Annotated in this window: 47 protein-coding genes and 1 pseudogene (1 of these 48 only partly in view); 22 read left to right on the forward strand and 26 right to left on the reverse strand. The window is 60.1% G+C overall.

The genetic code is table 11. From position 1 onward, the window contains the following. The 4 genes from mdoH to ACA062_RS01670 form a co-directional block, all read left to right on the forward strand. Window positions 1-2,418: the 3' portion of a glucans biosynthesis glucosyltransferase MdoH gene (gene mdoH / locus ACA062_RS01655; RefSeq protein WP_497454945.1), read on the forward strand. The gene continues 153 nt to the left of window position 1, outside the view; the window shows 2,418 of its 2,571 coding nt (coding positions 154-2,571); its start codon lies beyond the left edge, outside the window; the stop codon is at window positions 2,416-2,418. Between the two features lie 301 nt (window positions 2,419-2,719). Further along, window positions 2,720-3,517, forward strand: a complete 798-nt coding sequence (locus ACA062_RS01660) for a transporter substrate-binding domain-containing protein (protein WP_497457346.1) — start codon at window positions 2,720-2,722, stop codon at window positions 3,515-3,517. Between the two features lie 174 nt (window positions 3,518-3,691). Further along, the gene (locus tag ACA062_RS01665) at window positions 3,692-4,651 is read left to right on the forward strand and encodes an amino acid ABC transporter permease (RefSeq protein WP_497454946.1); all 960 of its coding nucleotides are present in this window, start codon (window positions 3,692-3,694) and stop codon (window positions 4,649-4,651) included. Then, window positions 4,644-5,378, forward strand: coding sequence for an amino acid ABC transporter ATP-binding protein (locus tag ACA062_RS01670; RefSeq protein ID WP_497454947.1), 735 nt, complete (start codon window positions 4,644-4,646; stop codon window positions 5,376-5,378). Before ACA062_RS01665 ends, ACA062_RS01670 begins: the two co-directional genes overlap by 8 nt. Window positions 5,379-5,526: 148 nt before the next feature. Here ACA062_RS01670 and ACA062_RS01675 read toward each other — a convergent pair whose 3' ends face one another. The 12 genes and pseudogenes from ACA062_RS01675 to ubiE all read right to left on the reverse strand — a co-directional run bounded on the left by ACA062_RS01675 (window position 5,527) and on the right by ubiE (window position 16,433). Continuing rightward, window positions 5,527-7,827: a hypothetical protein gene (locus ACA062_RS01675; RefSeq protein WP_497454948.1), complete on the reverse strand. Its 2,301-nt coding sequence runs from the start codon at window positions 7,825-7,827 to the stop codon at window positions 5,527-5,529. A gap of 445 nt (window positions 7,828-8,272) precedes the next feature. Further along, complete coding sequence (locus ACA062_RS01680) at window positions 8,273-9,136, reverse strand: methyl-accepting chemotaxis protein (RefSeq protein WP_497457347.1); 864 nt, start codon at window positions 9,134-9,136, stop codon at window positions 8,273-8,275. After that, window positions 9,128-10,189: pseudogene (locus ACA062_RS01685) on the reverse strand (methyl-accepting chemotaxis protein); the annotation flags it as partial. The pseudogene ACA062_RS01685 and the gene ACA062_RS01680, both read right to left, overlap by 9 nt. A gap of 179 nt (window positions 10,190-10,368) precedes the next feature. Next, complete coding sequence (locus ACA062_RS01690; RefSeq protein WP_497454949.1) at window positions 10,369-11,076, reverse strand: 16S rRNA (uracil(1498)-N(3))-methyltransferase; 708 nt, start codon at window positions 11,074-11,076, stop codon at window positions 10,369-10,371. Beyond that, window positions 11,073-11,867: a twin-arginine translocase subunit TatC gene (gene tatC, locus ACA062_RS01695; protein WP_497454950.1), complete on the reverse strand. Its 795-nt coding sequence runs from the start codon at window positions 11,865-11,867 to the stop codon at window positions 11,073-11,075. Before tatC ends, ACA062_RS01690 begins: the two co-directional genes overlap by 4 nt. Further along, window positions 11,864-12,316 carry a Sec-independent protein translocase protein TatB gene (tatB, locus tag ACA062_RS01700; protein WP_497454951.1) on the reverse strand — a complete coding sequence of 151 codons (453 nt, stop codon included), beginning with the start codon at window positions 12,314-12,316 and terminating at the stop codon, window positions 11,864-11,866. The genes tatC and tatB overlap by 4 nt, the downstream gene beginning before the upstream one ends. Window positions 12,317-12,326: 10 nt before the next feature. Next, window positions 12,327-12,605, reverse strand: a complete 279-nt coding sequence (locus ACA062_RS01705; protein WP_010464483.1) for a twin-arginine translocase TatA/TatE family subunit — start codon at window positions 12,603-12,605, stop codon at window positions 12,327-12,329. A 25-nt stretch (window positions 12,606-12,630) separates the two neighbouring features. Next, window positions 12,631-12,963: a phosphoribosyl-ATP diphosphatase gene (locus ACA062_RS01710; protein ID WP_003220849.1), complete on the reverse strand. Its 333-nt coding sequence runs from the start codon at window positions 12,961-12,963 to the stop codon at window positions 12,631-12,633. Next, window positions 12,956-13,357 (reverse strand): phosphoribosyl-AMP cyclohydrolase, encoded by a 402-nt coding sequence (hisI, locus tag ACA062_RS01715; protein ID WP_054054645.1) that lies wholly within the window; start codon window positions 13,355-13,357, stop codon window positions 12,956-12,958. The genes ACA062_RS01710 and hisI overlap by 8 nt, the downstream gene beginning before the upstream one ends. A gap of 81 nt (window positions 13,358-13,438) precedes the next feature. Continuing rightward, entirely contained in the window at window positions 13,439-15,043 is a 1,605-nt protein-coding gene (gene ubiB / locus ACA062_RS01720; protein ID WP_497454952.1) for a ubiquinone biosynthesis regulatory protein kinase UbiB, read from the reverse strand. After that, window positions 15,040-15,663 (reverse strand): ubiquinone biosynthesis accessory factor UbiJ, encoded by a 624-nt coding sequence (locus ACA062_RS01725; protein ID WP_497454953.1) that lies wholly within the window; start codon window positions 15,661-15,663, stop codon window positions 15,040-15,042. The genes ubiB and ACA062_RS01725 overlap by 4 nt, the downstream gene beginning before the upstream one ends. Next, entirely contained in the window at window positions 15,663-16,433 is a 771-nt protein-coding gene (ubiE, locus tag ACA062_RS01730) for a bifunctional demethylmenaquinone methyltransferase/2-methoxy-6-polyprenyl-1,4-benzoquinol methylase UbiE (RefSeq protein WP_007948968.1), read from the reverse strand. Before ubiE ends, ACA062_RS01725 begins: the two co-directional genes overlap by 1 nt. 155 nt (window positions 16,434-16,588) lie before the next feature. On the opposite strand from ubiE, the gene ACA062_RS01735 reads away from it, so the two are divergent. The 3 genes from ACA062_RS01735 to ACA062_RS01745 all read left to right on the forward strand — a co-directional run bounded on the left by ACA062_RS01735 (window position 16,589) and on the right by ACA062_RS01745 (window position 18,360). Continuing rightward, window positions 16,589-16,864 (forward strand): polyhydroxyalkanoic acid system family protein, encoded by a 276-nt coding sequence (locus ACA062_RS01735; protein WP_497454954.1) that lies wholly within the window; start codon window positions 16,589-16,591, stop codon window positions 16,862-16,864. 247 nt (window positions 16,865-17,111) lie between these two features. Beyond that, window positions 17,112-17,534 (forward strand): phasin family protein, encoded by a 423-nt coding sequence (locus ACA062_RS01740; protein WP_128872206.1) that lies wholly within the window; start codon window positions 17,112-17,114, stop codon window positions 17,532-17,534. 10 nt (window positions 17,535-17,544) lie between these two features. Then, window positions 17,545-18,360: a phasin family protein gene (locus ACA062_RS01745; RefSeq protein ID WP_497454955.1), complete on the forward strand. Its 816-nt coding sequence runs from the start codon at window positions 17,545-17,547 to the stop codon at window positions 18,358-18,360. Window positions 18,361-18,540: 180 nt separating this feature from the next. Here ACA062_RS01745 and ACA062_RS01750 read toward each other — a convergent pair whose 3' ends face one another. The 10 genes from ACA062_RS01750 to ACA062_RS01795 all read right to left on the reverse strand — a co-directional run bounded on the left by ACA062_RS01750 (window position 18,541) and on the right by ACA062_RS01795 (window position 31,705). Beyond that, entirely contained in the window at window positions 18,541-19,161 is a 621-nt protein-coding gene (locus ACA062_RS01750) for a TetR/AcrR family transcriptional regulator (protein ID WP_497454956.1), read from the reverse strand. 205 nt (window positions 19,162-19,366) lie between these two features. Beyond that, on the reverse strand, window positions 19,367-21,049 hold the full coding sequence (gene phaC, locus ACA062_RS01755) for a class II poly(R)-hydroxyalkanoic acid synthase (RefSeq protein ID WP_497454957.1): 1,683 nt from the start codon (window positions 21,047-21,049) through the stop codon (window positions 19,367-19,369). A gap of 114 nt (window positions 21,050-21,163) precedes the next feature. Then, window positions 21,164-22,018 carry a poly(3-hydroxyalkanoate) depolymerase gene (gene phaZ, locus ACA062_RS01760; RefSeq protein WP_497454958.1) on the reverse strand — a complete coding sequence of 285 codons (855 nt, stop codon included), beginning with the start codon at window positions 22,016-22,018 and terminating at the stop codon, window positions 21,164-21,166. 156 nt (window positions 22,019-22,174) lie between these two features. Further along, window positions 22,175-23,854: a class II poly(R)-hydroxyalkanoic acid synthase gene (phaC, locus tag ACA062_RS01765; RefSeq protein WP_497454959.1), complete on the reverse strand. Its 1,680-nt coding sequence runs from the start codon at window positions 23,852-23,854 to the stop codon at window positions 22,175-22,177. A gap of 256 nt (window positions 23,855-24,110) precedes the next feature. Next, on the reverse strand, window positions 24,111-24,488 hold the full coding sequence (locus ACA062_RS01770; protein ID WP_497454960.1) for a gamma-butyrobetaine hydroxylase family protein: 378 nt from the start codon (window positions 24,486-24,488) through the stop codon (window positions 24,111-24,113). A gap of 136 nt (window positions 24,489-24,624) precedes the next feature. Further along, window positions 24,625-25,962 (reverse strand): ATP-dependent protease ATPase subunit HslU, encoded by a 1,338-nt coding sequence (gene hslU / locus ACA062_RS01775; RefSeq protein ID WP_497454961.1) that lies wholly within the window; start codon window positions 25,960-25,962, stop codon window positions 24,625-24,627. Between the two features lie 55 nt (window positions 25,963-26,017). Continuing rightward, window positions 26,018-26,548: an ATP-dependent protease subunit HslV gene (gene hslV / locus ACA062_RS01780; RefSeq protein ID WP_007948954.1), complete on the reverse strand. Its 531-nt coding sequence runs from the start codon at window positions 26,546-26,548 to the stop codon at window positions 26,018-26,020. 232 nt (window positions 26,549-26,780) lie between these two features. After that, on the reverse strand, window positions 26,781-27,488 hold the full coding sequence (locus tag ACA062_RS01785; RefSeq protein ID WP_497454962.1) for an SPOR domain-containing protein: 708 nt from the start codon (window positions 27,486-27,488) through the stop codon (window positions 26,781-26,783). 1 nt (window position 27,489) lies between these two features. After that, window positions 27,490-29,226, reverse strand: coding sequence for an arginine--tRNA ligase (gene argS / locus ACA062_RS01790; RefSeq protein ID WP_497454963.1), 1,737 nt, complete (start codon window positions 29,224-29,226; stop codon window positions 27,490-27,492). Between the two features lie 259 nt (window positions 29,227-29,485). After that, window positions 29,486-31,705, reverse strand: a complete 2,220-nt coding sequence (locus ACA062_RS01795) for a primosomal protein N' (protein WP_497454964.1) — start codon at window positions 31,703-31,705, stop codon at window positions 29,486-29,488. A 290-nt stretch (window positions 31,706-31,995) separates the two neighbouring features. On the opposite strand from ACA062_RS01795, the gene rpmE reads away from it, so the two are divergent. From rpmE to ACA062_RS01810, 3 genes are all read left to right on the forward strand, one after another. Beyond that, complete coding sequence (gene rpmE / locus ACA062_RS01800; protein WP_028621753.1) at window positions 31,996-32,229, forward strand: 50S ribosomal protein L31; 234 nt, start codon at window positions 31,996-31,998, stop codon at window positions 32,227-32,229. A gap of 14 nt (window positions 32,230-32,243) precedes the next feature. After that, entirely contained in the window at window positions 32,244-33,044 is an 801-nt protein-coding gene (locus tag ACA062_RS01805; protein WP_497454965.1) for a thermonuclease family protein, read from the forward strand. A 182-nt stretch (window positions 33,045-33,226) separates the two neighbouring features. Further along, window positions 33,227-34,495: a malic enzyme-like NAD(P)-binding protein gene (locus tag ACA062_RS01810; RefSeq protein WP_030129218.1), complete on the forward strand. Its 1,269-nt coding sequence runs from the start codon at window positions 33,227-33,229 to the stop codon at window positions 34,493-34,495. Between the two features lie 270 nt (window positions 34,496-34,765). Here the strand turns inward: ACA062_RS01810 and ACA062_RS01815 are convergent, their stop codons facing one another. Continuing rightward, on the reverse strand, window positions 34,766-37,210 hold the full coding sequence (locus ACA062_RS01815; RefSeq protein ID WP_497457348.1) for a penicillin-binding protein 1A: 2,445 nt from the start codon (window positions 37,208-37,210) through the stop codon (window positions 34,766-34,768). A 215-nt stretch (window positions 37,211-37,425) separates the two neighbouring features. Here ACA062_RS01815 and ACA062_RS01820 point away from each other — a divergent pair, with 215 nt between their 5' ends. The 11 genes from ACA062_RS01820 to hemE all read left to right on the forward strand — a co-directional run bounded on the left by ACA062_RS01820 (window position 37,426) and on the right by hemE (window position 53,437). Next, the gene (locus ACA062_RS01820; protein WP_497454966.1) at window positions 37,426-38,490 is read left to right on the forward strand and encodes a pilus assembly protein PilM; all 1,065 of its coding nucleotides are present in this window, start codon (window positions 37,426-37,428) and stop codon (window positions 38,488-38,490) included. Next, window positions 38,490-39,053, forward strand: coding sequence for a PilN domain-containing protein (locus ACA062_RS01825; RefSeq protein ID WP_497454967.1), 564 nt, complete (start codon window positions 38,490-38,492; stop codon window positions 39,051-39,053). Before ACA062_RS01820 ends, ACA062_RS01825 begins: the two co-directional genes overlap by 1 nt. Next, entirely contained in the window at window positions 39,050-39,673 is a 624-nt protein-coding gene (gene pilO, locus ACA062_RS01830; RefSeq protein ID WP_497454968.1) for a type 4a pilus biogenesis protein PilO, read from the forward strand. The genes ACA062_RS01825 and pilO overlap by 4 nt, the downstream gene beginning before the upstream one ends. Next, complete coding sequence (locus ACA062_RS01835) at window positions 39,670-40,197, forward strand: pilus assembly protein PilP (protein WP_497454969.1); 528 nt, start codon at window positions 39,670-39,672, stop codon at window positions 40,195-40,197. The genes pilO and ACA062_RS01835 overlap by 4 nt, the downstream gene beginning before the upstream one ends. Window positions 40,198-40,210: 13 nt before the next feature. Further along, a complete protein-coding gene (locus ACA062_RS01840; RefSeq protein ID WP_497454970.1) occupies window positions 40,211-42,289 on the forward strand; it encodes a type IV pilus secretin PilQ in 2,079 nt (692 codons plus the stop codon). Window positions 42,290-42,293: 4 nt separating this feature from the next. Next, a complete protein-coding gene (gene aroK, locus ACA062_RS01845; protein ID WP_010464421.1) occupies window positions 42,294-42,812 on the forward strand; it encodes a shikimate kinase AroK in 519 nt (172 codons plus the stop codon). A gap of 150 nt (window positions 42,813-42,962) precedes the next feature. Beyond that, window positions 42,963-44,063, forward strand: coding sequence for a 3-dehydroquinate synthase (gene aroB / locus ACA062_RS01850; protein WP_128872929.1), 1,101 nt, complete (start codon window positions 42,963-42,965; stop codon window positions 44,061-44,063). Window positions 44,064-44,073: 10 nt separating this feature from the next. Further along, the gene (locus ACA062_RS01855) at window positions 44,074-45,663 is read left to right on the forward strand and encodes an AAA family ATPase (protein ID WP_497454971.1); all 1,590 of its coding nucleotides are present in this window, start codon (window positions 44,074-44,076) and stop codon (window positions 45,661-45,663) included. 508 nt (window positions 45,664-46,171) lie between these two features. Continuing rightward, window positions 46,172-50,617, forward strand: coding sequence for a glutamate synthase large subunit (gene gltB, locus ACA062_RS01860; protein WP_497454972.1), 4,446 nt, complete (start codon window positions 46,172-46,174; stop codon window positions 50,615-50,617). 125 nt (window positions 50,618-50,742) lie between these two features. Beyond that, complete coding sequence (locus ACA062_RS01865; RefSeq protein ID WP_497454973.1) at window positions 50,743-52,161, forward strand: FAD-dependent oxidoreductase; 1,419 nt, start codon at window positions 50,743-50,745, stop codon at window positions 52,159-52,161. Between the two features lie 208 nt (window positions 52,162-52,369). Beyond that, a complete protein-coding gene (gene hemE / locus ACA062_RS01870; protein WP_497454974.1) occupies window positions 52,370-53,437 on the forward strand; it encodes a uroporphyrinogen decarboxylase in 1,068 nt (355 codons plus the stop codon). Between the two features lie 134 nt (window positions 53,438-53,571). On the opposite strand, the gene ACA062_RS01875 is transcribed toward hemE, so the two are convergent. Further along, window positions 53,572-54,813, reverse strand: a complete 1,242-nt coding sequence (locus ACA062_RS01875; protein ID WP_497457349.1) for an MFS transporter — start codon at window positions 54,811-54,813, stop codon at window positions 53,572-53,574. Between the two features lie 151 nt (window positions 54,814-54,964). On the opposite strand from ACA062_RS01875, the gene ACA062_RS01880 reads away from it, so the two are divergent. After that, window positions 54,965-55,867: a LysR family transcriptional regulator gene (locus ACA062_RS01880; protein WP_497454975.1), complete on the forward strand. Its 903-nt coding sequence runs from the start codon at window positions 54,965-54,967 to the stop codon at window positions 55,865-55,867. A 326-nt stretch (window positions 55,868-56,193) separates the two neighbouring features. Here the strand turns inward: ACA062_RS01880 and ACA062_RS01885 are convergent, their stop codons facing one another. Further along, window positions 56,194-56,454, reverse strand: a complete 261-nt coding sequence (locus tag ACA062_RS01885; RefSeq protein WP_497454976.1) for a DUF6429 family protein — start codon at window positions 56,452-56,454, stop codon at window positions 56,194-56,196. Window positions 56,455-56,524: 70 nt separating this feature from the next. Then, complete coding sequence (locus tag ACA062_RS01890; RefSeq protein ID WP_497454977.1) at window positions 56,525-57,214, reverse strand: NYN domain-containing protein; 690 nt, start codon at window positions 57,212-57,214, stop codon at window positions 56,525-56,527. Between the last annotated feature and the right edge of the window lie 457 nt (window positions 57,215-57,671).

A 57,671-nucleotide genomic window follows, 5' to 3' on the forward strand; every position in this document is an offset into this window, starting at 1 on the left:
GCTGCCCAAGCCTCGGTCGGTCGTCGCCTGACCCTGAACACCGCCGAAGAACTGGCGGACGCCGAAATGCTGATGCTCGACGCCAGCGGCCGGGTCTGCCTGCGGGCGACCCCGCCGATTCGTCGGACCAAAGTCGTGCCGGAGCCGTGGCGCACCAATATTCTGGTGCGTGGCTGGCGTCGCCTGACCGGCCGCACCAACCCGCCGAAGCCACCGAAAGACGAAAACGTGCTGCCGGCGGCTCGCTGGCGCACCGTCGGTTCGATCCGGCGTTACATTCTGTTGGTACTGATGCTCGGTCAGACCATCGTCGCCGGTTGGTACATGAAGGGCATCATGCCGTACCAGGGCTGGTCGTTCGTCGATCTGGATGAAGTCCTGCACCAACCGTTGATGCAAACCGTCACGCAAGTGCTGCCGTATGCGTTGCAGACCAGCATCCTGATACTGTTCGGGATACTGTTCTGCTGGGTATCGGCCGGTTTCTGGACCGCATTGATGGGCTTCCTCGAGTTGCTCACCGGCCATGACAAATACCGGATTTCCGGTAAAAGCGCCGGTAACGAGCCGATCCCCAAGGACGCGCGCACCGCACTGGTCATGCCCATCTGCAACGAAGACGTGCCGCGGGTGTTTGCCGGTTTGCGAGCGACGTTCGAGTCGGTCGCCGCCACGGGTAACCTTGATCGCTTCGACTTCTTCGTGCTCAGCGACAGTAACGAAGCCGACATCTGCGTTGCCGAGCAACAAGCCTGGCTGGACGTCTGCCGCGAAGCCAAGGGCTTTGGCAAGATCTTCTATCGCCGCCGTCGCCGCCGCGTGAAACGTAAAAGCGGCAACCTCGACGACTTCTGCCGTCGTTGGGGCGGTGATTACAAATACATGGTGGTGCTCGACGCTGACTCGGTGATGAGCGGCGAATGCCTGACCAGTCTGGTGCGCTTGATGGAAGCCACGCCGGACGCCGGGATCATCCAGACCGCGCCGCGTGCGTCGGGCATGGATACGCTGTATGCGCGCATGCAGCAGTTCGCGACCCGGGTATACGGTCCATTGTTTACCGCCGGTCTGCACTTCTGGCAGTTGGGCGAATCCCATTACTGGGGCCACAACGCGATCATCCGCATGAAGCCGTTCATCGAGCACTGCGCCTTGGCGCCGTTGCCCGGTAAAGGCGCGTTCGCCGGTGCGATTCTGTCCCACGACTTCGTCGAAGCTGCGCTGATGCGCCGTGCCGGCTGGGGTGTGTGGATTGCCTACGACTTGCCGGGCAGCTACGAAGAACTGCCGCCGAACCTGCTGGACGAACTCAAGCGTGACCGTCGCTGGTGCCACGGCAACCTTATGAACTTCCGGCTGTTCCTGGTCAAGGGCATGCACCCGGTTCACCGGGCAGTGTTCCTGACCGGCGTGATGTCGTATCTGTCGGCGCCGTTGTGGTTCTTCTTCCTGGTCTTGTCGACGGCGCTGCTGGCGGTCAACACGCTGATGGAGCCGCAGTACTTCCTCGAACCACGCCAGCTTTATCCACTGTGGCCGCAATGGCACCCGGACAAGGCGATCGCGCTGTTCTCGACGACCATCGTGCTGCTGTTCCTGCCGAAGTTGCTGAGCATCATCCTGATCTGGGCCAAGGGCGCGAAAGAGTTCGGTGGCAAGTTCAAGGTGACGCTGTCGATGCTGCTGGAGATGTTGTTCTCCATGCTGCTGGCGCCGGTGCGGATGATCTTCCATACCCGTTTCGTGCTCGCCGCGTTCCTCGGTTGGGCCGCGACCTGGAACTCGCCGCAACGTGACGATGACTCCACACCCTGGAGCGAAGCGGTCAAACGCCACGGTCCGCAAACCTTGCTGGGCTTTTTCTGGGCGCTGTTGGTGATCTGGCTGAACCCGAGCTTCCTCTGGTGGCTGGTGCCGATCGTCGGTTCGCTGATGCTGTCGATCCCGGTGTCGGTGATTTCCAGTCGTGTCGGCCTGGGCCTAAAGTCCCGAGACGAAAGCCTGTTCCTGATCCCTGAGGAATACAATCCGCCACAGGCGTTGCTGGCAACCGACCAGTACACCCACGAAAACCGTTGGCATGCGCTGAATGACGGCTTTGTCCGGGCAGTGGTCGATCCACAGCAGAACGCCTTGGCTTGCTCGCTGGCGACTTCGCGCCATCTTCAGGCCGAGCCGATCGAATGGCTGCGCATCGAACGGGTGCGCCATGCAATGAAAGTCGGGCCAGAGGGGCTGACCAACAAAGAGCGTGTGGAGTTGCTGAGTGATCCGGTGGCATTGGGTCGCTTGCATGAGCAGATCTGGGACGAAAGTCACCCTGAATGGCTGCAAGCATGGCGAAAATCGGTCAGTGCCGATCCCCATGCGCCACTGTTGCCGCTCAAACCGCTGAGCGCGCAGCCTCAGTTGGCGTGATCAAAAGCCCCCGCTTCTGAAACGAAGCGGGGGGCTTTAAAAGATCGCAGCCTTCGGCAGCTCCTACAGGATCCGGTTTACACGCGGACAATGTAGGAGCTGCCGAAGGCTGCGATCTTTTGCTTTTCCGACCCTGCACGAACCAACAAATCCTGTGTAAACCCTTGTGCAAACGCCCGAGTGCGTTAGCATCCGTCCCCGAATTGGTGCGCCCGGGCAATTTCTGTCCGTATCTGCCGGTTTCCCAAGGGAAACCCGCCGTTTGCGCGCCTCACAACGCAATGGTTTTGGGGACTTGATGATGAAGAAGTATCTCTCGATGCTGCTGGTCGGCGTTACGGCACTGGTGGCAGTCAGCACGGCGCAGGCCGGTGCCATCGACGATGCGGTCAAGCGCGGCACGTTGAAAGTCGGGATGGACCCGACCTACATGCCGTTCGAAATGACCAACAAACGCGGCGAGATCATCGGTTTTGAAGTCGATATCCTCAAAGCCATGACCAAAGCCATGGGCGTCAAGCTGGAGCTGGTGTCCACCGGTTATGACGGCATCATCCCGGCGTTGCTCACCGACAAGTTCGACATGATCGGCAGCGGCATGACCCTGACCCAGGAACGCAACCTGCGCCTGAACTTCAGCGAACCCTTCATCGTGGTCGGTCAGACCCTGCTGATCCGCAAGGAGCTGGAAGGCACCATCAAGTCGTACAAAGACCTGAACACCGCCGATTACCGCATCACCTCCAAGCTCGGCACCACCGGCGAGATGGTCGCCCGCAAGCTGATCTCGAAAGCCCAATACCACGGCTACGACAACGAGCAGGAAGCGGTGCTCGACGTGGTCAACGGCAAGGCCGACGCGTTCATCTACGATGCGCCCTACAACGTTGTCGCCGTGAACAAGGTCGGTGCCGGCAAGCTGGTGTTCCTCGACAAGCCGTTCACCTACGAGCCGCTCGCCTTCGGTCTGAAGAAGGGGGATTACGACAGCATCAATTTCATCAACAACTTCCTGCACCAGATCCACGAAGACGGCACCTACGATCGCATCCATGACAAGTGGTTCAAAGACACCGCTTGGCTCAAGGACATGGAATAAGGCTAACCGCGGCAGGGTGTCAGTAGCGCCGCGCCGCCCCAATCGCGGGCAAGCCCGCTCCCACAGTTATCTGGGTGAACACAAATTTTGTGTCCGGCGCAGAACCTTGTGGGAGCGGGCTTGCCCGCGATGGCGGCATCCCTGGCGACATAGAATTCGGAACCTTCAGAGCAAATGAAACAGAAAAAAGCCCAATGGCCCTGGCACGTCTTGACCGTGCTGGTGTTGATCGGCCTGGCCGGCGCCTTGTACTACGCCACCTCGCTGATGTCTTACGAATGGCGTTGGAACCGCGTGCCGCAATACTTCGCCTACCACGCCGAAGAATCCCAACGCGCCGCCGACATCTCCACCGTCAGCGAACTGGTGCGCAACGGCGACAAGGCTGAAGTCACCCTGCGCAACGATGCTGGCGACGAGCAACGCCTGATCGTCGACGACAACAGCCTGCAAGTCGCCCAGGGCGATGATGTGGCCGAAGGCGATGTCATTGGTGTCACCCGCCATTGGGCCGCAGGACCACTGATGTGGGGCCTTTGGACCACCTTGTGGTTGTCCGTGGTGTCCGGCGTGCTCGGTCTCCTGATCGGCCTCGCCACCGGCCTGTGCCGGCTGTCGAACAACCCGACCCTGCGCGACCTCTCGACGATTTACGTCGAACTGGTACGCGGCACGCCGCTGTTGGTGCAGATCTTCATTTTCTACTTCTTCATCGGCACCGTGATGAACCTGTCCCGGGAATTCGCCGGGATCGCCGCACTGTCGTTGTTCACCGGCGCCTACGTGGCGGAGATTATCCGTTCCGGCGTGCAGTCGATCGCCCGCGGCCAGAACGAAGCGGCGCGCTCCCTGGGCCTGAGCGCTGGCCAGTCGATGCGTCATGTGGTGCTGCCGCAAGCCTTCAAGCGCGTATTGCCTCCGCTGGCCGGGCAATTCATCAGCCTGGTCAAGGACACCTCGCTGGTGTCGGTGATCGCGATTACCGAACTGCTCAAAAGCGGTCGCGAAGTTATCACCACCTCGTTCTCGCCGTTCGAAATCCTGTTCTGCGTGGCCGGGTTGTACCTGTTGATCAACCTGCCGCTGTCGAAAATCGCCAGCCGGCTTGAGCGGAGGCTCGCGCAAAGTGATTGAAGTCCGCGATCTGGTAAAAGTCTTCGACACCCGCGGCCAGGTGGTTCGCGCGGTGGATAACGTCACCACGCAAGTGGCCAAGGGTGAAGTGCTGGTGGTGATCGGCCCGTCCGGTTCCGGCAAGTCGACCTTCCTGCGTTGCCTCAATGGCCTGGAAGAATTCGACTCGGGTTCGGTCAGCATTGACGGCCTGCAACTGGCCGACCCGAAAACTGACGTCAACGCCTACCGCCGCGAAGTCGGCATGGTGTTCCAGCACTTCAACCTGTTCCCGCACATGACCGTGCTGGAAAACCTCTGCCTGGCGCAAAAGGTCGTACGCAAGCGCGGCAAGAAAGAGCGCGAGGCCAAGGCCTTGGCGTTGCTGGAGAAGGTCGGTATTGCGCAAAAGGCCAACGAGTTTCCGTCACGGCTGTCTGGCGGTCAGCAACAGCGTGTGGCCATCGCGCGGGCACTGGCTATGGAACCGAAGGTCATGCTGTTCGATGAGCCGACTTCGGCGCTTGATCCAGAAATGGTCGGTGAAGTGCTGGACGTAATGAAAACCCTGGCCTTGGAAGGCATGACCATGGTCTGCGTGACCCACGAAATGGGCTTCGCGCGGGAAGTGGCGGATCGGGTGTTGTTCTTCGATCACGGGAAATTGCTGGAGGACGCTTCGCCCGCGGAGTTCTTCGATTCGCCAAAGGATCCCAGGGCTCAAGCGTTTTTGCGGCAGGTTCTATAACCGCCACTTACTGATTGTGCCGGCGGTGCCCAAGGGGTTGCTGCCGTCAAGGTGAACCCGGCGCAGGACATTCGCCGTGATGGCGTTTTTCGAGGTATAAGCCTTGGGCCCGTCTCCGGCCCCAAGGCAACTTGCTACAACGCTGAAACTATGTGCTTTCGACGCCTATGGCGCTTGTCGCTGGGTCTGAGTCGACATAGTCCACTCCAATATTGCGTGCCCGCACCACGATTGACCAGGGAGTAACCAAGTTTTTAGTCACAAAGCCTTGCGCCCCGTGCTGCGTGGGTTGGTGGTCGACCTTGGCCAGCAGATGGCCGTTTCGGTAAATCTCATAGAAGAGGCCGATATTGTCCGTTGAGCCGTTCCACGTAATATAGACAGTGCCAACAAGGTTCGTGACTCTGAGTTGGGTTGGTTTGGAGGGTAGTGGCGCGCCAAGTCTGAACGTCAGCTCGTCGGAGTTGGTAGTGTTTCTACTCGTATCCACCGCGCGCACCATATAAGTGTAGGTGCCGGCGCTGAGGGTTTCGCTGAAAAAGTTACTGTCAACCATTTGAATCCATTTATTGTTACGGTGAATCTGGTAGCCGGCGAGTGCAACGTTATCATTGGATGGATCCCATTCCAGAATGACGGTATTATCGTACTTCGCAGAGGCTTTAAGGTTGGCAGGTTTGCTGGGTGGTGTAAAGTCGCCGCTCGCTATCAGCGGATCAGAGTCAGCATAGTTGTTGCTGGTATCCACAGCGCGAACTACATATGTAACGTTAGTAATTTCTTCGATTTTAAAGACAGCATGACTGCTTGTACCTATTGGTGAGGGTTCGTCGTTACGATAAATCTCGTAGTGACTGAGGGCGACGTTATCAGTCGACCTTGCCCACACAAGGAGCGAATGTTCGGGGCCCCAAGTTTCAATTCTGAGCTGATAGGGTCTGCTGGGGTTTGTGATGTCTGGAATTGATATTGTAGCTTCAGCAGTAGCACCGTCTCCGTCGGTGAAGTGGGCGATAATTTGGAAGCGATACGTTCTTCCATCGACTAATCCTGTGACCGGATATCCTATGGCGTCTGAGGAAAGGCTAGCAAGATATGTGTCGTTCTGGAAAATTGTGTAGCCGGAAAGGTTTCCAGCTTCGCCTGACCGCTTCCACATTAATTGCGCGTTATGGTGGTCTGTTTTGCTGATGATAAAGCCCTCGACGACACTTTCCGCGGCTTTAATTGCCCTGTTTCGTGTGGCATTGATGCATCTGTCGACGGCACCAGTTCCAGCGAAAAAATCAATGTTAATCAAATTGCCCCTGGTGGGCTGGCGATATTTATCCGATCCCACGCGGCTAAAAAAACGATCCCAGAAAACCGCTGAAGAATCAAATCGCATAGGGCCCGAAAGCCCATCGTAGCCGCATGCAAACATGGACCAAAGTCCGGTTGGCAGCGGCTCGCTCCAGATTTTGTCCATGTGGTGGGCAATCCCGCCTGCGGAGTTGAGAGAGTTTCCAGTCCATGTCTGATGGACTTTTCTCCAGCAGAGTGGATGTGAATAGGTCCACGCGACAACAATGTTTTTGCCAGAGTATCGGCTGCGTATTTGTTTGATCGTCAGGTTGTGTGCGTCGGCGGGGATGCAACGATTCCCGATTCTTAGTAGCATTATGTCTAATGCGTGCTTCTCCTGACTGCCCAAGAATACTTCATGGAAGTCTAATATCACTAATTCACCAGGATTCTGCTCTGTGAAATTAAGGACTGCGCTTTCGAGATCTCTTAGGTAACGACTTGCGTGATAACCATTGTGTTCAAACCTGTTGTCACCGCCCGCTCTGTACAAGCGCAGGTCAATCGCTCGAATACCATTATTCAGCTGATAGGTAAAAGAGTCATCCTGACAAGCCGCCCACCAATCAGCCGGCCACCCCGCCCCTTTCTGGTCGACGCCCGCATTATGGGCTTCGGGTAGTATCAGGTCACGTATTTTCAAGTGTTCCAGGGAAGTGCCGATATCTGTCATCCAGCGGCTGTAATTGGTCAGGGTTGTAGGGTGTTGAAACATCAGGTTGTAGCGGATAGTGCTGAGGGATTGTTTATCCAGTGTGCCATCGTTACTGACCATCAGGATGATGGCAATGTTTGAGTTGTCGCCCAACTCGGCCAGCACATCAAGTGGCAGTTCACAGGAGAATGTTGATCCGCCTGTCGCATCGCCCACGGGTACGGCTTCTGCCAATTCAATAACTCCGCCTCGCCCATCGGCGTAAGTGCATTCGCAATGTAGCCATAATTTTGATTGGCTGTTGACTCCAATCCAGGGCTGAACTTTTACGATTGGGCTGGTCGTGAGGTTGTTGTAGTTCAACACATCATTTTCTGTGTCAGACACAGTGGGAGGTAATAAAAAAGAGTCAGGCGTTTGCGGTTCGTGGTTTTGTTGTTGGATTGACATGATGGCACCTGTTCATGCGTTGGTATCAGGGTTGATTTAACGCTCGCAAAGGCCCATTGACTACTATCAGAACTGTTAGTGGAGAGAGTGATTGAAGTGGTCTACCCTCCAACATTTTAATTTTTCCGTTGTCTCCCTGGAGGACGAACTGTGGGCTTTGATCAGGTTAGTTCGCCGCTGCGATCTTTTGATTCTGGCGACTGTGGGCCGTCGAAGATCAAGAGCAAAAGATCGCAGCCTGCGGCAGCTCCTACAGGGGAGTGTGCGGTCTGAAGAAGTTGGGGTAGTCGTGAAAAGCAGCGTGGTCTGGGGCCGAGGGGCAGGGCACGCAGTTATTGACGACTCGGTCTAATGTGGGAGCGAGACCGGCTTGCCGGCGAAGACGGCCTCATTCGCGACTCGGCGGGAGCGGGGCTCCCTCGCCACAAGCCTATTGTTATGCCCTTTAAACCTTGAACCGCCCCACCAGCATCTGCAGATGGGTGCCAAGCCGCGCCAGCTCCACACTGGAGGCCGCGGTCTCTTCACTGGCGGCCGAAGTCTGTTCGGACACATCGCGCACGTTGAGCACGCTGCGGTTGATCTCTTCGGCCACGGCGCTTTGCTGCTCGGCGGCAGCGGCGATCTGCTGGTTCATCGACTGGATCGCCGACACGGTGCGGGTGATGTTGGCCAGCGACCCACCCGCGCGGCGGGTCAGTTCGACGCTGCTGTCGGTCAGGCTGCGGCTGTTGTCCATGATGGTCGCCACTTGCTGGGTGCCGGTTTGCAGGCCGACGATCAGCTCTTCGATTTCTTCGGTAGACTTCTGGGTCCGCTGGGCGAGGCTGCGGACTTCGTCGGCAACCACGGCGAAACCGCGTCCGGCCTCACCGGCACGGGCGGCTTCGATGGCGGCGTTGAGGGCCAGCAGGTTGGTTTGCTGGGCCACGGATTTGATCACGTCGAGCACGCTGCCGATCTTGTCGCTTTCGCGTTTGAGATGGCCCATGGCCTCGGTTGAGTGACCTACTTCGATGGCCAGGCGCTCGATCTGGGCGATGGCTTCGCCGACCACTTTGTCACCTTCGCGGGCTTGCTGGTCGGCAGCGACAGCGGCCTCGGAGGCTTCTTCAGCGTTGCGTGCGACCTCCTGAACCGTGGCGGTCATCTCGTTCATGGCGGTCGCAACCTGGTCGGTCTCGACCTTCTGGCTGTTGACTCCGGCGCTGGTCTGCTCGGTGACAGCGGATAGCTCTTCAGCAGCGCTGGCGATTTGCGTGACGCTATCGCTGATGCCACCGATCAGTTCGCGCAGGCCTTGGGTCATGCTCTGAATGGTGCGCTGCAGCTGGCCGAGTTCGTCCTGGCGCTGCGAAACGAGATTGTGCGTCAGATCACCCGCGGCGATACGCTCGGCGACTTTGAGTGTCTGGTTGAGGGGAACCACGATCTGACGGGTGATGGCCCAAGCCGCGAGCAAGCCAAAAGCCAGGGCCAGCAGGGCCGCCAGCAACAGCATGTTTTTGGCATGCGCGGCATCGGTGTCACGCACCACGGTCTGCGACGCCGTCAGCTTTTTGCTCAGGTCGATGAGGATGTCGCCTTGTGCAGCCATGTGCTTCAGGGCGGTGGCGTTCGCCATCTGCGAGTCACGGAACTGGCTGACGGCAGCGCGATAACCTTTTAGCGATTCGCTGGCTTGATGCAGATTGGCGAGGTGCTGTTCCGGCACCTTGGACGGCAGGTTTGCCAGGCTTTGCAGCGCCATTTCGATAGCGTCCAGCGCCGGTTGTTCGGCTTCGGCCTTGCCGCTGTAGGTATAACCGCGAACCTGATAACGCGCTTGCTGGAGCAGTTTGCTCAGCTCGGTCACGTTGTTGTAGTCGGCGACGCTGTCGCCTTGCAGCAAGGATTGCTCCACGGCGGCGACCTGGGCCACGGCGTTGTCGGCGGTCGCTCCCAGCTTGCTGCGGGCGTCTTCGCGAGTGACGGTGGCCTGGGTCATGTCGGCAAAGGCGCGCTTGTACTCAGCGACGGCAGCCAGTTGCTGGTCGACCATGGCGGCGTCGGCGGGTTGTTCGATCAGCGTACGGGCGGTTTTCAAGCCGGTATCGAGCTGACCCAGCAGGTCATTGACCGCGCCCGGCCCCTGTTCGCCGCGACGCATGTCGTAGTCCTGGCGGGCAATGCGCAGGTCTTTGGTCAGCTCATTGAGGCTGGAAATGAACCCGAGTTTGTCGCCACGGCTTGTCACATCGTTCAGGCCGGTCCAGCCGGTGAAGGTGATTAACAACGTCAGCAGGAGCACCAGACCGAAGCCGACACCCAGTTTGCGATTGACGCTGACGTTCCCCAGTTTCTCGGCTAGCCATTGGTACATGCTGCAACTCCCCAGAACCAAACGTTGGTTTTATGGGAGCTGTATCGGCAGGCATGCGACATTCTGTAGGAGCGAGCTTGCTCGCGAAAAACGTGAGGACAACGCGTTTATCCAGATAACACGCGTCATCGTTAACGTCCATCGCGAGCAGGCTCGCTCCCACAGGGATAGCGGCGTGTTTAGAAGAGTCGTGAAAGCAGCGCGGTGACGGCGGTTTCGACCCGCAGGATGCGTTCGCCGAGCTGCACCGGTTGCAGGCCGGACTTGCCCAGCAGGTCGATTTCGTAGGGGATCCAGCCACCTTCGGGGCCGATGGCCAGGGTCACCGGTTCATCCAGGCCACGAGGGCAGGGCGGGTAGTTGCCAGGGTGGCCAACGAGGCCGAGGGTGCCGTCGGTCATCGCTGGCAGGCGATCTTCGACAAAGGGCTTGAAGCGCTTCTCGATGACGATCTGCGGCAACACACTGTCCCGCGCCTGTTCGAGGCCGAGGATCAGTTGCTCGCGAATCGCCTCGGGCTCCAGAAAGGGTGTTTGCCAGAAGCTCTTCTCGACGCGGTAGCTGTTCACCAGCACGATGCGCGGCACGCCCATGGCCGCCACGGTCTGGAACACCCTGCGCAGCATTTTCGGGCGTGGCAGGGCCAGTATCAGGGTCAATGGCAGCTTGGCGGGTGGGGGTTGGTCGAGGGTAACGCGCAACTCTGCTTCATCGGCGTCCAGGCGCAGCAATTCGGCCGTGCCCATCAACCCGTCGATCCGCCCGACACGCAGGCTGTCGCCGACGACCGAACGATGGACTTCCTGCATGTGAGTCAACCGGCGATCGCGCAGGATCGCGCGGTCGGCCGCAATGAAGTCGGCCTCTTCGAGGAGCAGCAGGTTCACGGTTGGGTCGCTGGCGGCTGGTCGTTGTGATCGTCAACCGGTTGATCGTCCGGGTGCTCGCCGCGCTTGCTGATCAGGCCGCCGAACAGGATGCCGATCTCGAACAGCAGCCACATCGGTATGGCCAGCAGGGTCTGCGAGAAGATGTCCGGCGGTGTGAGGATCATGCCGACCACGAAGCAGCCGATGATCACGTACGGACGGATCTTCTTCAGGTAGGCGACGTTGACCACGCCGATCCACACCAGCAGCACCACGGCGACCGGGATTTCGAACGCCACGCCAAAGGCGAAGAACAGCGTCATGACAAAATCGAGGTAGCTGCTGATGTCAGTCATCATTTCCACGCCGGCCGGGGTGGCGGCGGCGAAGAATTTGAAGATCAGCGGGAACACCAGGTAATAGGCGAACGCCATGCCGGTGTAGAACAGCAGGATGCTGGACACCAGCAAAGGCACCGCGATGCGCTTCTCATGCTTGTACAGCCCCGGCGCGATGAAGCCCCAGATCTGATGCAGGATCACCGGGATGGCCAGGAACAGCGACACCATCATGGTCAGCTTCAGCGGCGTGAGGAACGGCGAGGACACGTCGGTGGCGATCATCGTCGCGCCGACCGGCAGGTACTGGCGCAGCGGCGTGGAGACGAAGGTGTAGATCTGCTGGGTGAACGCGAACAACCCGGCGAAGATGATGAAAATCGCCGCTACACAGCGCAGCAGGCGGGTACGCAACTCGGTGAGGTGCGAAACCAGCGGCATGTGCTGGTCGTTTTCAGGAAGATCGCTCATGGGGCTCGCGGCGGCAATGTGGGGTCATGAGGGGCCGGCGCAACAGGCGCAGCCGCAGGTGTAACGGGTTCTACGGGCGCGGCAACCGGCGGCGGTTCGGCGGCGGTCACCGTATCGGTTGGGGTAGCACCAGGCGTAGCGACTGCCGTCGGAGAATGAAGGGGCTGCTCCGCCACCGGCTGAACGGGGGTTGGCTCCTGCTGAGTCGGGGTGAAAATCTTCCGCGCCTCCTGCTCCAGCGACAGAATGTGCTCGTTGTGCAGTTGCCGACGAATCTCGTCGGCACCGATTTCACGTTCAACTTCCTGTTTGATCGCGTTGAAGCTGCGCTTCAGGCGCCCGACCCACAGGCCGGCGGTGCGCGCAGCACCCGGCAGACGCTCGGGGCCCAGCACCAGCAGGGCCACAAGGCCGACGAGCAGCAGTTCAGAGAAGCTGATACCAAACATTAGTCAGTGCTCACACGTCTTTGCGGATCGGCTCTTCGACTTTTTGCGCCTGCACGTCGATGGTGTGCGGCTGGTTCACGGACTGCGTGGTCTGCGGCTGAACCGGTGGCACCGGTTGTGCAGGGGTCACGGTCGGATCGGCCGGTTTTTCGTCATCGTTCATGGCTTTCTTGAAGCCCTTGATCGACTCGCCCACGTCGGTGCCGAGGTTTTTCAGCTTTTTGGTGCCGAACACCAGCACCACGACAACCAGGATGACGATCCAGTGTTTCCAGTCAAAAATGCCCATGTTGCTGCTCCTCTCTAATAGTTGTTCAGGCGGACGGGCGCGAGGCTTTCTCGACGTGTCCGGACAGACCGAAGCGACGGTCCAGTTCATCGAGCACAGCCTGTGGATGTTGCCCCAGTTGGGCGAGCATGACCATGCTGTGGAACCACAAATCGGCGGTCTCGTAGATCACATCGCTGCAGTCGCCGCTGATGGCGGCATCCTTGGCGGCAATGATGGTTTCGACCGACTCTTCGCCGACTTTTTCCAGAATCTTGTTCAAGCCCTTGTGGTACAGGCTGGCGACATACGAGCTGTCGGCGGCGGCGCCTTTGCGCTCTTCCAGTACCTGGGCCAGACGGGTCAACGTATCACTCATGGGTGTGTCCTGCGCTGTAGATGGCGTGCGGGTCTTTCAGGACCGGGTCGACGGTTTTCCAGTCGCCGTTCTCGAAGACACGGTAGAAGCAGCTCTGGCGGCCGGTATGGCAAGCGATGTCGCCGATCTGCTCGACCATCAGGATGATCACGTCGGCATCACAGTCCAGACGCATTTCATGCAGTGTTTGCACGTGCCCGGATTCTTCGCCCTTGCGCCACAACTTGCCACGCGAGCGTGACCAGTAAATGGCGCGGTTCTCGGCAGCGCTCAGTTCCAGCGCTTCCCGGTTCATCCAGGCCATCATCAGGACGCGTCCGGTTTTGTGATCCTGGGCAATCGCCGGCACCAGGCCGTCGGCGTCCCACTTGATCTCGTCCAGCCAGTTTTTCATCATCGACTCCGACAGCGGGCCCGACACTTCATTAGTCGGGCACAGGCGTTGAAACAGTGTGCCAGCGTGCGGGGGCGCTGGCTATCGACGAACGACCAGATACAAGCCGACGGCCACCATGATGCCGGCCGGCCAATGGCCCATTTCGTTCAATGGTCCACCTGCGGCGAGTATCGTGCCGCCGGCCAGGTGCGCACAACCGAGCAGGCGCAGGAGCCAGTCGTCCTTGCGTCGATGCCACGGCGGTGGAGGATCATAGGCGTGGGGCTGGGACATGCGCTCGAGCAGATCGCGGGCCATGTTCGCCAGGTGCGGCAACTGTTCGAACTGGCTCTGCACATTGCCGAGCAAGGCTTTGGGGCTGACCCGCTCGCGCATCCAGCGTTCGAGGAACGGCTGGGCGGTGTTCCACAGATCAAGGTCCGGGTACAGCTGACGGCCCAGGCCTTCGATGTTCAACAGGGTTTTTTGCAGCAGCACGAGCTGCGGTTGCACTTCCATGTTGAAGCGTCGAGCGGTCTGGAACAGGCGCATCAGCACCTGGCCGAAGGAAATATCTTTTAACGGTTTTTCGAAAATCGGCTCGCACACGGTGCGGATCGCCGCTTCGAATTCGTTGAGTTTGGTTTCCGCCGGCACCCAGCCCGAATCGATGTGCAATTGCGCCACGCGACGATAATCGCGCTTGAAGAACGCGAACAGGTTGCGCGCCAGATAGTCCTGGTCTTCCGGGGTCAGGCTGCCGACAATGCCGCAGTCGATCGCAATGTACTGCGGGCTCCATGGATTGACCGTGCTGACGAAAATGTTGCCCGGGTGCATGTCGGCGTGGAAGAAGCTGTCGCGGAACACCTGGGTGAAGAAGATCTCCACGCCGCGCTCGGCGAGCATTTTCATGTCGGTGCGTTGATCGGCGAGGGTCGCGAGGTCGGTGACCTGGATCCCGTAGATACGCTCCATCACCAGCACTTTCGGCCGGCACCAGTCCCAATAGACTTGCGGTACGTAGAGCAGCTCCGAGCCATCGAAGTTGCGTTTCAACTGGCTGGCGTTGGCCGCTTCGCGCAACAGGTCGAGTTCGTCGTAGATGGTTTTTTCGTAGTCCAGGACCACGTCCACCGGGTGCAGCAGGCGGGCATCGGCCGAGAGCTTTTCGGCGGCGCGGGCGAGGATGAACAGCCACGCCAGGTCCTGAGCAATAATCGGTTTCAGGCCCGGGCGGATGACCTTGACCACCACTTCTTCGCCGGTTTTCAGTTGCGCGGCATGCACCTGCGCCACCGAGGCCGAGGCCAGCGGTTCGACGTCGAAGCGGCTGAACACTTCACTGATCTTTTTGCCGAGCTGTTCTTCGATCAGCTTGATCGACACTTGCGAGTCGAACGGCGGCACCCGGTCCTGCAGCTTCATCAGCTCATCGGCGATGTCTTCCGGCAGCAGGTCGCGGCGCGTGGAGAGAATCTGCCCGAACTTGATGAAAATCGGTCCCAGGTCCTGCAACGCCAGACGCAATCGCGCGCCGCGGCTCAGGTCCAGGGCCTTGCGCGGGAACCAGCGCCACGGCAAGGCATAGCGCAGCGCCAACAGAAACCAGGGCAGCGGCAGGGCAAACAGCAGGTCATCGAGGCGGTAGCGGATCACGACGCGCTGGATGCGCAACAAACGGCGGACGGCAAGCAGCTTCATGCGTTATCGCTTGGGTCGAGGGATCGGGAAAGGCGCTCGAAGCGCGCCTCGAGACGTTCCAGATCGAGCTTGATCTGGTCCAGTTCACTGAAACGGCCTTCAGCTTCGCGCTGACCGACGAGGGTGCGCGATTCTTCGGCCAGGTATTCGCCCAGGTTCTGATTCAGGCTGGCGAACCCTTGCTGATACCAGCGTGCGCGGCTGCGCAGGTGACCGCCGACCAGGTACGTGGCCACCGGACCGAGCCAGCGCGAGAGTTCGTACTCCCAGTCCAGTTCGAGGTCCTGAAGGATCGCCGCCAGTTCCAGCAGCACGCCGCTGTCGCCGTCGAGTTCAACTTGAGGGTCATGCAGGACCGAGCTCTTGTCCTTGCTCATCGCCAGTTTCAGCAGGCTTGAGGCCGGTGCGCGCAAGGTGCAGTCGGCGCCGGTTTCCCAGTGGGAGGCAAGCATCAGGCCTTCATCGCTGGGCAGGATGAACAGCTGCAATGCCGGGCTGCGACAATCGACAGCGATCACCTTGCCACTCAAATGCGCCAGCCGCGGCAGCGCCGTGCTGTCGAGCCGCAGCACCCGGTTCAGACCAAGTTCGACGCTGGCGAGCAGACCGGCCAGCAACATCAGGGTTTGATGCCGCGGTGCAGGGCCACGATGCCTGCGGTCATGTTGTGATAGGTCACGCGGTCGAAACCGGCCTCGACCATCATCGACTTCAAGGTTTCCTGATTCGGGTGCATGCGGATCGATTCGGCCAGGTAGCGATAGCTCTCCGAGTCGTTGGTGATCAGCTTGCCCATCAGTGGCATGAAGGCGAACGAGTAGGCGTCGTAGGCCTTGGACATCAGCGCGTTGGTTGGCTTGGAGAACTCCAGCACCAGCAAACGGCCACCCGGTTTCAGCACCCGCAGCATCGAGCGCAGCGCGTCTTCTTTGTGAGTGACGTTGCGCAGGCCGAAGGCGATGGTCACGCAGTCGAAATGGTTGTCCGGGAACGGCAGCTTTTCCGCATCGGCCTGGACGAATTCGACGTTGCCGGCCACACCCAGATCCAGCAGGCGGTCACGACCGACCTTGAGCATCGATTCGTTGATGTCGGCCAGCACGACCTGGCCGGTGGGGCCCACGAGGTGCGAGAATTTTTTGGTCAGATCGCCCGTGCCGCCGGCGATATCCAGCACTCGGTTGCCGGTGCGAACGCCCGACAGTTCGATCGCAAAACGCTTCCACAAACGGTGCATGCCGCCCGACAGGAGGTCGTTCATCAAGTCGTACTTGGCCGCTACCGAGTGGAAAACCTCAGCGACTTTTTCCGCCTTCTGGCTTTCCGGGACGTTTTTGAAGCCGAAGTGAGTGGTGGGTTCGGCATCGCTGCCTTTGCGCTGATCAGTCATATCGCTGTCACCAAAAGAGAATGCGGGACATTCTAATCCCGGTGGCCTGCTTTGTCTTGGCAAGGCTGAAGGTAAGATAGGCAATCGCCGGGACGTTTTGCCGCAGTAGCGGTCAAGATGCTTCAGGAAAGTATCCATAAAGCAGGAGTCATTCGATGGCCCGTATTAGTGTTGAGCGTGCCCACGGCCTGGGCAGGGAAGCGGCCCGCGAGAAGGCCGACAAGTTGGCGCAGAAGCTGTCCGAGCAATATGGCCTGGAGCCGCAATGGTCCGGCGATACACTGAACCTCAGACGTTCAGGTGTGAAAGGCGAGGTTCATGTGGGTGAGGATTGGATCAGGGTCGATGTCGAGTTGGGTCTGTTGATGTCGGCCATGAGCGGCACCATCAAATCGGAAATCGAGAAGGCCCTCGATAAAGCGTTGGTCTGACCCGATTCTTTCTGTGGAATGCGATACCTGTGGGAGCGGGCTTGCCCGCGATGACGGAGTGTCAGTCAACATCAATGTTGAATGATGTAACGCTATCGCGGGCAAGCCCGCTCCCACAGGTTTGGTGGGATGGCCACTTGTCTGTGTCAGTTGTTAGGGTGCCGTTTCTAATTATTCTCACTACTTTGTGCCTGAGCCCGACGCTTTCGCGGGCAGTTCCTCAAACCTTCTGCGCGTGAGGTGCACCATGGCCAAAGTTATTTTGAAGAAAAAAATCGACGCTTCGACAACGGCTCTGAGCGACGTCAAATCCTATGCTCGCAAAATCTGGCTGGCAGGCCTGGGGGCTTACGCCAGGGTCGGCCAAGAGGGTAGCGAGTACTTTCAAGAGCTGATCGTTGCCGGTCAAGCTGTTGAAAAGAAAGGCAAAGAAGCCGTTGCCGAGAAGCTGGAAGCGGCTAATGCCGAGATCGATGAAGCCAAGACTGAAGTCAGCTCTTTCAAAGGCAAGGTCGAAGTTCAACTCGACAAAGTCGAGAAGGCTTTTGACTCGCGTGTCGCAAGTACCTTGAATCGTATCGGCATTCCGTCTAAACATGACGTGGAGACACTCTCTGCCAAGCTCGATGAGCTGACGGCATTGCTCGAACGCGTCGCGCATAAATCTTAAGGAGAACGGGATGGCTGGTAAAAAGAACACCGATAAAGAAGGCAGCTCGTGGATCGGGAAGGTCGAAGACTACTCCCGCAAAATCTGGCTGGCTGGTTTGGGCGTGTACTCGAAGATCGACACTGACGGCAGCAAGCTCTTCGATGCATTGGTTAAAGATGGCGAGAAAGCCGAGAAGCTCACCAAGAGCGCTGTCGATAAGAAAGTCGATGCCGCCAAGGATTCCGCTTCGTCGGCCAAGTCGCGTATCAGCGGCGTGAAAGATCGTGCAATGGGCAAGTGGGATGAACTGGAAGGGGCTTTCGACAAGCGTCTGAACAGCGCCATTTCGCGCCTGGGCGTACCCAGCCGCAATGAGGTCAAGGCACTGCACAGCAAGGTCGATACCCTGACCAAGCAAATCGAAAAACTCACCGGTGCCAAGGTTGCGCCTGTTGCGGCCAAAACCGCAGCAGCGAAACCGGCTGCCAAGCCGCTGGCCAAGGCTGGCGCTAAACCAGTCGCTAAACCAGCCGCCAAGACAGCCGCCGCTAAACCTGCAGCAGCCAAGCCCGTCGCCGCCAAAGCGGCGGCTAAACCAGCAGCCAAGCCTGCAGCGAAAACCGCAGCAGCCAAACCGGCCACCAAAGCAGCGGCAAAACCTGCCGCCGCGAAGAAGCCGGCAGTGAAAAAACCGGCAGCGCCGAAAGCCGCTGCACCAAAACCAGCAGTGGCTGCCGCCACCCCGGCAACCCCGGTCAGCACATCGAACTCCGCTGCTGCACCGACCCCTGCTGCAACCCCGACTGCCGCGCCAGCCCCATCGACGCCAACCAGTCAGTCCTGATTTTCCCGGGACTCAAGAAAACGCCCGGCCTGCAAAGGTCGGGCGTTTTTGTTTGTGCACGGTTCAATGAACACTGCGTTCCCCTGTAGGAGCTGGCTTGCCAGCGAAGGGGCCGTCACATTCAACATTGATTTCGTTTGACAGTCCGCCTTCGCTGGCAAGCCAGCTCCTACAGGGGGGTTATTCGTGTTCTTCGAGGTATTGGAGTGCCAGCTGTTCGGTCGCCACCTTGATCGGTGGCAGCAGATGCGGCGCCACCAGCATCATGATCTGATACACCACCAGCCTCACCTCACCCCCACGATCAAGAATCCGCTGGTAGTCCAGCGAGAACAACAATGTCATGGTGATCTGCTCCACCAACTGACCCAGCGCCTGGGTGTCGCTGACCAACTGCCCCTGAGCTTTCAACTGCGCCAGCAATGAAGCCAGCGTGCGCTTGAGCGCGTTGAGCAGGTTGCGGATGCCCTTGGCCAGCTTCGGCAGGCGCCCGGCCAGGTTCGACAGGTCCTGGAACAGAAACCGGTAGTGCGCCAGGCGCTCGACGATCAGGTGCAGGAACAGCCAGTAATCTTCAGGGGCCAGTTCGACATCGGCCGGCGGATCGAGCAGTGGCGCAAGTTCAGCCTGGAAGCGCTCGAACAAGCCGAGTATCAGCGGTTCCTTGCCGTGAAAGTGGTAGTAAAGATTACCCGGGCTAATCCCCATTTCATTGGCAACTTCCATGGTGGAGACATTCGGTTCGCCCTTCTGATTGAACAACTGCAGGGCACATTCGAGGATCCGGTCGCGGGTTTTCATCCAGTCTTCTTATTGATCGAGTCATGCCACAGCCAACGCCTGTCCCTGTAGGAGCGAGCTTGCTCCGGGCGGCATTCCGACGAAAAACGAAAGGAGCACGCGGTTGACCAGGCAGCACGCGTTATCGTTAACGTCCATCGTCGGAACGCCGCCCGGAGCAAGCTCGCTCCTACAGGATTGAAGGCTGGCTGCAGCGTTTTAAGGTTCAGCGCACGCGCACGTAGGTGCCGGGCGCTGCCTCCATCGGGGGATAATTCTGGTTGCCCAGCGTCATCCGGGTTTCTTTCAGTGCGCCTGAACGCTCCTGGATCCAGGCCAGCCACTGAGTCCACCAGCTGCCGTCGACTTGCTTGGCGTCGTAATACCAGGCCCGTGGGTCGCCGCTCAGCTTCGTGCTTTCGACGAAATTGGCTTTCGGGTTGGAGGGCGGGTTGAGAATGCTCTGCACATGCCCGCTGTTGGAGAGTACGAAGCGACGCTCGCCACCCAGCAGCAGGGTGGAGCGATACACCGCGTCCCAGGGGGTGATGTGGTCATTGATGCCGGCCACGCTGAAGCTGTCGACCGTGACTTTCTGCAAGTCGATCGGCGTACCGCACACTTCAAGGCCGCCCGGATGACTCAGCGGATTGTGCTTGAAGAAGTCCAGCAGGTCGCCATGGAGGGCCGCTGGCAGGCGCGTGCTGTCGTTGTTCCAGTAGAGAATGTCGAACGCCGACGGTTCCTTGCCCAACAGGTAGTTGTTGACGAAGTAACTCCAGATCAAATCGTTGGGGCGCATCCAGGCAAAAACCTTGGCCATGTCTCGACCGTCCAGCACGCCTTTCTGATAGGACCGGCGCTTGGCCGCCTCGAGGGTTTGCTCATCGGCGAACAGGGTCGCGGGCGTGTCCATCTGACTGTCGAGCAGGCTTACCAGGTAGGTCGCGCTGGATACCCTGCGCAGTTGTCGCTTGGCCTGCAAATGCCCTTGCAGGGCGGCGATGGTCAGGCCGCCGGCACAGGCGCCCATCAGGTTGACCTCGCGGGCACCGGTGATCGCCCGGCAAACGTTCATCGCTTCTTCCACGGCTTCAACGTAGGTCGACAGCCCCCATTCGCGATGGCGCACATCAGGATTGCGCCAACTGATCATGAAGGTTTGCAGGCCGTTTTTCAGCGCAAACTGGACGAAGCTGTTGTGGGGGCTCAGGTCGAAAATGTAGTACTTGTTGATCTGCGGCGGCACCACCAGCAAGGGTTTGGAATACTGCTTTTCGCTCATTGGCTTGTACTGGATCAGCTCCAGCAACTCATTGCGAAACACCACGGAGCCGGTGGTGGTGGCGACCGTTTTGCCGACTTCGAAAGCTTGTTTGGTGACCTGTCTGGGCAGGCCGTCGTTGTGCAGGAAGTCGTCGACCAGGTGGCTGATACCGCGCACCAGACTATTGCCGCCGGAGTTGAAGATCTCCTTGATAGCCAGTGGATTGAGCAAGGTATTGGACGGGGCCAGGGCGTCGTTGAGCAACGCGAACGCGAAGTGGGCACGGGCGCGATCGTCCGGGCTCATGTTGCTGTCGTCGATCCAGTTTCTGACTTGCTTTTGCCAGCTCAGATAAGCCTGCAGGCTGCGGCGATAAAAAGGGTTGAGGCTCCATGCGGGGTCGGCAAAGCGATTGTCCTGCGGGTTGGTCGGGTGCAGGGTTTCACCCAGCAGCACTCGACCCAACTGGCCGCCCAGTTTCAAGGCGTGTCGGGCGGTGTGCACCGGGTTGCGCAAACCATGGGCGGCAACGCTGCGCAGGGTTGAAAACAGATCCCGCCCCCGCAGGCCGGTAATCGCACTCTGTGCGTTGATGAACGCGGCGGGAGTCGGTGAAAACTCCCTCGCTGGTTTATCGCGCATGACTCAACACTCCTTGGTCTTCAGGCCTAAAACAAATACGTCGAACCAGAACACCATAGTCGCTGTTACGGGTTGTTGCGCGCAGCGGCACCCTGCCGACCGACAATGGGCCGGTTAACCGCCCAATGGCGCCGGATGCGGATGCATGACCGCGCGCTGTCTTTCTTCCTCAAGGAATTTCATGATGATCGGTGCCACTGCTTCGGCCCGGGTAATCAGGAACAGATGCCCGTCATCGATGATGTGCAACTGAGCATTGGGAATCCGCCACGCCAGCACGCGCATGTTGATCAGCGGGATCAGCGGATCGTCGTCGCCGGCCAGCACCAGGGTGGGCTGATGGATCTTGTGCAGCCAGTGAATGCTGGTCCAGCCGACGCCCGCGAACAACTGCCAGTAGTAACCGAGCTTGCCCGCGGAACGCACCTTGGCGGCGTGGCTGGCGGCGAGGGTTGGATCGCGCCGGAACGCACCGCCGTAAATCATTGGCGCAATGCGGATGACATGAGACGGCTGGATATAGCGCCGTGGGCTGGCCATCAGCCATAGCACTTTTGGCTTGCCCGGCACCATCACCATGCCAGCCGCCGTGGCCGCCAGAACGAGTTTCTTGCACCGCTCGGGATAGTCGAAAGCGAACTGCTGGGCGAGGGCACCACCCCAGGACACGCCGATCACGTTGACTTGTCCATAGTCGAGATAGTCGAGCATCCGCGCCGTGAGTTTCGCAAGGCCCGGAAAACGATACGGTCGGTTTGGCGTCGACGAGCCGCCGACGCCAGGTACATCGAAGGCGATGACTTCCAGGTCCGGGTCCAGCGCCGCGATGAACGGAAACACCAGCTCCAGGTTGGCGCCGATGCCGTTGAAAATCAGCAAGGGCGTCAAGTGAGGCTTGCCGGGGCGTACCGCCGTGCGGAGGGTTTGGCCATCCAGGTCGACGGTACGAAATATGAACTGTTGCGGCATGCTTCAGACCCTGTGGGTGAATTCATCCCCGCCCCCCCTGTAGGAGCGAGCTTGCTCGCGATGGACGTCAACGATAACGCGTGCTGCCTGGTTAACGCGTTGCCCTCACGTTTTTCGCGAGCAAGCTCGCTCCTACAGGGGAGCGAGGTATGTCAGTTACCGCTCGTGTACGTAAGTGCCTGGTGCCGCCTCGCCTGGCGGATACGCCTTGTTGCCCAGTTTCGCCGGAGCCTTTTTCAGGTTGCCCGAACGCTCGGCCTGCCAGGCCTGCCAATGCAACCACCAGGAGTCAGTGTGCTTGGTGGAGTTTTCCTGCCAGTCCTCAGCCGTGCCCGGCATTTCGCTGCTGGTCATGTAGCGCGATTTCGGATTGCCCGGCGGGTTCAGAATGCTCTGGATATGCCCGCTGCTGGACAGCACGAACTCGACCTTGCCGCCGAACAGTTGCGCCGATTTGTAGCAGGACTTCCACGGCGTAATGTGATCGTTGGTCCCGGCCAGGGAGAAGATGTCGACAGTGACCTGCTTCAGATCGATCGGCGTACCGCACACTTCCAGTGCATCGGGGCGAATCAACGGGTTGTTTTTGAACAGTTCGATCAGGTCGCCATGGAATGCCGCAGGCAACCGTGTGGTGTCGTTGTTCCAGAACAGGATGTCGAACACCGGCGGCTCGTTGCCCAGCAGGTAGTTGTTGACCCAGTAGTTCCAGATCAGATCATTGGGGCGCATCCAGGCGAAGACTTTCGCCATGTCGCGGCCTTCCAGCACACCGGCCTGATAAGAGTGGCGCTTGGCGGATTCGAGGGTTTGTTCGTTGACGAATAGCGCCACGTCGCTGTCCAGCGTGGTATCCAGCACGCTGACCAGCAAGGTGAGCGCATTGACCTTGGTCTCGCCGAGCGCCGCATAGTGGCCCAGCAGCGCGGTGCAGGTGATGCCGCCGGAGCAGGCGCCGAGCATGTTCACGTCTTTGCTGCCAGTGATCGCGGTGACCACGTCGACCGCTTCCTTGAGCGCCTCGATGTAGGTCGACAGCCCCCACTCGCGCTGCTCCTTGGTCGGGTTGCGCCAGCTGACGATGAAGGTCTGCACGTTGTTGCGCAGGCAGAACCGCGCCAGGCTCTTGTCCGGACTCAGGTCGAACACGTAGAACTTGTTGATCTGCGGCGGCACTACCAGCAAGGGACGCTCGTGCACCTGCTCGGTGGTCGGCCGGTACTGGATCAACTCCAGCACGTCGTTGCGGAAAACGACGGCGCCTTCGGTAACGCCCAGGCTTTTGCCGACTTCAAATGCGCCCATGTTGACCTGGCTCGGCATGCCGCCGTTGTGCACCAGATCCTTGGCCAGATGCGAGAGGCCGTCGAGCAGGCTTTTTCCGCCGGTTTCGAAGAAGCGTTTGACCGCCGCCGGGTTGGCCGCGCTGTTGGTCGGCGCCATGGCTTCGGTCATGAGGTTGATCACGAAATGCCCGCGACTGGCATCATTGGGCGACAGATTGCTCTCGTCGATCCAGTCGTGGAGTTCCTTGCGCCACGCCAGATAAGTTTGCAGATAACGTTTGTAGAGCGGGTTCTGGCTCCAGGCCGGATCCGCGAAGCGACGGTCATCGCTTGCCGGTTGCAGCCCGGACTTGCCGAGCAGCACGTGGGTGAGCTCACGACCAAAATGGGCGACATGCCTGGCACTGTGAATAGGTTGTTTGATGGCTTGCCTGAGCACCATCCGGGCAGAAGCCAGCAGATCCTTACCACGCAACCCAACGACAGGATTCAGTCCCAAGGTGTTTTCCGAGGCCTGATACTTCAAGTCATCGTTATTCTTGTTACTCATCTACGACGCTCCATTGTCCCGACGAATACCCGGGCCGGCTGCGCAGTCTCACAGCCAATGCCAGGTACTACTGCTCGGGTGACCGTTTAATTCTGCATCGCTGCTTTTCAGTTCAGCGAGCACTGCAGGGACCTTGCCAGTTCCATTGGTTACCCGAGTTTAATTTTTTTCGCAAGCAGGCCAATCGTCGGCCTGTAAGCCGAGCATTCAAACAGATGAAATTAGAAAATGCCCTCTAAAGAACGAGAGGCCCGACCTAGAGCATCAGCTTGACGATGGATTCGCTCGGATCACGGGTCTTTCCGGCCGCTTTGAGCTCGGCAAGATAATCGTTCCAGAGATCCTCTTGGCGCATGCCCAGCTGGTAGAGATATTCCCAGGTGAACAGGCCGCTGTCGTGGCCGTCGTCGAAGGTCAGTTTCAGTGCGTACTGGCCGGCCGGTTCGACCTTGACCAGGCCTACGCCGATCTTGCCAAATTGCAGGATGGGTTTGCCGTGGCCCTGGACCTCGGCGGAGGGAGAGTGCACGCGAAGGAATTCGGCGGGCAGGTGAAATTCCTCGCCGGACGCGTATTTCAGCGACAGGGTTTTCGAGGCTTTGTGCAGTTTGATGTCGGTGGGGAGTTGGGTCATGGCCTGAGTTCCGTTATGGGTGGAACCCTGTAGGAGCGAGCTTGCTCGCGATGGACGTTAACGATAACGCGTGTTTTCTGAATAAACGCGTCGCACTCAGGTTCATCGCGAGCAAGCTCGCTCCTACAAGTATGGCTTACAGGATATAACGGGACAGGTCTTCGTTCTGCGCCAATTCGCCCAGGTGGTTGTTGACGTAGTCGGCGTCGATCAGGATCGCCTTCTCATCGTGGGCACTGGCCAGATCGCCGGCGCTGAACGACACCTCTTCAAGCAGGCGCTCGAGCAGGGTGTGCAGGCGACGGGCACCGATGTTCTCGGTCTTCTCGTTGACCTGCCAGGCGATCTCGGCGATTCGCTTGATGCCGTCCGGCTGGAACTCGATGACCAGGCCTTCGGTTTTCAGCAGGGCGCAATACTGCTCGGTGAGCGAGGCGTGCGGTTCGCTGAGAATGCGTTCGAAGTCTTCAGGCGTCAGCGCCTTCAGCTCGACGCGAATCGGCAGACGACCTTGCAGCTCAGGCACCAGATCGCTCGGCTTGCTCAGGTGGAACGCACCGGAGGCGATGAACAGGATGTGGTCGGTCTTGACCATGCCCAGTTTGGTGTTGACGGTGCAGCCTTCGATCAGCGGCAGCAAATCGCGCTGCACGCCTTCACGGGACACGTCGACGCCACCGGTGTTGCCGCGCTTGGCGACCTTGTCGATTTCGTCGATGAACACGATGCCGTGCTGCTCGACCGCTTCCAGGGCCTTGGCCTTCAACTCTTCTTCGTTGACCAGGCGACCGGCTTCTTCGTCACGCACCAGTTTCAGCGCTTCCTTGACCTTGATCTTGCGGCTCTTGCGTTTGCCCTTGCCCATGTTGGCGAACAGGCTCTGCAGCTGGTTGGTCATTTCTTCCATGCCCGGCGGCGCGGAGATATCGACGCCGACCACTTCGGCGACTTCGATTTCGATCTCCTTGTCGTCCAGCTGACCTTCGCGCAGGCGCTTGCGGAACAGCTGGCGGGTGTTGGAATCGGCCGACGGCGCGGCGTCTTCGTTGAAACCCATGCGTGCCGGTGGCAACAGGGCGTCAAGGATGCGTTCTTCGGCGGCGTCTTCGGCGCGATGGCGAACCTTGGTCATTTCCTGTTCGCGCAGCAGTTTGATGGCCGCGTCAGCCAGGTCACGAATGATCGATTCGACGTCGCGACCGACATAACCGACTTCGGTGAACTTGGTCGCTTCGACTTTGATGAACGGGGCGTTGGCCAGTTTGGCCAGGCGCCGGGCGATCTCGGTTTTACCGACGCCGGTCGGTCCGATCATCAGGATGTTCTTGGGGGTCACTTCAACGCGCAGTTCTTCAGGCAACTGCATCCGACGCCAGCGGTTACGCAGCGCGATGGCGACGGCGCGCTTGGCATCGTCCTGGCCGATGATATGGCGATTGAGTTCGTGGACGATTTCACGGGGAGTCATGGACATAGTATTTGGCGGACCTCAAGCAAGAATGAGCCGTGGCACAAAGGCCTGAACAGGCTTACTCGGCGCAGTCCTGCTCCTCAATGGTCTGGGTGTGGTTGGTGAATACACAGATGTCGCCGGCGATGCCGAGTGCGGTTTCGACGATTTCCCGGGCGGACAGATCGGTTTTCTTCAGCAGCGCGCTGGCGGCGGCCTGGGCATAACCACCCCCTGAACCCATGGCGATCAACCCTTCTTCGGGTTCGACCACGTCGCCGTTGCCGGTAATGATCAGGGACGCGTCTTTGTTGGCGACCGCGAGCATGGCTTCGAGGCGGCTGAGGGTACGGTCAGTGCGCCACTCTTTGGCGAGTTCGACGGCGGCGCGAACCAGATGACCCTGGTGTTTCTCGAGTTGGCCTTCGAAACGCTCAAACAGGGTGAAGGCGTCAGCAGTGGCGCCGGCAAAGCCGGCGATCACCTGGCCGTGGTACAGGCGGCGAACTTTCTTCGCGTTGCCTTTCATCACGGTATTGCCCAGAGAAACCTGGCCGTCGCCGCCCATGACGACTTTGCCGTGGCGGCGAACTGAAACGATGGTGGTCAAGGGAGAGTCTCCACGCAGTGGGGCGAAAATGCCTTATGCCAACTCATATGGGGGTGGTGATGCGTTTTTCAACTGTAGGGAGGGAGAGGGGACGAGCGGTGTTAGGCAGGGAAGGGTGTGTTGTTTGTTCTGGCGCCTTCGCGGGCAAGCCTCGCTCCTACAGGGAAATGCGTAAATCCTGTAGGAGCGAGGCTTGCCCGCGAAGAACGATGACGCGGTGTTGCTGGCGGAATCAGCGGCTCTGGCGTTGTTGTAACAACAGATTGCTGAAACCGCTGCCGGCCAGTTGTTTCTGGGCGGTGGTCAGCTGCTCGCGGTTGCTGAACGGTCCGACCAATACCCGGTACCAGGTCTCGTCCTTCACCGTGCCGGACTCTACCGCCACAGCCTGACCCAGCAGGATGATCTGCGCGCGAACCTTGTCCGCGTCAGCCTCTTTGCGGAACGAACCGGCCTGCAGGAAGAACCTGGTCACCGGCGCCGCTTTGGAAACCGGCGGCGCTGGCGGCGGAGTAATCCCGGCCAGTGCTGCCTGAGCCCGCGCGGTATCGATCTTCGCCGCTTGCTCCGGCGTCACCGGCGTGGTCGGAATGGCCGGCACTTGCGGCGTCGGCAGCGTTTTCTCCGGCACCGCGTCCGGCGGCACGATCACTTCCGATTCCGGCAGCAAGGTATAGAAGTCGTATTTCGGCTTCACCGGCTGTGTCGGGCTCGGCGGGGTCTTGTTGGCCTCGGCGATCCGGGTGGCTTTCTGCTGCTCGATTTTCTCGCGCTTGACGCTCTCGCTGCCCTTGCCCGGTTCCAGCTTCATCAGGAACACGATAAACGCCCCGACCGTGAGGCCGATGGCCATCCACAGCCAGCCCGGAATCGGTTGCTTTGCAGGAGCTTGGTAACGGCTGGCGCCACGCTTGGGTGCAGGTTTTTTCTTGGCGGCCAACTTACATACGCTCCAGAGTTTCCAGACCCAAGAGTTCCAGGCCTTGCTTGAGAGTGCGGCCGGTCAGCGCGGCGAGGCGCAGACGGCTCTGCATTTGCGCCGGGGTGTCGGCGCCGAGGATCGGGCAGTTCTCGTAGAAACTGGAGAACAGGCCGGCGACATCGTACAGGTAGGTGCACAGAATGTGCGGCGTACCTTTATCGGACACGTTATTCAACACTTCACCGAACTGCGCCAGTTTCGCGGCCAGTTCGTGTTCGTGTGCCGCCTCGAGGACGATCGGGCCTTCGACTTCGCTGAAATCCTTGCCGAGTTTGCGGAACACCCCGGCCACGCGGGTGTAGGCGTACAGCAGGTACGGTGCGGTGTTGCCTTCGAAGTTCAGCATCAGGTCGAAGTTGAAGCTGTAGTCGCTGGTGCGATGCTTGGACAGATCGGCGTATTTCACCGCGCCAATGCCCACGACCCTGGCGATGTTGCGCAGTTCGTCCTCAGCCAGTTCCGGATTCTTTTCTTTCACCAGGTTATAGGCACGATCCTGGGCTTCGGTCAGCAGGTCGATCAGCTTCACGGTGCCGCCGTCACGGGTCTTGAACGGACGGCCATCGGCGCCGTTCATGGTGCCGAAGCCCATGTGTTCCATTTCCATCGGGTGCGTCACGAAGCCGGCCTTGCGGGCCACCGCGAACACTTGCTGGAAGTGCAGGGCCTGACGCTGGTCGACGAAGTACAGCGCGCGATCGGCATTCAGTTTGCCGCTGCGGTAACGCACGGCCGCCAAGTCGGTGGTGGCATAGAGGTAGCCGCCGTCGGCCTTGACGATGATCACCGGCAGCGGGTCGCCATCGGCGTTCTTGAACTCGTCGAGGAACACGCACTGGGCGCCGTTACTTTCGACCAGCATGCCGGCGGCCTTGAGGTCGTTGACCACGTTGATCAGGTCGTCGTTGTAGGCGCTTTCGCCCATCACGTCGGCCATGGTCAGTTTGACGTTCAGCAGATCGTAGATTTTCTGGCAGTGGGACAGCGAGATGTCCTTGAACTTGGTCCACAGCGCCAGGCAGTCCGGGTCACCGGCTTGCAGCTTGACCACCAGGCCACGAGCGCGGTCGGCGAATTCTTCGGATTCATCGAAACGCTGCTTGGCCGCGCGGTAGAAATTTTCCAGGTCCGACAGCTCGTCGCTGGTGACCGGGTTTTCCTGAAGGTACGCCATCAGCATGCCGAACTGGGTGCCCCAGTCGCCGACGTGGTTCTGACGGATCACTTCGTCGCCGAGGAACTCGAGGACCCGCGCCACGCCGTCGCCAATGATGGTCGAGCGCAAGTGGCCGACGTGCATCTCTTTGGCCAGGTTCGGCGCCGACAGGTCGACCACGGTGCGCTGCGCCGGACCTGTCTTGCGCACGCCGATGTGAGCGTCGGCCAGGGCGGCATCCAGGCGAGTGGCCAGGGCTTGGGTGTTCTGGAAGAAATTGAGGAAACCCGGGCCGGCGATTTCGGCTTTGGAGACGTTTTCGTCAGCCGGCAGCGCGGCGATGATTTTCTCGGCCAGGTCGCGCGGCTTCATGCCGGCCGGTTTGGCCAACATCATCGCGATGTTGCTGGCGAAATCGCCGTGAGTCTTGTCACGGGAGTTTTCCACCTGAATCGCCGGCGACAGGCCTTCAGGCAACACACCTTCGTTGACGAGTTGGGTGATGGCTTGTTGGATCAGCTGGCGAATGGTGTCTTTCATGGTGTTCTCTTTCGACCGCAAGCGCGGCGGCGCCTGGATGCGCTAGTGGAAAAACTGGGCATTATCCGTTGCGAAGACGGGCTTGCCAACTATAGCGGGCAGGTTGTGGATATGTGGTGACTATTCGGGCCCCTTCACTGTAGGAGCGAGCTTGCTCGCGATGGAGGTTAACGATGACGCGTTTTTGCTGATTGAGCGCGGCGCCCTCCGGCTCATCGCGAGCAAGCTCGCTCCTACAGGTTCAAAGTTGATCTTGGAATCAATACAAATCCACAGGATCGACATCCAGCGACCAGCGTACCGCCCGCCCACTCGGCATCTGCTCCAACACCAGCAGCCAGCTGCTTAATAGTCGATGCAGCGGCGCCCGGGCTGTCGCTTGCAGCAACAACTGCGCCCGATAACGCCCGGCCCGCCGTTCCATCGGTGCCGGCACCGGCCCGAGCAACTCAATCCCGCTCAGATTCTGTTCAGCCAGCAAACGCTCGGCCTCGCTGCACGCTTCATCGAGAAACCCTTCGGCCTGCCCGGGCTTGTGCGCTTCGGCCCGCAGCAGCGCCAAGTGCGCAAACGGTGGTAGACCCGCCGAGCGACGTTCGCTCAAGGCCTGTTCGGCAAACGCGAAATAACCCTGTTCGGTCAATTGCACCAGCAGCGGATGGTCTGCAAGGTGGGTTTGAATGATCACCTTGCCCGGCTCTTCAGCCCGGCCCGCGCGGCCTGCGACCTGGACGATCAGCTGGGCCATGCGTTCGCTGGCGCGGAAGTCGCCGGAGAACAGGCCGCCATCGGCATCGAGTATCGACACCAGGGTCACCCGTGGGAAGTGGTGCCCTTTGGCAAGCATCTGCGTGCCCACCAGAATGCATGGATGGCCTTTCTGGATCGTGGCGAACAGCTGGTTCATCGCGTCCTTGCGTGAAGTGCTGTCGCGGTCGACCCGCAGCACCGGGACGTCGGGGAACAAAATCGCCAGTCGTTCCTCGGCGCGCTCGGTGCCGGCACCTACAGGGCGCAGGTCGACTTTGCCGCACTTGGGGCAATGCCGGGGCACGCGTTCGACGTAGCCGCAATGGTGGCAGCGCAACTCGCCGGAGCGCTGGTGCACGGTCATCCGTGCATCGCAGCGTTGGCACTCGGACATCCAGCCGCAGTCGTGACACAGCAGCGTCGGCGCAAAACCGCGGCGGTTGAGAAAAACCAACACCTGCTGACCCGCCGCCAGCGTCTGGCCGATGGCCTGCTGCATCGGCCCGGAAATGCCGCTGTCCAGGGGGCGACTTTTCACGTCCAGACGCAGAAAGCGCGGTTGCTTGGCGCCACCGGCGCGTTCATTCAGGCGCAGGAGTCCGTACCGACCGGTGTAGGCGTTGTGCAGGCTTTCCAGTGACGGCGTGGCGGAGCCGAGGACAATCGGAATGTTTTCCTGCCGTGCACGCACCAACGCCAGGTCTCGAGCGTGATAGCGCAGGCCCTCCTGCTGTTTATAGGAGCTGTCGTGCTCTTCGTCGATGATGATCAGGCCGGGGTTCTTCATCGGGGTGAACAGTGCCGAGCGGGTGCCGATAATGATGTCGGCCTCGCCGTCCCGCGCGGCAAGCCAGGCGTCCAGGCGCTCACGATCATTGACCGCCGAGTGGATCAGCGCGATGCGTGCATTGAAGCGCTGCTCGAAGCGCGCCAGGGTCTGCGGGCCGAGGTTGATCTCCGGGATCAGTACCAGTGCTTGCTTGCCCGCTTCGAGGGTTTCGCGAATGAGCTGCAGATACACTTCGGTCTTGCCGCTGCCGGTGACGCCGGCCAGCAAAAACGCGTGATAACTGTCGAAACCGGCGCGAATCGCTTCATAAGCCGCACGCTGCTCGGGATTGAGCGGCAGCTCCGGTTGCGCCAGCCAGCGTTCGTGGCGCGCACCGGGGGCGTGCCTGCGGATTTCCACCTGTACCAGGTCTTTGGCCAGCAACAGGTCGAGGCTGTCCTTGCTCAACATCAGTTTGCTCAGCAACTGATGGGCGACGCCGTGGGGATGCTGGGCCAGGGTCGCCAGGGCCTCACGCTGGCGCGGGGCGCGGGCGATACGTGGGTCATCAAGGCTGGCGCCCGGTGCGGCGGACCAGAAGCGCTCCTGACGCGCTTCGGCCAGTTCGCCCTGGCGCAACAACACCGGCAGCGCCCAGCTCAAGGTATCGCCGAGGCTGTGTTGATAATACTGGGAGGTCCACAAGCACAGCTTGAACAGTGCTGGCGGCAGGGGCGGCGTCGCGTCGAGAAGGGCCAGGGCCGGCTTGAGCTTTTCTGCCGGGACTTCGCTGGTGTCGGTGATCTCCACCAGAATCCCGATCATCTCCCGTCGGCCGAACGGCACCCGCAGGCGCATGCCCGGATGCAACTGGGCGCGCAGGACGCCGGCCGGGGCACGGTAATCGAACAGGCGGCGCAGGGGCGAGGGCAGGGCGAGGCGCAGTATGGCGTCGGGCACGCGGGGGGATCTCGATCAACAGGCTATAAAAGCGGGGTCGTACATCCCTTGTAGGAGCAAGCTTGCTCGCGATAGCGGTGTGCCAGACGATATAAATGTTGACTGACACGCCGTCATCGCGAGCAAGCTTGCTCCTACAAGGGATCGCGTATTGGACCGGGAGCCTAGCAGACGGTCGGTGAGAGGGACAGCTTGCGTGATTTGAAACCTCTGGTAGAATCCGCGGCCTAATTACGTGCGGTATTCAACAATGGTGTTGAGTGGCGGCACGCTAGCCTGAGGAATACACCATGAAAGCCGATATCCATCCAGCATACGAAACCATCGAAGTAACTTGCAGCTGCGGCAACAAGTTCGAAACCCGTTCGAACCTGTGCAAGCCACTGGGTACTGACGTATGCAACGAGTGCCACCCGTTCTACACCGGTAAGCAGAAGACTCTGGATACTGGCGGCCGTGTACAGCGCTTCGCAGACCGTTTCGGTGCGTTTGGCAAAGCCAAGGCTCCTGCTGCGGCAGAGTAAGGTTACAAAGCCCCATGGGCTTTACCTTGCTGATGAAAAAGGCGTCCCTTGCGGGCGCCTTTTTTGTGTCTGCGTTTTGGCTATGTGCTGCCCAGGCCTTCTGCCCGGCGCCGGACGGCCTGGCCTCGGTCGCGGTGCAGCGGGTGGTGGATGGCGACACGCTGCGCCTGAGCGACGGCCGCAGTGTGCGCATGATCGGTTTGAATACCCCGGAACTGGGCAAGAAAGGCCGTGCCGACGAGCCGTTTGCCGTGACGGCACGCAAACGCCTGGAAGCGCTGGTTGCAGCCAGCGGCGGACGGCTCGCAGTGCTGCCAGGCAAGGAAAGCAAGGATAACTACGGCCGTACCCTGGCTCATCTCTACGGCGCGGATGGCGCCAATCTCGAAGCGCAAATGCTTGCTGAGGGCCTGGGATTCCAGGTGGCCGTTGCGCCGAATGTCGATCTGGTCGCCTGTCAGCAAGCCGCGGAGCGCAGTGCCCGTCAGGCCGGGCTTGGCGTGTGGCGACAATCACCGGTACTGAAAGCGGAGCAGATCAACACGTCCGGTTTTGCCGTGCTCAGCGGTCGAGTGAGCAAGGTTCAACGCAATCGCGGCGGGGTTTGGATCGAGTTGCAGGATTCAGTTGTATTGCGCGTTGCACCCAATATGCTGGGTCAGTTCGATGTCGCGGCGCTTGAGCGACTCAAGGGCAAGCAGGTCGAGGCGCGTGGCTGGGTAGTGGATCGTTCGCGCCGTGGTGGGCGCAAAGACGGGCAGGCGCGCTGGTTATTGCCGCTGACCCACCCGATGATGCTGCAAGCGCTACCCTGATAAAAAATTGTAGACATTTTTTATGTCGATTGTGGACAGTCTATCCCTTGTGTTCCGTGGCTCTTGGCCCAAAGTCGTAGGGCAGGCCGCTTGACAGGGGTGACTGGTCAGTCTTGTCGGGACTTTGCGACACGCGTATCCTCGGCGATCCGTCTGTCCAACAGTAAAAGCGGAATGCCCACATGTCTGATTTGAAAACTGCCGCTCTCGAATATCACGCCCATCCTCGTCCAGGTAAGCTGAGTGTCGAGCTCACCAAGGCCACCGCTACCGCCCGCGACCTGTCGCTGGCCTACAGCCCCGGCGTAGCCGAACCAGTGCGCGAAATTGCCCGCGATCCTGAGCTGGCCTACAAATACACCGGCAAGGGCAACCTGGTTGCAGTCATTTCCGATGGCACCGCGATTCTCGGCCTGGGTAACCTCGGCCCATTGGCTTCCAAGCCAGTGATGGAAGGTAAAGGCGTGCTGTTCAAGCGCTTCGCCGGCATCGACGTTTTCGACATCGAAGTCGACTCCGAAAGCCCGCAAGCCTTCATCGACACCGTCAAGCGCATCTCCATCACTTTCGGTGGCATCAACCTGGAAGACATCAAGGCCCCCGAGTGCTTTGAGATCGAACGCGCCCTGATCGAACAGTGCGACATTCCGGTCTTCCACGATGACCAGCACGGCACCGCGATCGTTACCGCGGCCGGCATGATCAACGCCCTGGAAATCGCTGGCAAAACCCTGGCTGACGCCAAGATCGTCTGCCTGGGTGCCGGTGCTGCCGCCATCTCCTGCATGAAACTGCTGGTGAGCATGGGCGCCAACATCGAAAACATCTACATGGTTGACCGCACCGGCGTGATCCATTCCGGCCGTGACGACCTGAACCAGTACAAGGCTGTCTTCGCTCATGCGACCGAGAAACGCACCCTGGCTGACGCGCTGGAAGGCGCCGACGTGTTCGTTGGCCTGTCCGGTCCGAACCTGCTGAGCGCTGAAGGCCTGAAATCCATGGCGGCCAACCCGATCGTGTTCGCGTGCTCGAACCCGGATCCGGAAATCTCCCCGGAACTGGCGCATGCCACCCGCGACGACGTGATCATGGCCACCGGCCGTTCGGACTACCCGAACCAGGTCAACAACGTACTGGGCTTCCCGTTCATCTTCCGCGGTGCCCTGGACGTTCGCGCCAAGCGCATCAACGAAGAAATGAAAGTGGCTGCAGCCAATGCCCTGCGTGAACTGGCCAAGCTGCCAGTGCCTCAGGAAGTGTGCGACGCCTATGGCGGCATCAAGCTGGAATTCGGACGTGAGTACATCATTCCGAAACCAATGGATGCTCGCCTGATCACCCTGATCTCCGATGCCGTGGCCAAGGCTGCGATCGAGACCGGTGTGGCGACCCTGCCGTATCCGAAGAACTACCCGCTGAAAAGCGTGGATGATGTGTTCAACGGCTAAGCCGTAGTCGCATCAAGCAAAAAGCCCTGGCTCTTGTGAGTCGGGGCTTTTTTTTGTCTGTGGGTTTTTGTGGTGTTTGTGCGGGCCTCTTCGCTGGCAAGCCAGCTCCTACAGGGGGCCGTTGCACGCCTAAGATCCCCTGTAGGAGCTGGCTTGCCAGCGAAGGCGACCTGACAGGCGACGGGCCTAATCAGTCTGCACCAAAAATCCAAATGCAAAAAAAGCCCCGCGCTTCTCTCGAAGGCGGGGCTTTTTGGTGTAGCGACCCAATCAGAACAAATCGATCGGCGCCCCTTCATCCGCTGGCAGCGGGCTGCCCGGCGCATTGCCGTTGCCCAGCTCGTTGGCCGACGGTGGCGTGTCCTCGGCCTTGAACAGTTCGAAGTAGGCGCCCGGCGTGCCTGGGGAGGCTGCACGGCCACTGATCGGGTCGACGCGCAGGCTGAGGATGCCTTCCGGTTCTCGCTGCGTATGGGGCGGCTTGTCCTTGAGCGCGGCGCCCATGTAGCTCATCCAGATCGGCAGCGCGACAGTGCCGCCGAACTCCCGGCGACCCAGGCTTTCAGGCTGGTCGAAGCCGGTCCAGACGGTGGTCACGTAGTCAGCGTTGTAGCCGGAGAACCAGGCGTCCTTGGATTCGTTGGTGGTGCCGGTCTTGCCCGCAATGTCGCTGCGCCCCAATGCCAGGGCGCGGCGTCCGGTGCCGCGTTTGATGACGTCCTCAAGCATGCTGTTGAGGATGAACGTGGTGCGGCCATCGACAATGCGTTCGGCCACGGCCGGGGTTGGCGGCACTGGCTGGGCAGTCAGGGTGTCGCCTGGCGTTGCGCTGACGGTGATAGCGTCGGCAGCCGGGGCCGGGGCCGCGATACCGGCGCTGACCACATCGCCTTTCGGAACGCTTGGCGGGTTGGCGACGAACAGCGTGTCGCCGTTGCGGCTTTCGATCTTGTCGATAATGTACGGGGTGATCTTGTAGCCGCCGTTGGCGAAGGTACTCCAGCCGGTGGCGATTTCCATGGGCGTCAGGGTGGCAGTGCCCAGGGCCAGGGACAGGTTGCGCGGCAGGTCCTGTTTGTTGAAGCCGAACTTGCTGATGTAGTCGATGGTGCGGTCCACGCCCAGCGCTTGCAGCAGGCGGATCGACACCAGGTTGCGCGACTTGTAGAGCGCCTCACGCATGCGGATCGGACCGAGGAAGGTGTTGGTGTCGTTCTTTGGGCGCCAGACCTTGTCCAGGTATTCGTCGACAAACACGATCGGGGCGTCGTTCACCAGGCTGGCGGCGGTGTAGCCGTTATCCAGTGCGGCGCTGTAGACGAACGGTTTGAAGCTCGAGCCCGGTTGACGCTTGGCCTGCAGAGCGCGGTTGTAGTTGCTCTGCTCGAACGCAAAGCCGCCGACCAGCGAGCGAATGGCGCCGTTCTGCGGGTCGAGGGACACCAGTGCGCCCTGGGCTTGCGGGATCTGGCTGAACTTCAGTGAGTTGTCGGGCTGGCGCTGGACGCGAACCAGGTCGCCGACATGAGCCACATCCGACGGCTGCTTCGGATTGGCGCCCATGCTGTTGGTGTTCAAGAATGGACGCGCCCATTTCATGGTGTCCCAGCCGACGTGTTCTTCCCCGGTGCGGGTCAGCACTTGCAGGCCGGTCTTGTCGACCTGAATGACGATGGCCGGCTCAAGGCTGCTGATGGTGCGCTGTTTAGTCAGTTCGGTAGCCCAGGCCTCGCGGGTCTTGCCCGGCAGGCGTGACTCGGGGCCACGATAGCCATGACGCTGATCGTAGGTCATCAAGCCTTCGTGAACCGCGGTGTTGGCCATTTCCTGCAGGTTGCTCGGCACCGTGGTGGTCACGCGAAAGCCTTCGGTGTAGGCATCGCTGCCATAGCGCCCGACCATTTCGGCGCGGGCCATTTCCGCGATGTACGGCGCATTCACCTCCGGAGTCGGTACGTGATAACTGGCGTTGAGCGGCTCGTTGATCGCCGTGGTGTAGTCGGCTTCGGTGATTTTGCCCAGCTTGTACATGCGCCCCAGGATCCAGTCGCGACGCTCTTTGCTGCGGGCGGGGTTGGCCAGCGGATTGAAGCGCGACGGCGCCTTGGGCAGGCCGGCGATCATCGCCATTTGTGCCAGGCTGACGTCTCGGATCGACTTGCCGTAATAGACTTGCGCCGCGGCCTCGATGCCGTAGGCGCGGTTGCCCAGGTAGATTTTGTTCACGTATAACTCAAGGATTTCGTCCTTGGTCAGTTGCCGTTCGATCTGCAGGGCCAGGAGGATTTCGGTGGTCTTGCGCGAGAAACTGCGTTCGCTGGTAAGGAAAAAATTCTTCGCAACCTGCATAGTGATGGTGCTGCCGCCGGACTGGATATGTCCGCTCTTGATCAGCTGAGTGGCGGCGCGCATCAGGCTGCCGGGATCGACGCCGTAGTGGTTGGCGAAATTGTCGTCTTCGGCGCTGAGCAAGGCATTGATGAAATTGGGCGGGATGTCGGCGAAACGGATCGGCGTGCGGCGCATTTCGCCAAATTCCGCGATCAATTTGTCGTCGCTGCTATACACCCGCAATGGAATCTGCAACTGAATGCTTCTCAGTGCCTCCACGGATGGCAATCCGGGGCTAAGGTATAAAAACGCGCCGCTCAGACCAAGGAGCAGTCCGCAGAAGACGGCGACGATGGACCACCCGAAAAATTTCAGCAGACGAATCAAGGCTTTTGGATATCCAGGCAAAGAATGAATTAGGCTCAGGGTTCAGGTAAACAGGGAACGACCCGCGCTTGAAGTAAATGTGGAAAAAAACGCTGGGCATTATAAGCATTTTTCCGTCGAGGGCGTCATTTGCGCTGCTGTCAAGACGGGTGGTGTGAACGCAATGCGTATTATGGAGTCCGTAACTCACGGAAAGTCATAGGGAATTGTTAGTGCTAGGACTCTTCAATAAAAAGGCCAATACGCTGCTGGGGATCGACATCAGTTCCACGTCGGTCAAGCTTCTGGAACTGAGCCGTCAGGGCGATCGCTACCGGGTCGAGGCCTATGCGGTCGAGCCGCTGCCCCCCAGTGCGGTGGTCGAGAAAAATATCGCCGAGCTCGAAGGCGTGGGTCAGGCCCTCGCACGCGTGCTGCTCAAGGCCAAGACCAGCCTCAGGAACGTCGCCGTGGCCGTGGCCGGTTCGGCAGTGATCACCAAGACCATCGAGATGGATGCCGGCCTTTCCGACGACGAGATGGAAAACCAGCTGAAGATCGAGGCCGATCAATACATCCCTTATCCATTGGACGAAGTCGCCATCGACTTTGAAGTCCAGGGCGTGTCGGCGCGCAGCCCCGAGCGGGTCAATGTGCTGCTGGCGGCTTGTCGCAAGGAGAACGTCGAAGTCCGTGAAGCCGCCTTGGCGCTGGCCGGCCTGACCGCTCGGGTAGTCGACGTCGAGGCCTACGCGCTGGAGCGGTCGTATGGCCTGCTGACGCGTCATCTGGCGGCCTCTCAGGAGGGGCTGACGGTGGCGGTGGTCGACATCGGCGCCACCATGACCACGCTGAGCGTGCTGCATAACGGGCGCATCATCTATACCCGCGAGCAATTGTTCGGCGGTCGTCAGCTGACGGAAGAAATCCAGCGGCGATATGGGCTGACCCTCGAGCAGGCGGGGCTGGCGAAGAAACAGGGCGGTCTGCCGGACGACTACGTCAGCGAGGTGCTGCAGCCATTTCGCGATGCGCTGGTGCAGCAGGTGTCCCGCTCGTTACAGTTTTTCTTCGCCTCCGGTCAGTACAACGCGGTCGATCACATTCTGCTGGCCGGCGGTACCGCGTCGGTCTCGGGGCTGGAGCGGTTGATCGAGCAGCGGCTGGGCACTCCCACACAAGTGGCCAATCCCTTCTCCGATATGAGCCTGAGCAGCAAGGTCAACGCCGGTGCCCTGGCCAGTGATGCCCCGGCCTTGATGATTGCCTGCGGGCTGGCCCTCAGGAGTTTCGACTGATGGCGCGGATCAATCTTTTACCCTGGCGCGAGGAGCTGCGTGAAACACGTCGCAAGCGCTTTTTGCTGGCGTTGGTCGGTGTGCTGGTGGGTTCGGTGGGGGCGGTGCTGATTGCGGACCAGGTCATCAACGGCGCCATCGATCGACAAGTCGCCCGTAACGACTACATCGGCAAGCAGATTGCCGTGGTCGATGAGCGGATCAAGCAGATCAGCGACCTCAAGGCCCGTCGCCAGCAACTGGTCGAGCGCATGCGCATCATCCAGGACCTGCAAGGCAATCGTCCCATCAGCGGGCGCATCTTCGATCAGTTGGCGCGTACCTTGCCGGATGGCGTTTACTTCACCGAAGTGAAAATGACCGGCAAAACCCTGTCCATTGCAGGCGCGGCAGAATCCAACAATCGCGTGTCAGACCTGATGCGCAATCTGGATGCGTCCGACTGGTTCGATGCGCCCAACCTCACTGAAGTCAAAGCGACCACCGCCGGTCAGCTCGATCAGGCCAATGTTTTTCAATTGACTGTTCGTCAGACTCAACCGGCTGTGGAGAGCGCCAAATGAGGCTGTCCGAATGGTTCGAAGGCCTGCGCAAGATCGATATCAACGATCTGGATACCAACAACATGGGCTCCTGGCCGCCGGCGATCAAGGCATTGGCGGGTGCCCTGCTGATGGTATTGGTGCTGGCGCTGGGGTACAACTTTTACGTCAGCGATCTGGAGGATCACCTCGACCTCAAGCGCGAGGAAGAGTCGACACTCAAGGAGCAATTCGCCAGCAAAGCCCACATGGCGGCGAATCTGGAGCTGTATACCCAGCAGATGAAGGAAATGGAGAACTCTTTCGGCGTGCTGCTGCGCCAATTGCCCAGTGACACCGAGGTGCCCGGCCTGCTGGAGGACATCACGCGCACCGGCTTGGGCAGTGGCCTGGAGTTCGAAGAGATCAAGTTGTTGCCGGAGGCCTCCCGGCAGTTCTACATCGAGCTGCCGATCCAGATCACCGCCACCGGTGCTTACCATGACCTGGCCACCTTCGTCAGTGGCGTAGCGGGACTGCCACGCATTGTCACCCTGCATGACTTCGATATTGCGCCGGCCAACCCCGAAGTCGGGTCGAGGTTGCGCATGAGCATCCTGGCCAAGACTTACCGCTACAACGACAAGGGGCTGCAAAAATGAGCCCGATTCGTTGTGTCTCGATGATGGTAATCATCGCCGGCCTGGCCGGTTGTGGCAGCGGCAATGACGTCAGTGACCTCGATGCCTACATGAACGAAGTGCGCCTGCGGCCGCCGGGCAAGATTGAACCCACCCCGGTATTCCAGTCATACCCGACATTCACCTACAGCGCCGCCAACCTGAGAAGCCCGTTTTCCAGGCAGGTCAGAGTCGATCTGACGGGTCAGAAACACGGCTCGCGCAACGTCAAGCCCGACCCTGGTCGGGTCAAGCAATACCTCGAAGGTTTCAACATCGAGCAGTTTGAAATGGTCGGCACCCTCTCCAATGCGACGGGTTCCTTTGCGCTGCTGCGCGGAGCGGGCGGTGTGCATCGGCTGAAAGTCGGCGATTACCTGGGACGTAACGATGGACGGATCGTCGCCATCAGCGGCTCGCAGGTCGATGTGGTCGAAATCGTTCCGGACGGCGAAGGCGCCTGGCTGGAGCGGCCGCGGACCATTCCTTTGAAAGAGCACTCATAGTGGAACTCGAACAATGAACAGGATTTTCTCCACCCTCGGTATTTCGCTATGGATAGCGCTGCTGTCGCCGATGGTACTAGCGGCCAACCTCAAGACGCTGGATGTCGCGGCGTTACCGGGAGACCGCGTCGAGTTGAAGTTGTCCTTCGATGGACCGCCCCCGACGCCCCGTGGTTACACCACGGAATCGCCGGCACGGATTGCGCTGGATCTACCCGGGGTAGTCAGTCAGCTGAAGAGCAAGAATCGTGAGCTGGGGGGTGGCAATGCCCGCAGCGCCACGGTGGTGGAGGCCAAGGACCGCACGCGGCTGATCATCAACCTCACTCAGTTGACCCCGTATGACGCGCGGGTCGAAGGCAACACCCTGTTCGTGGTGGTCGGGCAAGGCGCCGCGAAGGCCGCGCCCCGGCCCGCCAATGCGCCTCGCGCTGCCACTGCAACGCCAGCCCCGGCCAGGACGTATGCGCCGGTGGGCAAGGCCATCCGGGGCGTGGATTTCCAGCGCGGCACCCAGGGCGAAGGCAATGTGGTCATCGATCTGTCGGACCCCGCCATCGCCCCGGATATCCAGGAGCGCGACGGCAAGATCATTCTCGGTTTCGCCAGGACACAACTGCCCGAGCCATTGCGGGTACGCCTGGACGTCAAGGATTTCGCCACGCCAGTGCAGTTCGTCAATGCCAGCGCCACGGGCGATCGGGCCACCATCAGCATCGAGCCCAGCGGCGCTTTTGACTATTCGACCTATCAGACTGACAACAAGCTGACGGTCAGCATCCGGCCGATGACCGTCGACGACCTGCAAAAACGCAACGCAGAGCGTTTCGCCTACACCGGTGAAAAGCTCTCGCTGAATTTCCAGGACATCGATGTGCGCTCGGTGCTGCAACTGATCGCCGATTTCACCAACCTCAACCTGGTGGCCAGCGACACGGTGCAGGGCGGCATCACCCTGCGTTTGCAGAACGTGCCGTGGGACCAGGCGCTGGACCTGGTGCTGAAAACCAAAGGCCTGGATAAACGCAAGATCGGCAACGTGCTGCTGGTAGCGCCCGCCGATGAGATCGCTGCGCGCGAACGCCAGGAGCTCGAATCGCAAAAGCAGATCGCCGAACTGGCGCCTTTGCGTCGCGAGCTGCTGCAGGTCAATTACGCCAAGGCCGCGGATATCGCCAAGCTGTTCCAGTCGGTGACCAGTGCCGAAGCGAAAATCGACGAACGGGGCTCGATCACGGTCGATGAGCGTACCAACAACATCATTGCCTACCAGACCCAGGACCGCCTTGACGAGCTGCGTCGTATCGTTGCGCAACTGGATATTCCGGTACGGCAGGTGATGATCGAGGCGCGAATCGTCGAAGCCAATGTCGACTACGACAAAAGCCTCGGTGTGCGCTGGGGCGGTTCGGTGCAGAACAAAGGCAACTGGAACACGTCCGGGGTCAGCAACGGCTCGTCGACCACCATTGGTACGCCGGGCAGTACCAGCACCAACTCGCCGTTTGTCGACATGGGCACCGCCGGCAACACCTCGGGACTGGGCATCGCGTTCATCACCGACAATGTGTTGCTGGACCTGGAGCTGACTGCGATGGAGAAGACCGGCAACGGCGAAATCGTCTCGCAGCCCAAGGTGGTCACGTCCGACAAGGAAACCGCGAAAATCCTCAAAGGCACTGAAATTCCCTATCAGGAAGCCAGTTCCAGCGGCGCCACATCGGTGTCGTTCAAGGAGGCCTCGCTGTCCCTTGAGGTAACGCCGCAAATCACCCCGGACAACCGGATCATCATGGAGGTCAAGGTCACCAAGGACGAGCCGGACTACTTGAACAAAGTCCAGGATGTACCGCCGATCAAGAAAAACGAGGTCAATGCCAAGGTGCTGGTCAATGACGGCGAGACCATCGTGATCGGCGGGGTTTTCTCAAATACTCAGAGCAAGGTTGTAGATAAGGTGCCATTTCTCGGTGATGTGCCGTATCTTGGCCGCCTTTTCCGGCGTGACGTGGTTTCGGAGAAAAAATCCGAGCTGCTGGTATTTCTCACTCCGCGTATCATGAACAATCAGGCGATTGCTGTGAGTCATTGATTCTGTGCGAAATTTGATTCTTGTTGGACCGATGGGGGCTGGAAAAAGCACCATCGGCCGTTTGCTGGCCAAAGAGCTGCGCCTGCCGTTCAAAGATTCCGACAAGGAAATTGAATTGCGCACCGGCGCCAATATCCCGTGGATTTTCGATAAGGAAGGCGAACCGGGCTTTCGTGACCGCGAGCAGGCGATGATTGCCGAGCTGTGCGGCTGCGATGGCGTGGTGCTGGCCACCGGTGGCGGCGCGGTCATGCGCGAAGCCAATCGTCGAGCGCTGCATGCCGGTGGTCGGGTGGTTTACCTGCATGCCTCCGTCGAGCAGCAGGTAGGTCGCACCTCGCGTGACCGCAATCGACCCCTGCTGCGCACTGCCGATCCGGCCAAGACCCTTCGGGACCTGCTGGCGATTCGCGATCCGCTTTATAGGGAAATCGCCGATCTGGTGGTGGAAACCGATGAGCGACCGCCGCGAATGGTCGTGCTTGATATTCTCGAGCGCTTGCAACAGCTGCCTCCCCGTTAAAGCGCAGCGCGAAATGCGCTATCCTCGGGCGCTGTCATGGCCGCTCAAGGTTGTGGCGCATGGCTACCGAACGGCGTCACACCAGCAGACGCCGTAGACATCGGTTAACTCAAGGCAGGACGCCTGATTCCATCTTTACTGTGGGGACACATGCAGACACTCAAGGTCGATCTAGGCGAGCGCAGCTACCCGATTCATATTGGCGAAGGTTTGTTGGATCAGCCTGAGCTGCTGGCCCCGCATATCCGCGGACGGCAAGTGGCGATTATCTCCAACGAGACCGTGGCGCCGCTCTATCTCGAGCGTCTGACCCGCAGCCTCGCACCGTTCTCGGTTATCAGCGTGATACTGCCCGACGGCGAGGCCTTCAAGACCTGGGAAACCCTGCAGCTTATATTCGACGGCCTGCTGACCGCGCGCCACGACCGGCGCACCACGGTGATTGCCCTGGGTGGCGGCGTCATCGGTGACATGGCCGGTTTTGCTGCCGCCTGCTACCAGCGCGGCGTCGATTTCATCCAGGTCCCGACCACGTTGCTGTCGCAAGTCGACTCGTCGGTGGGCGGCAAGACCGGGATCAATCATCCGCTGGGCAAGAACATGGTCGGCGCCTTCTATCAGCCGAACGTGGTGCTGATCGATACCGCCACCCTCAACACCCTGCCGGCCCGCGAGCTGTCCGCCGGGTTGGCGGAAGTCATCAAATACGGGCTGATCTGCGACGAGCCGTTCCTGACCTGGCTTGAAGAAAACGTCGATCGCCTGCGCGCCCTGGATCAGGTCGCCCTGACCTACGCCATCGAGCGTTCCTGCGCGGCCAAGGCGGCAGTCGTCGGTGCCGACGAGAAGGAAACCGGCGTGCGTGCCACGTTGAACCTGGGACACACCTTCGGCCACGCCATCGAAACCCATATGGGCTATGGTGTCTGGCTGCATGGTGAAGCGGTCGCTGCTGGCACCGTAATGGCTTTGCACATGTCCGCACTGCTGGGCTGGATCAGCGAGCAGGAGCGCGATCGCGGCATCCGCCTGTTCCAGCGCGCCGGCCTGCCGGTCATCCCGCCTGAAGAGATGACTGAAGCCGATTTCCTCGAACACATGGCAATTGACAAGAAAGTGATCGACGGTCGTTTACGCCTGGTGCTGCTGCGCCACATGGGCGAAGCGGTGGTGACCGACGATTATCCGAAAGAGGTTCTACAGGCCACGCTGGGAGCGGATTACCGCGCCCTGGCTCAGCTTAAAGGTTAATAAGATCCCGATGACTAGTTTGCATGCCGACGAGGCGTTCCTCGGCCATTACCAGTTGAACCATGACCCTTTCGCTCCACGGGTGCCTGGCTTCAAATTTTTCCCTGCCCAGCGCAAGCCGGTGCTGGGCCAGCTGCATCACCTTGCACGCTATAGCCAGATGCTGCTGGTGGTCACCGGCCCGCAAGGCAGTGGCAAGACCCTGTTGCGTCAGGCCCTGGTGGCCAGTACCAACAAGCAGACGGTGCAGAGTGTGGTGGTTTCCGCCCGGGGTGCCGGTGATGCAGCCGGTGTGCTGCAGCAGGTGGCTCAGGCGCTGAACGTTGCGCAGCCGCAAATTGGTGCGATTCTGGCTCAAGTGGTGCAATTGGCGCTCACGGGGCAGGAAGTCTACCTGCTGGTGGATGATGCCGAGCACCTCGACGAGTCGGCGCTGGAGGCCTTGATGGCCCTGGCCGCGGGTGCGCCGGAAGGTCGTCCCCATGTGTTCCTGTTTGGCGAGTCCTCGCTGATTGCGCAGCTGGATGCGTTGAGCCTTGAGGAAGAGCGTTTCCACGTCATCGAGTTGCAGCCTTACACCGAAGAGGAAACCCGCGAATATCTGGACCAGCGGCTCGAGGGCGCGGGTCGTGGGATCGAACTTTTCAGCGCAAAACAGATCTCTGATATTCACGAAAGCTCCGACGGTTGGCCTGGCACCATCAACCAGGTTGCCCGCGATGCCATGATCGAAGCCATGATTGCCAGCCGCTCAGCGGTCAAGCGTCCAAGTATGGGGTTCAATATGCCGAAGAAACACGTATTGGCGATATCCGCCGTTGTCGTGGTCGCGGTAGCCGCCGCCTGGTTGATGCCGGGTCGCAGCAAAGCACCGACCACTGGCGCACCTGCCAACGAGCAGGCGCAACAGCAGCCAGGCCAGGGCGCGCCGCAATCTGACGGCAACGGTGCTCCGGCCATGGAGTTCAACGGTAATTCGCAACCGATGCCGTTGCCGCTGGTCGGCAACTCGCAGCCGGTCATGCGCGGTCCCCTGGCCGAAGCGGCCGGCGGCATTACCGAGGGCGACGACGGCGTGCCGGTAGAAGGTTCCAGCGCTACGCCGCCGACCGTGACCACGACTGCGCCACCTGCTGGCATCCAGCCAGGTCCGGCGCCGACATCGGCGGCCAAGCCAACGCCTGCTCCGACTCAAGTCGCGACGGCCAAGCCTGCCCCGGCGCCTGCTGCGAAACCGGCCCCTGTGCCTGCCAAACCCGCTGCGGCGGCCGCCAAGCCTGCCGACAAGCCAGTCACCGTGGCTAAAGCCGCGGGTGGCACCTGGTACGCAGGACAAGCGCCGGGCAACTACGTGGTGCAGATCCTCGGCACCAGCTCCGAAGCGTCCGCGCAAAACTTCGTGAAAGAGCAGGGCGGCGAGTACCGTTATTTCAAGAAAGTGCTTAACGGCAAACCGCTTTACGTCATCACTTACGGCAGTTTCGCCAACCGCGATGCAGCCCTGAGCGCCATCAAGGCCTTGCCAGCGAAGGTTCAGGCTGGTAAACCTTGGCCTCGCACTGTCGCCAGCGTCCAACAGGAACTGGCAGCAACTCGCTGAAGATTCGGCGGCCTTACCCAGGCCGCCTCTCCAGGCACCTCAAAATTTCCGCAAGTGCGCGCTGCCTAAAGGGTCTGCTGGCGCTTGCTGACGACCGCGTTGCGCGCCAACATGCGCGAGGCTGCGTTGCGGGATTTGCCAAGGGAAGAGCCATTGGCAGCATCCCGCGCCTTGCCTCGCACATGTTGGCATCGCAACGCGGTTCGTCAGCAAGCACCAGCAGACCCTGGGCCGCGTGCCTTGTGGTGTCTGCGTCACAGTAGTCTTTTGAGTCGTAGCGGTCAAAATTAAAAAAGTTTTGACTAGCACAGTAGATAGCTTTAAACCTTTCATAAATGCGACATAGATTTGCGACATTTCGTCGTCAAATTTGTGAGCTTCTGTGACGGTGTGTACAATGACCTCCCTTTTGCCCCCGCAAAGCTGGCGTACGTTCGGCGCGGATGGCAAGTGGTTGAATTGAAAAGAAATTTGCCCTGATAAGGGGCAGCCTGGTGAGAAAGTGTCTATGAAAGCAGGTCTGTACCAACCAGATGAATTCAAGGATAACTGCGGTTTCGGCCTGATAGCCCATATGCAGGGCGAGCCCAGTCATACCCTTTTGCAAACGGCCGTCGAGGCCCTGACCTGCATGACCCACCGCGGTGGGATCAACGCCGACGGCAAGACCGGTGACGGTTGCGGTCTGCTGATTCAAAAGCCGGACGCGTTCCTGCGAGCCATCGCCCAGGAAACCTTCGGCGTCGAACTGCCCAAGCAATATGCGGTGGGCATGGTCTTCTTCAACCAGGACCCGGTCAAAGCCGAAGCCGCTCGCGAGAATATGAACCGCGAGCTCCTGGCTGAAGGCCTGACCCTGGTCGGCTGGCGCAAAGTGCCGATCGACACCAGCGTCCTCGGCCGCCTGGCTCTCGAGCGCCTGCCGCAGATCGAGCAGGTGTACATCGGCGGTGAAGGCCTGAGCGACCAGGACATGGCGATCAAGCTGTTCAGCGCGCGTCGTCGTTCGTCCGTGGCCAACGCCGCCGACGTCGATCACTACATCTGCAGCTTTTCCCACAAGACCATCATTTACAAAGGCCTGATGATGCCGGCGGATTTGACCGCCTTCTATCCAGACCTCAGCGACCAGCGCCTGCAAACCTCGATTTGCGTGTTCCACCAGCGCTTCTCCACCAACACCCTGCCGAAATGGCCGCTGGCCCAGCCGTTCCGCTTCCTCGCCCACAACGGCGAGATCAACACCATCACCGGCAACCGCAACTGGGCCCAGGCCCGGCGCACCAAGTTCACCAACGATCTGATGGATCTGGAAGAACTCGGCCCGCTGGTGAACCGCGTCGGCTCCGACTCCTCGAGCATGGACAACATGCTCGAGCTGATGGTCACCGGTGGCATCGACCTGTTCCGCGGCGTGCGGATGATCATTCCGCCTGCGTGGCAGAACGTCGAAACCATGGACCCGGATCTGCGGGCGTTCTACGAATACAACTCGATGCACATGGAACCGTGGGACGGCCCGGCCGGCGTGGTCATGACCGATGGTCGCTACGCGGTGTGCCTGCTCGACCGTAACGGTCTGCGCCCGGCGCGCTGGGTGACCACCAAGAACGGTTTCATCACCCTGGCCTCGGAAATCGGTGTCTGGAACTACCAGCCTGAAGACGTGATCGCCAAGGGCCGCGTTGGCCCGGGCCAGATCTTTGCCGTGGACACCGAAACCGGTCAGATCCTCGACACCGATGCCATCGACAACCGCTTGAAGTCCCGTCATCCGTACAAGCAATGGCTGCGCAAGAATGCCCTGCGCATCCAGGCGACCATGGAAGATAACGACCACGGTTCGGCTTTCTATGATGTCGACCAGCTCAAGCAGTACATGAAGATGTACCAGGTCACGTTCGAAGAGCGCGACCAGGTGCTGCGCCCGCTTGGCGAGCAAGGTTACGAAGCCGTAGGCTCCATGGGCGACGATACGCCGATGGCCGTGCTGTCCCAGCGCGTGCGCACGCCGTACGACTATTTCCGCCAGCAGTTCGCGCAGGTCACCAACCCGCCGATCGACCCGCTGCGTGAAGCCATCGTCATGTCGCTGGAGATCTGCCTCGGTGCCGAGCGCAACATCTTCCAGGAGTCGCCGGAACATGCTTCGCGCGTGATCCTCAGCTCGCCGGTCATTTCCCCGGCCAAGTGGCGCTCGCTGATGAACCTCGATCGTCCGGGCTTCGAACGCCAGGTCATCGACCTCAACTACGACGAGAGCGTCGGCCTCGAAGCCGCAGTGCGCAACGTCGCCGATCAGGCTGAAGAAGCCGTGCGCGCCGGCCGTACCCTGATCGTGTTGAGTGACCGTCACATTGCCCCGGGCAAGTTGCCGATCCACGCTTCGCTCGCCACCGGAGCGGTGCACCACCGCCTGACCGAGAAAGGCCTGCGTTGCGACTCCAACATCCTGGTGGAAACCGCTACTGCCCGAGATCCGCACCACTTTGCAGTGCTGATCGGTTTCGGTGCCTCGGCGGTCTATCCGTTCCTGGCCTACGAAGTGCTGGGCGACCTGATCCGCACCGGTGAAGTGCTGGGCGACCTCTATGAGGTGTTCAAGAACTACCGTAAAGGCATTACCAAAGGCCTGCTGAAGATCCTGTCGAAGATGGGCATTTCCACCATCGCTTCCTACCGCGGAGCACAACTGTTCGAAGCGATCGGCCTGTCCGAGGAAGTCTGCGACTTGAGCTTCCGTGGTGTGCCAAGCCGGATCAAGGGTGCGCGTTTCGTCGACATCGAAGCCGAACAGAAAGCCCTGGCCGCCGAAGCCTGGAGTCCGCGCAAGCCGATCCAGCAAGGCGGCCTGCTGAAGTTCGTCCACGGTGGCGAATACCACGCCTACAACCCGGACGTGGTCAACACCCTGCAAGCCGCTGTGCAGCAGGGCGACTACAGCAAGTTCAAGGAATACACGGCGCTGGTGGATAACCGCCCGGTGTCGATGATCCGCGACCTGTTCAAGGTCAAGACCCTGGACACGCCGCTGGACATCAGCGAGATCGAACCGCTGGAGTCGGTGCTCAAGCGCTTCGACTCCGCGGGCATCTCGCTCGGTGCGCTGTCGCCAGAAGCCCACGAAGCCCTGGCCGAAGCCATGAACCGCCTCGGTGCGCGTTCCAACTCCGGCGAAGGCGGCGAAGACCCGGCGCGTTACGGCACCATCAAGAGCTCGAAAATCAAGCAAGTCGCGACCGGCCGTTTCGGGGTGACCCCGGAATACCTGGTCAACGCTGAAGTGCTGCAGATCAAAGTCGCCCAGGGCGCCAAGCCCGGCGAAGGCGGTCAGCTGCCGGGCGGCAAGGTCAATGGCCTGATCGCCAAGCTGCGTTACGCAGTGCCGGGCGTGACCCTGATCTCGCCGCCGCCGCACCATGACATCTATTCGATCGAAGACTTGTCGCAGCTGATTTTCGACCTGAAACAAGTCAACCCGAAGGCGCTGGTCTCGGTGAAGCTGGTCGCAGAAGCAGGCGTCGGCACCATCGCCGCCGGTGTGGCCAAGGCTTATGCGGACTTGATCACCATCTCCGGCTACGACGGCGGCACCGGTGCATCGCCGCTGACCTCGATCAAATACGCCGGCGCACCGTGGGAGCTCGGCCTGGCCGAAACCCACCAGACCCTGCGCGGCAACGACCTGCGCGGCAAAGTCCGGGTGCAGACCGACGGCGGCTTGAAAACCGGCCTCGACGTGATCAAGGCGGCGATTCTCGGCGCTGAAAGCTTCGGCTTCGGCACCGCGCCAATGATCGCGCTGGGCTGCAAATACCTGCGCATCTGCCACCTGAACAACTGCGCCACCGGCGTCGCGACTCAGAACGAGAAGCTGCGCAAGGATCACTACATCGGTACCGTCGACATGGTGGTGAATTTCTTCACCTACGTCGCCGAAGAAACCCGTGAGTGGCTGGCGAAGTTGGGCGTGCGCTCCCTTGAAGAGCTGATCGGCCGTACCGATCTGCTGGACATCCTCGAAGGCCAGACCGCCAAGCAGCAACACCTGGACTTGACGCCGCTGCTGGGCAGCGATCACATCCCGGCAGACAAACCTCAGTTCTGCCAGGTGGAGCGCAACCCGCCGTTCGACAAAGGCCTGCTGGCCGAGAAAATGGTCGACCTGGCCACCTCGGCAATCAACGACATGAGCGGCGCCGATTTTGCCTTGGATATCTGCAACTGCGACCGTTCCATCGGTGCGCGGATCTCCGGTGAAATCGCTCGCAAGCATGGCAACCAAGGCATGGCGAATGCGCCGATAACCTTCCGCTTCAACGGGACGGCCGGTCAGAGCTTCGGTGTGTGGAACGCCGGCGGCTTGAACATGTATCTGGAAGGCGATGCCAACGACTACGTCGGCAAAGGCATGACCGGCGGCAAACTGGTCATCGTTCCGCCCAAGGGTAGCGTCTACAAGACTCAGGACAGTGCCATCATCGGCAACACCTGCCTGTACGGCGCCACCGGTGGCAAACTGTTCGCCGCCGGGACTGCGGGCGAGCGCTTCGCGGTGCGCAACTCCGGTGCTCACACCGTGGTGGAAGGCACAGGCGATCACTGCTGCGAATACATGACCGGTGGTTTCGTCTGCGTCCTGGGCAAGACCGGTTACAACTTCGGCTCAGGCATGACCGGCGGTTTCGCCTACGTACTCGACCAGGACAACTCTTTCGTTGACCGGGTCAACCACGAACTGGTGGAAATCCAGCGGATCAGCGGTGAGGCGATGGAAGCCTATCGCAGCCACTTGCAACGCGTGCTGAACGAATACGTCGAGGAAACCGACAGCGAGTGGGGTCGTAACCTCGCTGAAAACCTCGATGACTATTTGCGTCGTTTTTGGCTCGTCAAACCTAAGGCGGCGAGCTTGAAATCTTTGCTCTCCAGTACTCGTGCGAGTCCGCAGTAACGACGCAGCTGCAAGCGGCAAGCTTCAAAGCCGCAAGTTAACAGCAGTGCGCGATGTGCCTGCCACCGTGATTGTCTTGCAGCTTGAAGCGTGTAGCTTCGAGCTGCTGTTGAGGGGTTTTAACAATGGCTGAACGTCTGAATAACGACTTCCAGTTCATCGATGTCGGGCGCAAAGATCCGAAGAAGAAACTGTTGCGTCAACGCAAGAAAGAGTTCGTGGAAATCTACGAACCCTTCAAACCCCAGCATTCGGCCGATCAGGCCCACCGCTGCCTGGGTTGCGGTAACCCGTATTGCGAATGGAAGTGCCCGGTGCACAACTTCATTCCGAACTGGCTGAAACTGGTGGCCGAGGGCAACATCCTCCAGGCCGCCGAGCTGTCGCACCAGACCAACACCCTGCCGGAAGTCTGCGGCCGGGTGTGCCCGCAGGACCGTCTGTGCGAGGGTGCCTGCACCCTCAACGACGGTTTTGGCGCGGTGACCATCGGTTCGGTCGAGAAGTACATCACCGACACCGCGTTCGCCATGGGCTGGCGCCCGGACATGTCCAAGGTCATACCGACCGGCAAGCGTGTTGCCGTGATCGGCGCCGGCCCGGCAGGTCTGGGCTGTGCCGACGTGCTGGTCCGCGGCGGCGTGACCCCGGTGGTGTTCGACAAGAACCCGGAAATCGGCGGTCTGCTGACCTTCGGCATCCCTGAGTTCAAGCTGGAAAAGACCGTGTTGAGCAATCGCCGCGAAGTCTTCACCGGCATGGGCATCGAGTTCCGCCTGAACACCGAAGTGGGCAAGGACGTGACCGTCGAACAACTGCTCGAAGAATACGATGCCGTGTTCATGGGCATGGGCACATACACCTACATGAAGGGTGGCTTTGCCGGTGAGGACCTGCCGGGCGTGCATGACGCTTTGGATTACCTGATCGCCAACGTCAACCGCAACCTGGGCTTTGAAAAGTCGCCGGAAGATTTCGTCGACATGAAAGGCAAGAAGGTTGTGGTACTGGGCGGCGGCGACACGGCGATGGACTGCAATCGCACGTCGATCCGCCAGGGCGCCAAGTCGGTGACCTGTGCGTATCGACGCGACGAAGCGAACATGCCGGGCTCGCGCAAAGAGGTGAAGAACGCCAAGGAAGAAGGGGTGAAATTCCTCTACAACCGCCAGCCGATTGCCATCGTTGGTGAAGACCGTGTCGAAGGCGTGAAAGTGGTCGAGACCCGTCTCGGCGAACCGGATGCCCGTGGCCGTCGCAGCCCTGAGCCGATTCCGGGTTCCGAAGAGATCATCCCGGCCGACGCCGTGGTTATCGCGTTCGGTTTCCGCCCAAGCCCGGCGCCGTGGTTCGAACAGTTCAGCATCCAGACCGACAGCCAGGGCCGCGTCGTGGCACCGGAGCAAGGTCAGTACAAGCACCAGACCAGCAACCCGAAAATCTTCGCCGGTGGCGACATGGTGCGCGGGTCCGACCTGGTGGTGACGGCGATCTTCGAAGGCCGTAATGCCGCCGAAGGGATCCTGGATTACCTGGGCGTCTGATCAAAAGCTTCGCTGGCAAGCCAGCTCCTACAGGATTGCGCATAACCTGTAGGAGCCGGCTTGCCGGCGAAGAGGCCGGTCGAATCAACACAGATTTAGCGCGTGCAGACCGCGACAAATTGACCCGATAGACAAAAGGTTCGGCGCTTGCCGTGCCTTTTGCGTCGCGCTCTGAGAAAATGCCCGCACTTTTTTTCCGGATGCCGACATGACTGCCCTGAAGAACGACCGTTTCCTTCGCGCCCTGCTCAAGCAACCCGTAGACGTCACCCCTGTGTGGATGATGCGTCAGGCCGGTCGCTACCTGCCTGAATACCGCGCCAGCCGTGCCAAGGCCGGTGACTTCATGAGCCTGTGCATGAACCCGGAGTTCGCCTGCGAAGTCACGATGCAACCGCTCGACCGCTATCCGCAACTGGACGCGGCGATCCTGTTCTCCGATATCCTCACCATCCCGGACGCCATGGGCCAAGGCCTGTACTTCGAAACCGGTGAAGGTCCGCGCTTCAAGAAAGTCGTCAGCACCCTGGCTGACATCGAAGCCCTGCCGATTCCTGATCCGCACAAAGACCTCGGCTACGTCATGGACGCGGTCAGCACCATTCGCCGTGAGCTGAACGGCCGCGTGCCACTGATCGGCTTTGCCGGCAGCCCATGGACCCTGGCCACCTACATGGTTGAAGGCGGCTCGTCGAAAGACTACCGCAAGACCAAAACCATGCTCTACGACAACCCGCAAGCCTTGCACCTGTTGCTGGACAAGCTCGCGCAGACGGTCACCAGCTACCTCAACGGCCAGATCATGGCTGGTGCGCAAGCGGTGCAGATCTTCGACAGCTGGGGTGGCAGCCTCTCGGCGGCGGCGTACCAGGAATTCTCTCTGGCTTACATGCGCAAAATCGTCAGCGGCCTGATCCGCGAACACGAAGGTCGCAAAGTGCCGGTAATCCTGTTCACCAAGAACGGCGGTCTGTGGCTGGAAAGCATCGCCGACGCTGGCGCTGATGCATTGGGCCTGGACTGGACCTGCGACATCGGCAGCGCCCGTTCTCGCGTTGGCGACAAAGTCGCGCTGCAAGGCAACATGGACCCGACCGTGCTCTACGCGAAACCAGAAGCCATTCGCACCGAAGTCGGCCGCATCCTCGCCAGCTACGGCAAGGGCAGTGGCCACGTGTTCAACCTCGGCCATGGCATCACCCCCGAAGTCGATCCGGAACACGCCGGTGCATTCTTGCGCGCGGTGCATGAGTTGTCGGCGCAGTATCACGAGTGATCGTGACCCAATAGAAAACGCCCGGCTTATGCCGGGCGTTTTTGTATCAAGATCAAAAGATCGCAGCCTTCGGCAGCTCCTACATAGATCGGCGTACACCCGTAGGAGCTGCCGAAGGCTGCGATCTTTTGCTTTTAAGCTTTCACATTTTCCAGTGGCGGCAACTTCGCCAGCTTCAACGCCACAAGCAGCGCCACCACCAGCAACCCGCCAATGAATAACCCAATCCCGTTCCACCCGCCTAAATGCCAGAACACCCCACCCGCCGTGCCGGCAATGCTCGACCCGGCGTAATAGCTGAACAGGTACAGCGACGAAGCCTGCCCCTTGGCCTTGAGTGCGCGGCGGCCGATCCAGCTGCTGGCCACCGAATGGGCGCCGAAGAAGCCGAAGGTAAAAATCAGCATGCCGACGATCACCAGCGGCAACGGCGTGAACAGGGTCAGGGCCAGGCCGGCGATCATCAGCACGATGGTGGCCCAGAGCATTTTGCGCCGGCCGAGTTTATCGGCCAGGGCGCCGACTTTCGCCGAGCTGTAGATGCCCGACAGGTACACCACCGAGAGCAGCCCGACAAAGGCCTGATCCAGGTGATACGGCTCGGCCAGCAAGCGGTAACCGATGTAGTTGAACAGGGTGACGAACGCGCCCATCAGCACAAAGGCTTCGAGGAACAACAGCGGCAGGCCGGCATCGCGAAAGTGCATGGTGAAGCCGTCCAGCAAGCTGCGCGGGTGCAATGAGCGAGGGCGGAAGTTGCGCGACTCGGGGAGAATCTTCCAGAACACCGCCGCCGCGATCAGGGCCAGGCCGCCGATCACCAGCATGGCCGTGTGCCAGCTGACGAAGTCGATCAACACCCCGGTAATCAAGCGTCCGCTCATCCCGCCGATGGCGTTGCCGCCGATGTACAGGCCCATGGCCAGGCCAATGTGCCGCGGGTGAATCTCTTCGCTCAGGTAAGTCATGGCGACCGCTGCCAGGCCGCTCAACGACAACCCGATCAGCGCGCGCATGAGCAACACGCCGTGCCAGCTCGGCATCATGGAACTGGCGATGGTGCACAGCGCCGCCGCGAACAACGCCGCAACCATGACCGGTTTACGCCCTATGCGGTCAGAGAGGGGACCGGTGATCAGCAGGCCGATGGCGAGCATGCCAGTGGCCACCGACAGAATCAGGCTGCTCTGGGCCGCGTTGATGGCGTACTCGTGGGACAGCAGCGGCATCATCGGTTGCACGCAGTAAAGCAGGGCGAAAGTCGCGAAGCCGCCGCAGAACAGCGCGAGCACCGTGCGCATGAACAGTGGCGTGCCTTTTTCGATGAAAATGTCCTGCACCTGGGCGACGACATCGTCCTGCACGGCGGGCGGAATTTCATGGGCGAGTGGAGCGACAGCAGTTTTCACTTCGGACCTCGGAGGGTGCGGCCAGTCAGGCAATGGAAAAAGCATATAGCTAGCTAATGATTCAATCCAATATATTGTTCGACCTGTTTGAGAGGTTTTACGACCTAATGAGGTTTTCATGGAATTGCGTCACCTGCGCTACTTCATCGCCGTTGCCGAAGAACTCCATTTCGGCCGCGCCGCCCAGGTGCTGGGCATTTCGCAACCGCCGCTGAGCCAGCAAATCCAGGCGCTGGAGGAGGAAGTGGGGGCGCGGCTGTTCGAACGGACCAATCGTCGGGTCGAGCTGAGTGAGGCCGGTCGATTGTTTCTGGAAGAGGCGCGGCTGGTGTTGGCACAGGTGGATAAAGCGGCGGATGTTGCACGGCGGGCGCAGCTGGGTGAGTTGGGTGAGTTGAAGATTGGCTTTACCTCGTCTGCGCCCTTCAACTCGACCATCCCTCAGGCCATCTTTTCGTTTCGCCAGCGCTTTCCGGCAGTGCACTTGAATCTGCGGGAAATGAGCAGCACCCAGGTGGCCGTCGCCCTGGCGGACGGGTCGATCGAGGTTGGCATCATGCGGCCGCTGAGCCTGCCGGACTCACTCAGCGTGGTGGAACTGATGCGCGAGCCACTGGTGGCGGTCCTCAGTTCCAAGCATCCGTTGGTGGCCGGTAGCGAAGAAGGATTATTCCTCTCGGCCCTGGCCCTGGAACCCTTCGTATTTTTCCCGCGCAGCTATGGCAGCGGTCTGTACGCACAACTGCTCAGCCTGGCCCGGGATGCCGGCTTCAGTCCGCACTTTGCGCAAGAGGCGGGGGAGGCGATGACCATCATCGGTTTGGTCGCGGCGGGATTGGGGGTGTCGGTACTGCCGGCGTCTTATCAACGGATGCGCATCGACGGCGTGGTGTATCGGCCGTTGCTGGATCCAGCGGCTGTGTCGGCGGTGTGGCTGGTGCAGCGCAAGGATCAGAAGTCGCCGATGGCCAAGGCGTTTGTTGAATTGCTGACGCGCAAGGTTGAACCGCTCAAGCCATGACGGCTTCGTCCGGACGCGGCCCGTGTCAATCGCGGGCAAGCCCGCTCCCACAGTGTTTGATCGTTCCCACGCTCCTGCGTGGGAATGCTTCAACGGACGTTCCTCGGTCGGCATCTGGATGGGGCGCAGAGCGTCCCGGGCTGTATTCCCATACAGCGCGTGGGAACGTTCTTGGGGCTACTGTTTGCCGTGGCATTTCCGAATTGTACCGGTGGACTTGTCGATCTGGCGGCACGCTAGTTTGCGCGCACATCCGGCGATCAATTCATATGTATCGTCACCGGATTTACTGCTGTCAGATGCGCCTAGGAGGCCGTCGCATGAAGTCAGGTCCCCGAGTCGGATACCTGCCCCACTTGAGCTCTCACCCCAAACAACCGGTCGGCTATCTGCCGACCTCGCTCCAGCCCTTCCGTCGTCAACCAGATCGATTTGTTCTTGTTCACCGGATTACTGATGAAACCCTGTTCATGCAATCGGTTCATGGTCTCGAAGTCGTACCCTTTCCAGGCATTGCCGTCGTCGAAACTGAAGGTTGCCAACAGGGCAAGCACAGCTTCTTCAATCAATTTGTCGTCGTATTCCATGATCGTTGCTCCGCTCGTATGCTGGGCCAGTGCGGGATAACCTGGCCGAAGACTGAGCAAAAAAATCAGCTCACCAGTATTCTGGTTTATCGATTGGTTTTTTGCGGGTTGGTATACGAGGCGGGAATTGATTTGCGGCCAGCTCGACGTTCGTCACCACATGCCGCATCCAGTGCGCGTACTGCTTCAACGATCCTGGCACCGTTCGCTGAATGCCTTCCCGGTGAGGCAGGATCACCCCTAGGTGTAGCTCAGGGAGATCCTCACGGAGCGCTCGCAAAGCCGGGGTCAAATCGGTATCAGCGGACACCAGAACCAGCTGCTCGATGCGCTGTTCAGGGGGCAATGCCGCCTGGCGAGTCGCAAGCCGGTACATGCTGATCGCGATGTGTACGTCCGTCTCTTTCTCTTCAAGCTTCCAGATATCGACCTGGTCGGCCCTGGATGCCGGCGTATCCTTGTTGATAAAACGCGGAGCCTTGCCCGATTCGAGCTGGTGACGTCCATAAAACACGGTCACGCCGCGCGCGATCAGCGCACGAACGTACGTGTCCTGGGCTTCCTTTGAAGCAATGCCGCGGGTGGCCAGGGACGGTTTGACGCCGGAGGTGAAAAAACTGACGGCCTCGAGCGTGCTGTCGGGGTGATCGACACGGATGACGTGAGCCAGCAGGGCCGGAAGATCAAGCCACTTATACTGGGTGCCTGCCAGGAGGCCATAGAACAGGTTGTAGCCATCGACAAAGCACGCGGTACGCAAGATTTCCCATCCCTAGAAACGAAAAAACCGGCTCAGGGCCGGTTTTTTCACCCCAACGGCCAGCGAACTGAATCGCTGCGTACGGGGCTGAGTAGTGAGTTAATAGTCCACTATTTGTGGAATAGGTTCAAGGGTTTTTGATCAATTTTGATTATGCGCACCTATCCTGGCTCACGCTGGATCATCGCGCCTCGTGCGCTCAAAGCTCGCTGCCCCTTAGAGGTTGTATTGACCTCTATAGGAAGATGTATCGCATGCTGTAGGACGTTTCCGAAGTAAATTGGAGAGGCTACAGCACCTTGCGGCATTGCCTACAACTACGCCAGAATCCGCCGGCTTGTGCGCCTTGGACGCCGTCGGTAACTTGATTCGTGTCACTGATTCCCAGTGATCGGGTTTAGTAGCCCGTGGTTACCCGAGGCGTATAGCGCATCAGAAAGGCAGGTATCCCCATCCC

Source organism: Pseudomonas sp. LBUM1679, from assembly GCF_059695565.1.

What these genes read in the sequence shown, in the direction of transcription:
- ACA062_RS01855 (WP_497454971.1), top strand. Translation starts at nt 44,074, where the DNA reads ATGACTAGTTTGCATGCCGACGAGGCGTTCCTCGGCCATTACCAGTTG.
- gltB (WP_497454972.1), top strand. Translation starts at nt 46,172, where the DNA reads ATGAAAGCAGGTCTGTACCAACCAGATGAATTCAAGGATAACTGCGGT.
- rpmE (WP_028621753.1), top strand. Translation starts at nt 31,996, where the DNA reads ATGAAAGCCGATATCCATCCAGCATACGAAACCATCGAAGTAACTTGC.
- ACA062_RS01880 (WP_497454975.1), top strand. Translation starts at nt 54,965, where the DNA reads ATGGAATTGCGTCACCTGCGCTACTTCATCGCCGTTGCCGAAGAACTC.
- ACA062_RS01885 (WP_497454976.1), bottom strand. Translation starts at nt 56,454, where the DNA reads ATGGAATACGACGACAAATTGATTGAAGAAGCTGTGCTTGCCCTGTTG.
- tatB (WP_497454951.1), bottom strand. Translation starts at nt 12,316, where the DNA reads ATGTTTGGTATCAGCTTCTCTGAACTGCTGCTCGTCGGCCTTGTGGCC.
- ACA062_RS01725 (WP_497454953.1), bottom strand. Translation starts at nt 15,663, where the DNA reads ATGTTGCTGGCCGGTCTGCTCGCCAGCGTCGAACTTGGTCTGAACCGG.
- phaC (WP_497454957.1), bottom strand. Translation starts at nt 21,049, where the DNA reads ATGCGCGATAAACCAGCGAGGGAGTTTTCACCGACTCCCGCCGCGTTC.
- ACA062_RS01835 (WP_497454969.1), top strand. Translation starts at nt 39,670, where the DNA reads ATGAGCCCGATTCGTTGTGTCTCGATGATGGTAATCATCGCCGGCCTG.
- tatC (WP_497454950.1), bottom strand. Translation starts at nt 11,867, where the DNA reads ATGAGCGATCTTCCTGAAAACGACCAGCACATGCCGCTGGTTTCGCAC.
- hisI (WP_054054645.1), bottom strand. Translation starts at nt 13,357, where the DNA reads ATGAAAAACTGGCTGGACGAGATCAAGTGGGACGCCGACGGCCTGGTG.
- ACA062_RS01735 (WP_497454954.1), top strand. Translation starts at nt 16,589, where the DNA reads ATGGCCCGTATTAGTGTTGAGCGTGCCCACGGCCTGGGCAGGGAAGCG.
- ACA062_RS01675 (WP_497454948.1), bottom strand. Translation starts at nt 7,827, where the DNA reads ATGTCAATCCAACAACAAAACCACGAACCGCAAACGCCTGACTCTTTT.
- pilO (WP_497454968.1), top strand. Translation starts at nt 39,050, where the DNA reads ATGAGGCTGTCCGAATGGTTCGAAGGCCTGCGCAAGATCGATATCAAC.
- ACA062_RS01710 (WP_003220849.1), bottom strand. Translation starts at nt 12,963, where the DNA reads ATGAGTGATACGTTGACCCGTCTGGCCCAGGTACTGGAAGAGCGCAAA.
- argS (WP_497454963.1), bottom strand. Translation starts at nt 29,226, where the DNA reads ATGAAAGACACCATTCGCCAGCTGATCCAACAAGCCATCACCCAACTC.
- ACA062_RS01705 (WP_010464483.1), bottom strand. Translation starts at nt 12,605, where the DNA reads ATGGGCATTTTTGACTGGAAACACTGGATCGTCATCCTGGTTGTCGTG.
- ACA062_RS01865 (WP_497454973.1), top strand. Translation starts at nt 50,743, where the DNA reads ATGGCTGAACGTCTGAATAACGACTTCCAGTTCATCGATGTCGGGCGC.
- ACA062_RS01840 (WP_497454970.1), top strand. Translation starts at nt 40,211, where the DNA reads ATGAACAGGATTTTCTCCACCCTCGGTATTTCGCTATGGATAGCGCTG.
- ubiB (WP_497454952.1), bottom strand. Translation starts at nt 15,043, where the DNA reads ATGAAGCTGCTTGCCGTCCGCCGTTTGTTGCGCATCCAGCGCGTCGTG.
- hemE (WP_497454974.1), top strand. Translation starts at nt 52,370, where the DNA reads ATGACTGCCCTGAAGAACGACCGTTTCCTTCGCGCCCTGCTCAAGCAA.
- ACA062_RS01825 (WP_497454967.1), top strand. Translation starts at nt 38,490, where the DNA reads ATGGCGCGGATCAATCTTTTACCCTGGCGCGAGGAGCTGCGTGAAACA.
- ubiE (WP_007948968.1), bottom strand. Translation starts at nt 16,433, where the DNA reads ATGACTGATCAGCGCAAAGGCAGCGATGCCGAACCCACCACTCACTTC.
- ACA062_RS01680 (WP_497457347.1), bottom strand. Translation starts at nt 9,136, where the DNA reads ATGACCCAAGGCCTGCGCGAACTGATCGGTGGCATCAGCGATAGCGTC.
- hslU (WP_497454961.1), bottom strand. Translation starts at nt 25,962, where the DNA reads ATGTCCATGACTCCCCGTGAAATCGTCCACGAACTCAATCGCCATATC.
- ACA062_RS01740 (WP_128872206.1), top strand. Translation starts at nt 17,112, where the DNA reads ATGGCCAAAGTTATTTTGAAGAAAAAAATCGACGCTTCGACAACGGCT.
- phaZ (WP_497454958.1), bottom strand. Translation starts at nt 22,018, where the DNA reads ATGCCGCAACAGTTCATATTTCGTACCGTCGACCTGGATGGCCAAACC.
- phaC (WP_497454959.1), bottom strand. Translation starts at nt 23,854, where the DNA reads ATGAGTAACAAGAATAACGATGACTTGAAGTATCAGGCCTCGGAAAAC.
- ACA062_RS01745 (WP_497454955.1), top strand. Translation starts at nt 17,545, where the DNA reads ATGGCTGGTAAAAAGAACACCGATAAAGAAGGCAGCTCGTGGATCGGG.
- ACA062_RS01660 (WP_497457346.1), top strand. Translation starts at nt 2,720, where the DNA reads ATGAAGAAGTATCTCTCGATGCTGCTGGTCGGCGTTACGGCACTGGTG.
- ACA062_RS01810 (WP_030129218.1), top strand. Translation starts at nt 33,227, where the DNA reads ATGTCTGATTTGAAAACTGCCGCTCTCGAATATCACGCCCATCCTCGT.
- ACA062_RS01770 (WP_497454960.1), bottom strand. Translation starts at nt 24,488, where the DNA reads ATGACCCAACTCCCCACCGACATCAAACTGCACAAAGCCTCGAAAACC.
- aroB (WP_128872929.1), top strand. Translation starts at nt 42,963, where the DNA reads ATGCAGACACTCAAGGTCGATCTAGGCGAGCGCAGCTACCCGATTCAT.
- ACA062_RS01750 (WP_497454956.1), bottom strand. Translation starts at nt 19,161, where the DNA reads ATGAAAACCCGCGACCGGATCCTCGAATGTGCCCTGCAGTTGTTCAAT.
- ACA062_RS01665 (WP_497454946.1), top strand. Translation starts at nt 3,692, where the DNA reads ATGAAACAGAAAAAAGCCCAATGGCCCTGGCACGTCTTGACCGTGCTG.
- ACA062_RS01805 (WP_497454965.1), top strand. Translation starts at nt 32,244, where the DNA reads ATGGGCTTTACCTTGCTGATGAAAAAGGCGTCCCTTGCGGGCGCCTTT.